Below are 57671 nucleotides of genomic sequence, written 5' to 3'. Positions count from 1 at the left end.
CCGTCACCCCCGGCGGCAAGCGCACCGCCATCGTGAACACCACCCACCTGGCCGTCGCCGGCTCCAGCCCCCGCCGCACCGCCGCCTGGAAGTTCGTCGAGTACGCGCTCACCCGGGCCGACTCGGTCAACGCCATGTTCAAGGCCGGCAGCGTCTTCCCGGCACTCACCGCCGCCTACCAGGACCCGATCTACAGCGAGCCGAGCGCCTACTACGGCGGCCAGCCGGTCCTGAAGACCTTCACCGACCTGCTCTCCGAGGGCGGCGACGCGACCAACTACTCCGGCGACTACGCCCGCGCGCTCAAGCTGGTCAGCGACGCCCAGACCAAGGTCCTGGTCAAGGGCGGCGACCCGGCCGAGGCGCTCCAGGAAGCGGCCAAGCAGCTGGCCCAGCAGACCGGGCGCAAGATCAAGTGACCGCCGCCGCCCCTCCGGCCACCCGGCCGGCCGTCCCGGCGGCGGCCCGCCCGGCCGCCGTCCGGCGCGCCAGGCTCCGCCGCCGGGCCGTGCCCTACCTGCTGCTCGCGCCCGCGCTGATCCTCTTCGGGGTCTTCAAGGCCTACCCGATCATCTCCTCGCTGCTGCTGTCGCTGACCGCCGGCTCCGGCAGCGTCACCCACAGCGCCGGCCTCTCCAACTACGAACGGCTGCTGCACGACCCGCAGTTCTGGACCGCGCTCGGCAACACCGCCCGGATCCTCGTCGTGCAGGTCCCGGTGATGCTCGCCCTCGCCCTCCTGCTGGCGGTCGGCCTCAACGCGGCGTTCGTCCGCTGGCGCACCGTCTGGCGGCTCGGCATCTTCATGCCCACCGTCACCGGACTGGTCGCCACCGGCATCCTGTTCTCCTTCCTCCTCAACACCAAGGACGGTGCGGTCAACAACCTGTTGGGCGCGATCGGCCTGCCCGCCATCGACTGGTTCGGTGACGGCTTCTGGGCCCGGATGGCCGTCGTCCTCGTGCTGACCTGGCACTACACCGGCTACAACGCCGTCATCTACCTGGCCGGCCTCCAGGGCATCCCCAAGGAGCTGTACGAGGCGGCCATGGTCGACGGCGCCGGACCGGTCCGCCGGTTCCGCTCCGTGACCCTGCCCGCGCTGCGGCCCGTCCTGCTGTTCACCGTGGTGCTCTCCACCATCGGCACCCTGCAACTCTTCGACGAGCCCTACGTCCTGACCCGCGGCGGCCCCGACAGCGCGACCCTCACGGTCTCGATGTACCTGTACGACAACGGCTTCCGCTACTTCGACTTCGGCTACGCCTCCGCCATCGCCTACGCGCTCACCCTGCTCGTCTCGGTGCTCGGCGCGGCCCAGATGCGCCTGATGGGAGAACGCGAATGACCTCTGCCGCCACCTCCGTCGAGCCCGTCGCACCGGGCCCGGCGGCCCCGCCCGCCGAACCGGCGCCGACCGGCCCGAGCCCCTGGCGCCGACTGCGCGGCTGGCCGATCACCCTGGTGCTCGCCGCCGTCACCGGACTGTCGATCGCCCCGTTCTACTGGCTGGTGATCTCCGCCACCCGCAGTGACGGCGAGATCTTCTCCTGGCCGCCGAAGCTGCTGCCCGGCTCCCACCTGGGCGACAACATCGGGCACCTCCAGGACCGGGTCGGCCTCGTCCGGGTCCTGCTCAACTCGCTGCTGGTGTCCGGCCTGCAGACCCTCGGCGGGCTCGTCGTGGCGCTGCTGGCCGGGTACGCCTTCGCCAAGTTCCGGTTCCGGGGCCGCACGGTGCTGTTCGCCGTACTGCTGTCGACCCTGGTCGTGCCGGACCAGGTGATGCTCGTCCCGATGTTCAAGATGATGATGTCCTTCGGGCTGCTCGACAGCTACCAGGCGCTGATCCTCCCCGGCCTGTGCGTGCCGTTCGCGATCTTCCTGATGCGGCAGTCCCTCAGCGCGATGCCGGACGAACTCCTCGACGCCGCCCGGGTCGACGGCGCCGGCGAACTGCGGGTGCTGTTCGGCATCGTGGTACCGGTCATGCGGCCGGTGCTCGCCGCACTGGGCATCTTCCTGTTCCTCGGCTCCTGGAACAGCTTCGTCTGGCCGCTGATCGCCCTGCGCAGCACCGACATGCACACCCTGCCGGTCGCCCTGGCCACCCTCCAGGGCATGAAGGCCAACACCGACTACGGCTCGATCCTGGCCGGAACCGCGATATCCACCCTGCCGATGATGGTCCTCTTCCTGGTCCTCCAGCGGCAGTTCATCTCCGGCCTGCTGGCCGGTGCCACGAAGGGCTGAACCGACCATGACGGACACCAGCGACGAGATCTGGGAACCCCACGCCCCCGCCACCACCGCCCGCCCCCGACCGGTGGAGGTGCCCGGCTCCGCCGCCGGCCGGCTGGAACTGCTGGTCGCCGGGACGGCGAGCGTGAACGTCCTCGCCGAGGGCGTCCTCGAGGTCACCGCCGAAGACCCTGACGGCGGCACCGGGGACGTCCGGATCGAGTGGCGCACCCCCTGCGTCGACGTCACCTCCTTCTGGACCCCCGACCCGCGCGGCACCGGCTGGCTGCCCGCCGCCTGGAGCGCCCCGCGCCGCACGAGCCTCTCCCGCGGCGCCCCCGTCGCCGCCCTCGTCGGCACCGGGGACACCACCGTCTGCGCCTTCGCCACCGACCGCGAGGAGGTACTCGCCAGCGCCGGCGTCGTCGAGGAGACCGGCGAGTTCCGGTTCTGGGTCCAGGCCGCCGGCCGCCTCACCGTCCGGATCGACACCTCCGGCCGCCACTTCGGCCGCAGCCTCGCCGAACTCGCCGACTGGTGGACCGGGGACCGCCCGGTCCACGTCCCCGACGCGGCCCGCCTCCCCGCCTACTCCACCTGGTACGCGCTGCACCAGAACATCACCCCCGAGACCGTCGAACGGCAGGCCGCCCTCGGCAAGGAGCTCGGCCTCGACACGATCATCGTCGACGACGGCTGGATGACCACCGACCGCACCCGCGGCTACGCCCACTGCGGCGACTGGGAACCCCACTCGCTGCCCGACACCGCCGCCCACGTCGCCCGCGTCCACGACCTCGGCGTCCAGTACATGCTCTGGTACGCGCTGCCGTTCGTCGGGAAGGACAGCGCCGCCTGGGCCGAACTGAGCCGGTTCGCCCTCGTCGACGCCCCCCACATGGGCGCCGTCGTCGTCGACCCCCGGTACCCCGCGGTCCGCGCCCACCTGGTCGACCGGCTCGCCCGGGCCGTCGAGGAATGGGGCATGGACGGGCTCAAGGTCGACTTCATCGACTGGTTCGGCGTCCAGGACCCGCCCGCCCCCGGACCCGAGGCCGACTGCGCCACCGTCGACCAGGGCCTGCACCTGCTGCTCGCCGAGATCCGCCGCCGCACCGCCGCCGCCGCGCCCGAGTCGATGATCGAGCACCGCCAGCCCTACGTCAGCCCCGGCCTGTGGCCCTACGCCACCATGGTCCGGGCCGTCGACTGCCCGCTCAGCCCGCAGGAGAACCGGCAGCGCGTCGTCGACACCCGGCTGATCGCCGGACCGCTCGCCGTCCACTCCGACATGCTGATGTGGCACCCCACCGAACCGGTCGAGCAGATCGCCTGCCACCTGATCAACGTCCTGTTCGGCGTGCCGCAGATCTCCGTCGACCTCGCCGTCCAGAGCGCCGCGCAGCGCGAGACGCTCGCCTTCTGGCTCGGCGTCTCCCGCGCCCACGTCGAGACCCTGCAACTCGGCGAGTTCCGGCCGGCCCGCCCCGACCTCGGCTACCCGATGATCGGCGCCGTCGGCGACGGCACCACCGTCGTCGCCCGGTACGCGGCACTGCCCGTCGCCACCGGCACGGAAGCCGCCGGCGAGTGGCGTACGCTGCTGGTCGCCAACGCCGACGCCGACCCCGGGGTCCGCCTCACCGGCGGCCGGGGCACCGCCGAGGCGACCGTCCAGGACGCCCGCGGCCGGACCGTCGGCACCTCGACCGTCCACCTGGACGGCGGCCTCGTCGACGTCCCGCGGGGCGGTCTGCTGACCCTCCGCCGGGTCTGACGGCCGGCACCGGGCGGGGCGCCCATGTGAAGGAGAACCGATGACCACCCCGGGAGCACACCCCGCGCGCCGCGTCACCACCATCGCGGACGTGGCCGAGGCGGCCGAGGTGTCCCGGCAGACCGTCTCCAACACGCTCAACGCCCCGCACCGGGTCCGCCCCGACACCCTCGCCCGGGTCAACGCGGCGATCGAGCGGCTCGGGTACCGGCCCGACCAGTCCGCCCGGTCGCTGCGCACCGGCGAGCGCCGCACCATCGGCTACCTCGCCCCGGTCGACGACCCCTTCGACCCCAACCCGCTGATGGCGGGCTTCCTCGAAGCCCTCGTCGACGCGGCCGGGGCGGTGGGCCACCACGTGCTGCTCCTCCGCGCGGCGGCGGGGGAGCAGGACGTCCGGGCGGTGATCGACGGCGTGGTGGCGGCCCGTCAGGTCGACGGCCTGGTCCTCGCCGACGTCCTCCCCGACGACCCCCGCGCCGCCCACGCGGCCCGGGTCGGCATCCCCTTCGCCGCCTTCGGCCGCACCGGGCCCGGACTCCCGCAGCACTGGGCCGACATCGACAACGCGGCCGCCACCGCCGAGGTCGCCCGCCACCTCGCCGCCCGCGGCCACCGCCGGGTGGCCTTCGTCGGCGCGGCCACCGCCCTGCCGTGGCTGGCCGCCCGCCGCGAGGGCTTCCACCGCGAGGCCGCCCGCCTCGGCCTGTCGCTCGCCCCGACGGCCCCCGCCGGGGGCCTGCGCGCCCTGCTGCGCGACCCGGACCGGCCGACCGCCCTCGCCGCCGACAACGACCTCGCCGCCCTCGACATCTACGAGGCCGCCCGCGCGGAGGGCCTCCAGGTCGGCCGCGACCTCGCCGTCACCGGCTTCCACGACACCCCCCTCGCCCGCCACCTCCACCCGCCGCTCACCTCGCTCCGCCTGCCCCTGCGGACCATCGCCACCACGGTCGTCGCCCGGCTGCTGGCCCAGCTGCGCCCCGACGGCCCGGCCGGGGCCGAGGGGGTCGAGCTGCCGGCCGAGCTGGTGGTGCGGGAGAGTTCGGCGGGGGCCGCGCCGGGGAGCCGGGGCTGACCACCGGACCCCGGGGTGCGGGCGCCGCCGCCGGGCCGGACGCTCCCGCCGTCGGGCCTGACTTCCCTGCCGGCGGGCCGGACTCTCCCGCCGCCGGGCCGGACGCTCGCGCCGTCGGGTTGGACGCTCCCGCCGTCGGGCCGCGTCACCGGACCGGAGTCCCCCGCCGTCAGGCCGCGTCGCCGGCCCGGAGCTCCCGGGCGATCTGGCGGCGGCCGGCGATCAGGGCCTCGGCGAGCACGCCCGCCGTGACCAGCGCGGTCAGCGCCAGCGCCGGCGGGAGCACGGCGCCGAGTCGGACCGGCAGGCCGGGCGGGACGTCGGTGCCGAGCAGGGCGGACAGGTCGAGCGCCGGGCCGAGCAGGACGACGGCGGCGAGCGAGGCGAGCAGGCCGCCGGCCGCCGCGAGCAGCGTCTGCGGCAGGGTCTCGACCAGGATCAGCGCCAGTCCCTGACGGGGGCGCAGCCCCATGGTGCGCAGCCGGGCCAGCGCGGCGGACCGCTCGGGAGCGGCGCGGACCAGCGTGAGCAGGGCGGCGAGCAGGGCGAACGCGCCCGCGCCGGCGGTTCCGACCCGGAACACCAGGACGGCGGCCTGCCGCAGCGGGTCCTCGGTGAGTTCGGCGGTGAGCGCGGCACTGGTCTTCACCAGGTAGCCGTCCGGGATGTCGGCGGGGCCCGGGCCGACCACCGGGACGCCGGTCCGCCGCGCGGTGTCCGCGACGATCGGGTGCACGGGCAGGTCGCGGGTGAGCGACCGGACGGCCGTCTCGTCGATGTCGCCGACGGCGAACCAGTGGCCGTGGTCCGCGAGTCCGGGCACCCGGGCGGTGGCGGGCCCGGCCGGGAGGACGATGAACGGGTGGGTGGAGTCGCGCAGCGCCGGGGTGGCGTCGATCGTGCCCGCGTACTGGGCGCGCAGTTCGCCGGTGCTGGTCAGGTAGATCCGCTCCGCCCCGGCCCGGCCGCCGAGTTGCTCGACCAGTCCGCGCGAGTACAGGGCGGGGACGGGGACTTCGCGCGCGTCCGGTCCGGTCGGACCGTCGGGGGCGGCCAGCAGCGCCGGGTCGAAGGCGCCGCGGCCGACGGACCGGGAGATCTCCGCGTAGGCGGTCGGGTCGACGACCACCAGGCTGATGGTGAGGTGGCGTTGGCCCGGGCGCAGCACGGCCGCGTCGGTGAGCAGGGTGACATCGGTGGCGGCCCGGACGCCGGGCAGCCGGTCGGCCTGCTCGCCGAAGGAGTCGGCCAGGCCGAAGCCCTTGGGGGCGCTCACCATGACGTCGCCGCCGGTGGCCAGGCGGGCCTCGCGGGTCCGCCCGGAGTCGACGGCCTCGATCACGTCGGCGCCGAACCCGGCCGTGGTGACGGCGAGCAGCAGCGCGAGCGTCGGCAGGACAGCCGGGCGCGGACGGCCGCCCGCGCCGCGCGCCGCACCGGCCAGTCCGAGGAAGCCGACGGCGCCGCGCCGCCGGCCGACCGCGCGGGCGAGGGCGCCGATCAGCGGCGGCTGGATCCGGGCCAGCAGCAGGCCGGTGCAGAGCGCGATCAGCAGCGGGGCGGCGACGAGCAGCGGGTCGATCCCGGCACCGGGCGGGGCGGCCCCGCGCCGGCGGACCTCGACCACCGCGGCGGCGGTCAGCAGGAGCAGGCAGAGTTCGCCGACGAGCCGGCGCGCGCCGCCGCGCCGGACCGCCCGGCGGGGGGTCAGCAGCACCAGGGCCCGCGCCGGGAAGGCCAGCAGCGCGCACAGGGTGGCCGCCACCGCCGCGGACAGCGCGGCGCCCCAGCGGGGGGCGGGCAGCAGCAGGAGGGCGAGCAGGGCCCCGAGGGCGGCGCCGGGCAGGACGACCGCGGCGCCCTCGCCGAGCAGCCGCCGCAGCACGTCCCGGCGGGAGCCGCCGCGGGCCTGGAGCAGCAGGAGTTCGGGGCCGCGCCGGTCGGCGGCCAGTGCGGCGGCCAGGCCCAGGACGACGGTGACGACGCCGACCAGCCCGGCCGGGCCGAGCGCGGCCAGCGGGGCGGCGGCGTCCCGGCGGGCGGTGGCCAGCGTGAAGAGGTCGGGCAGCGAGGAGAAGGTGCGCAGGTCGGTGCGGCCGGTGGCGGCGGCGAGGTCCGCGGCGGTGGGGCCGCTCAGGTAGCTCGCGAGTTCGTGGGCGGCGTCGGGCAGCCGGTCGGCGCGCAGCGAGTCCGGGTCGACGGGCAGCCGCCAGGAGAGCTCGCCGCCCTTGGCCCACTCCATCAGCCGGGGCAGCTCGTCGCCGCCGGTCAGGCCGACCGCACTCCAGTAGCGGCGCCACTCGATGGTCTCCGGGATGTCCAGGCAGGGCCGGCGCAGGCAGTAGAGGTCGGTCCAGTACGGGTCGCTGTCGTCGTTCACCCGGAAGGTGCCGACCACCTCGGTGTCCGGCGACGGCTTCATGCCGGGCTGGAGTTCCTCCGTCAGCACGTCGCCGACCCGGATGTTGAGCTTCTCGGCGGTCGGCTCCGCGACCACGATCGGCAGCGGCCGGCCGGGGGCGGCGGTCGGCCAGCGGCCCTCGGCCAGGGTGGCGTGCTCGGAGAGCCCGGCCAGGTGGCGCAGGCCCAGGACCGGGGACGGGCCGTCGGGCCGCGACAGCTGAGGATTGCCGAGGGGCTTCGGGCGGACGCCCCGCACGCCGTACACCGGCCCGCTCGCCGAGACGCGGAACTCCCCGCCGGTGCGGGCGGTCAGTTGGGCGGCGACCGAGGCCAGGGTGGCGGAGTCGTCGTCCGGGCGCAGGTCGGAGCGGCTGACCAGGCTGGTCGCGCCGATGCCGCGATCGCGCAGGAAGTCGTGCAGGGCGGCGTCCTCGCCGCGGTCGACGCCCCGGGGCAGTCCGGCGGAGAGCAGCACCACCACGAACACCAGCACGCCGTTGAGCAGTGCCGTCCAGGGCGCGGCCCGGAGCCGGGTGCGGACCCACCGGGCGGGCCGGTGCCCGGTGCGCACCGGGGGTGCGGTGGTTGCTGCCGCCGGGCCCTGCATCCGCGTTCTCCCGCCCGCGCCCGTCCCTGCGGGCGGGCGGTCGCCGATCCCGGCGCCTGGTGACCGGATAGCGGACGATGCTGTCAGAGCGGCGGACGCCGCGGAAGGTCCGTTCGGGCAGACCGCGGGGGCGTCCGGGCCGCCGGGGCCTTGTCGGTGCCGCGGGCTAGGTTCTGAGGTGTCGCCGGGCGCCGCGCCCGCAGCACCGACACACCCCCGTCACGCCCGTGCCCGGAAGGGGCCCACACCATGTCAGCCACTGCCACCGACTCGCAGTCGACCTACCTGGAGCTGTCCGAGGACAGCGGCAGCGCGCACAAGTTCTACGAAGTCCTGGTGGCCGGCGTGGACGTCACCGTCACCTACGGGCGGATCGGCGAGAGCGGCCAGACGAAGACCACCGCCTACCCCACGCCGGAGAAGGCCGCGTCGGCGGCCGCCAAGAAGATCGGCGAGAAGGTCCGCAAGGGCTACGCCCCGGCGGTGCGCGGGGTGCGCGAGCGGCGGTCGGTGACGCGGCGGGCGATCGTCAGCAGCCGTTCGACGGCCCGGCAGGCCCCGGTGCTGTGGCGGTTCCGCTCCGGCGCGGCGGCGTTCGGCATCTTCGTCGGCGAGGAGCACGCCTGGGTGGGCAACGAGCGCGGCGACGTCTACACGCTGACCCACGACGGCGCGGTGACCGGCCGCTTCGGGCTGCCGGACGGCGTCAAGTGCATCGTCGCGGACGACTGGTGGATCTACGCGGGCTGCGACAACGGCAAGGTGTACGACCTGGGCGGCAAGGTGCCGCGGGTGGCGTACGAGATAGCCGAGGACGTCGACATCTACTGGCTGGACATCCACGACGGCGTGCTCGGCGTGGCCGACGCGCGCGGCGGGATCACCACCGTCGACCACGAGGACGAGTTCCAGTGGCGGCGCTCGGCGGAGGGCACCGACGGCTGGATGGTGCGCTGCGACAACGACGGTGTGTACCACGGTCATTCGCGCGGCGTGAGCCGGTACGCGGCGCGCGGCGGCGCCCCGGTCTGGCACACCCGCACCGACGGGGCGGTGCTGTTCGGCTGGCAGGAGCGGGAGGAGGTGTTCGCCGGCACCTCGCGCGGCTGGGTGCACCGGCTGCGCAAGGCGGACGGTTCGGAGACGGCCCGCTACCGCTGCGACGCCGCGGTGTTCTCCTGCGCGGCCTCGCCCGACGGCCGGTACGTGTTCGCGGGCGACAACCACTCCTCGGTGTACTGCTTCGACGCCGACGGCACCCGGCTGTGGAAGCTCGGCACCGGCTGCGGCTCGGCGTACAGCATGCAGTACCGCGACGGCCGGCTGTACCTGGTGACCACGGACGGTTCGCTGGTCTGCCTGGACGCGAGCGAGACGGCGGTGCGCGCGGCCGAGGAGGGCCGGCTGCCGCGGGCCGCCGAGGTGGACGGCAGCGGCTGGACGGCGGCGGTGGCCGGCGCGGAGATCGAGTCGGTGGCGGTCGGTTCGGCGGGCGCCGCGGGCGGGATCGAGGTGGAGTGCGTGCGGGACGGCGCCCGGCTGCGGGTGCGGGTGGTCTCCCCGGGCTACGACCCGGCCCGCCGGGTGCAGTTCCCCAAGGACATCCGGGTGCCCGGCGCGCGGTACCTGGTGGCGGAGGTGCTGGAGTCCGGCAGCGGCTCGTTCTACCGGGCGCGGGGGGACATCAAGCGGCTGCTCTGAGTTCTCCTGACGGTCTCTCCGTTCCCGTCGGGAGACCGTTGACAGCCCGTCGCGGGCCTCGGTGTAATGCGGGTGCGATACGCACGCGCGGCATACCGACCGACCGTTTCGGGCTGTTCCCGGGGAAAGCAGGGCGTCATGAGCGTGGACACCGTGGCTGTCGAGAATTCGGCGGGATCGGCGGGATCGGCGGGATCGGCGGGATCGGCGGATTCGGCGGATTCGTCGGAGGCCGCGGCGTCCGTGGCTTCCGGCGGGCCGGCGGCGGGTGCGGTGCCCAACTCCCGGATGGCCGCGCTGTACCAGCGCGACCTGGCCTGCCAGGGCCTCGGGATCACGCTCGACGAGGTGTCCACCGGGCGGGCGTCGATGCGGATGACGGTGGCCCCGGCGATGGTGAACGGGCACGGCACCGCGCACGGCGGCTACCTGTTCCTGCTCGCCGACGCGGCGTTCTCCTACGCCTGCAACAGCTACGGCCCGGTGACGGTGGCGCAGGCCGCGCAGGTGAACTTCCTGGCGCCGGCCGCGGTCGGGGACGAACTGGTGGCGGAGGCGGTGGAACGCACGCGTTCCGGGCGCACCGGCATTTACGACGTGACGGTGCGGAATGCGGCGGAAAAGGTGATCGCGGAATTCCGGGGCCAGAGCGTGATGCTGGCCGGACAGCCGCACACAGCCTGAGGACGAGGACGAGGACGAGGACGAGGACGAGGGCGAGGACGGGCCGGGGGATCCGCTTCCCCCGGCCCGCCCGTCCGTTCGCGGGCCGCCGGATCAGGCCGGCGGGCGCTCGTCCACGACCTGCTGGAGCTTGCCGGTGCGCGGGTTGGTGACCAGCTCGGCGCGGGGCACCCACTCCACCCGGAGGTCGTGGATCACCCCGGCCGCCACGTCGTCCGGGTAGAGCGGCCGGGCCCGGTACACCGCCTCGACCAGCTGCTCGGCCAGACCGGCCGGGGGCTCCTCGGTGTAGCCGAGCCGCAGGACCAGCCCGTCCTTGCCGTCCCAGCGGCGCTGCACCATCTGCATCCCGGAGATCACCTGCTCCGGGTCGTGGGCGAGCAGGACGGTGCGGATCTCCTCGGTCGGCATCGCCACGGTGCCCACCCGGGCCCCCTCGACCGACCGCCCGACCAGCCGGAACCGGCCGCGCTCCAGGTCGACCCACTCGGCCCGGTCACCGGTCGGGTAGCGCAGGATCGGCATCAGGGTCCGGAACAGGTTGGTGACCACCACCCGGCCGGGGACGCCGAGTTCGGTGATCGGCGCGCCGGTCGTGTCGTCGACCAGCTCCACCACCGTCCGGTGCGGGAACGCCTCGTGCACCCGGACGTCGTCGCCGGGCACCGGCGCGCCGACCAGGCCGGCGTCCACCGAGGCGTAGCCGATCGAGGCGACGGCCGCGTTGGGGAACGCGCGGGACAGGATCGGCCGCAGGTCGGCGAAGAGCAGGTCCCCGCCGAACAGCAGGAGTTCGATCCGCTCGGCGACCTGCCCGTGCTTGACCAGGTGCTCGGCGACCGAGCTGAGCTTCATCGGCTCGCCGGCCAGCACGTCCACCCCGAAGTCGGTGATCAGCGCGGCGATGTACGCGTCCGGTGCGGCGCCGACCGGCAGCCGGACGTTGTCCACCGGGGCGTGGTGCAGGGCGTTCTCGATGTAGAGGAAGCCGCCGTACAGCTCGCCGGCCCAGAACAGGTTGGCGACCCGGTGCCCGGGCTTGAGGCCGGCCTGGACGAGGCCCGCGCCGAAGGCGGTGACCGAGTCGGCGTGCTCGGTGCGCGACCAGGGGGAGAACTTGGGGACGCCGGTGGTGCCGCCGGTCTTGTAGACGCCGCCGTCGAGCAGCGGTCCGGTCAGCAGGCGGTTGTCCGGCCAGGAGTTGGCGGCCCAGAACGCGGTCTGCTCGATCAGCGGGAGCTGCGAGAGGTGTTCGACGCGCTCCGGCAGGTCCCGGTAGAGGTCGGCGTAGAAGGGGGAGTTGCGGCGGGCGAAGTCGATCAGCTCGGGCAGGGGTTTGGCGGGCATGGCAGGGCTCCTGACGGTGACTCAGCTGGGGTCGGGACGGCCGATCCAGGTACGGGCGAGGGTCTGGACGGCCGAGCCGTCCGGGTCGGCGAGCTTCTGCGCCAGGTAGTCGGCGGCCCAGGCGTTGGTGGCGACCCGGAAGGCGGGCCGCTCGGCGCGCAGGGTGCGCACCACGACCTCGGCCACCTCCCTGGCCGGCTGTCCGGCGGCCTCCCAGCCCTGGCCGCCGACCCAGGCGAGGTAGTCCTCGAAGGTCGGGGCGTAGGGTCCGGAGGCCGCCCCGATGGTGCGGCGGTCGATGTCGGGGAAGATCCCGAACCGGGTGTCCGGTACGAAGCCGGGGACGACGACGGAGACCCGCACGCCGTGCGCGCCGGCCACCGGGGCGAGGCTCTCCATGAACCCCTCGACGGCGGCCTTGGCAGCGCAGTAGGCCTCGTTGAACGGCTGGCCGACCACGCCGTGCACGCTGCCGATGGTGACCAGCCGGCCGCCGGAGGCGCGCAGCAGCGGCAGGGCGGCGCGGCTGACGCCGATCACGCCGAAGAAGTTCACCTCCAGATTGGCCCGCAGCGCGGCGTCGGTGGACATCTCCAGGGTGGGGTCGAAGTTGGACACGCCGGCGTTGTTGACCACCGCGTCCAGCCGCCCGTGGGTCGCGGCCACGCCGTCGACGCAGGCGGCGACGGAGGCGGCGTCGGTGACGTCCAGCCGGCGGACGTCCAGCTCGACCCCGGCCTCCCCGGCGGCCTTCCGCAGGTCGTCGGCGCGGTCCGGGTCGCGCAGGGTGGCCACGGTGGTGAACCCGGCCCGGGCGGCGGCCACGGCGGTGGCCAGGCCGATGCCGGAGGAGCAGCCGGTGACGAGCAGGACCTCGCCCGCCGGTGCGGCGCTCACGGCGTGCTCTCCGTCAGCTCGGGCTCGGCGTCGGCCGGTCGCGGTTGCGCCTCGCGGGCGGCGGCGTCCAGCCGGGACTGGATGCCGAGGGCGGGCAGGAAGGAGCAGGCGGCCAGCAGGGTGCCGCCGGCCATCACCCAGCGGGCCGCGTCCAGGATCCCCAGCGGATCGGTGAGCGCGGACACGGCGAGGCCGCCGACCAGCGCGGCGAGCGGGATCACGCCCCAGGTGACGGTGCGGAACGCCGCGTGCATCACGCCCTGGTGCTCGGCCGGCATCCGGGACTGGCGGGTGGGCGCGCTGCACACGTTGATGCAGGACATGAAGAAGCCGTAGCAGCCCATGGTCACCGCGATCACGAGGACGGCGGGCAGCGTCGGCGCCGCCAGCACGCCGAGTCCGACCAGGCAGTGCAGCAGCAGCGACCAGGCCAGGGTGCGGCCGAGGCCCAGCCGTTGGCTGATCCGGGGGGCGACCACGGCGCCGGTGAGCGCGCCGACCGCGCCGACCGACATGGCGGCGCCGAACTGGCCGACCGAGACGTCCAGGCCCCGGTAGGCGAGCACGGGCAGCACCGTGACGAAGATCGGCCCGCCGGAGTTGAGGGTGACCGCGGCCAGCACCACCCGGCGCAGCACCGGGTCGGCCCAGTTCATCCGGAAGCCGGCCGTCAGCCGCTCCCAGACGGTGCCCTCGACGGCCGTGCGCTCGCCCCAGGGCGTCATCCAGCGGAAGCAGGTGGCGGAGATCAGGTAGCTGGCGGCGTCCACCACCAGCGCGCCCACCCCGAGCGCGCTGTAGAGGCCGGCCGCGATCGAGGGCCCGGCCACCTCGGCGACCGAGTTGCTGCCCTCGAGCCGGGAGTAGGCGCGCACCATCCGGTCCTCGGGGACCACCGCGGGGACGGCGATCAGGTACCCGACGTTGAAGAAGATGGTGGCGCCGCTGATCACGGCCACGCAGCCGAACAGCAGCGGGGTGGAGAGGAAGTCCAGCCAGTACGCGAGCGGGATCACCAGGACGGCGGCCAGCCGGAGCAGGTCGCAGACCAGCATCGTGCGGCGGTTGTCCCAGCGGTCCACCAGCACGCCGGCGACCGGGCCCAGCAGCGGGATGCCGAGGTACTGGGCCATCGCCACCACGCCGACCTGGAGGGCGGAGGCGTGCAGGACGAAGATCATCAGGGTGGGGACGACGAACACGGTGATCCGGTCGCCGACCACGCTGACGGTCTGGCCGGCCCAGAACAGGTTGAAGCCGCGCCCGAGGTCCTGCGGCTTGCGCGGCTTCACGAGGACTCCTCACGGACGACGAGGGAGGCCGTCTTGCCGGTGCGGTCGTTGCTGACCAGCGCGTCGACGACCCGGACCGTGACGTGCTCGGGGTCGTGCTGGAACGCGGTGCTGAGGGTGAACGTCCCGGCCAGCAGTTCGGCCCGAAGCGCCGCCGGGTCCACCCCGGCGGCCGGGTCGGCCAGCAGCAGCACCTCGACCCCGGTGGCCCGGCCGCCGTCCTCGGTGACCACCACCTGGGCCCGGGCGACCCCCGGTTCCCGCTCGGCCCGGGCGACCAGCTCGTCCACGTGCAGACCGAGGCCGCGCACCTGGACGACGTTGTCCCGCCGCCCGAGCACCCGCATCGCGGCGCCCGGCCGGCCGCACGGGCAGGTGGTCAACCCGCCCGCGTCCCCGGTGCGGTAGCGCAGCACCGGGTTGAGCATCTCGGGGTCGAGGGTGGTGAAGTCCAGCAGCCCGTCCGGACCGGCGTGCACCAGCTGGGTGGGCAGCGGGTGGAAGGTGTCGGCCGGGCAGTCGGGCGTGTTGGTGCCGACCACCCAGGTCTCGGTGGAGCCGAACATGCCCCAGCGGCGGGCCTGCGGCGCGACCACCGCGAGGTCCTCCTCCAGCTGCGGCTGCCAGGCCTCGCCCAGCCACAGCACCTTGCGCAGCGAGGGCAGCTTCAACCCGGCCGCGCGGGCGTGCGCGAACCAGAGCCGCAGCACGCTCGGGGTGCCGCCGATCGCCGTCACCTCGCGGTCGGCGAGGAAGGCCAGCCAGTCGGGGTACTCCTCGCGGGTGATCGAGCCGAGCGCGATCACCCGGCAGCCGGCCCGGTCGGCCAGCGCGGCGGCCAGGAAGTGCGCGCCCCACATCCGGCCGGCGCCCCAGGCGTTGGCGAACACGTCCTCGCGGTCGAGCACCGGCCAGTGGGCGTGCACCCCGGCCATGTAGAAGCCGGTCGGCGCGTAGCCGACCTTGGGCGCGCCGGTGGAGCCGCCGCTCTGGAACAGCCAGGTGGCGGCCGTGTCGGAGCGCGGCTCCAGGTGGGCGAGGGCGGTGTTGAGGTCGTCCTTGAGCAGCGGCGGCAGTGCGGCCAGCTCGTCCAGGGTGCGGACGGCCGCCGGGCGGTCGGCGTAGCGCGGGGCGAGTGCGGGTACCGTCCGCAGCCGCTCCAGGGTGGCGGCGGCGACGGTCAGTCGCGGTTCGGCCGCGTCCGGCGGCAGGGAGAACGCGTCGGTCATCGGGCTTCCGATCGGGGGGCGGAGATCGTCGGGGCGGAGATCGTCGGGGTGGAGCTCGGTGCGCGGTGCGCGGCGGGTGCGAAGAGGCCGGCGGGTGCGGACGGCGCGCCGTTGGCGAGCCACTTGGCGTGGGCGTCCCGGTAGGCGGTGAACCGGGCCCGGGTGATGTCCCGCTGGAGCACGCGGTCCGGGTCGGTGAAGTCCGGGGCGATCACGCCGTCCGGCTCCAGCTCCGAGAACCAGTACTTCTCGCCGTCGTACAGGAAGTCCACGCAGAAGAACGGGATCGCCAGCTTCTCGGCGAACCAGGCGGTGGCCTCGGCGAGTTCGGGCGGGATCGGCGGGAACTCCATCGTCCCGCCCCGGCTGGCGTTGGCCACCGGCGAGCCGGCCTCCGGCACCCGCCGCATCACCGCGTAGGGCTCGCCGTTCACCACGTACACCCGGTAGTCGACGGTGCCGTCGCCCAGGTACGGCTGGGCCACGAGCGTGGTGTCGCCGCCCTGGGCGAGGCTGGCCAGGCCGCGGATGTCCTCCGGGCCCCGGGCGAGGTTGATCCCGCCGCCGCCGCACCAGCCGGCGGGCTTGACGATCGCCGGGTAGGTCAGCCGGTCGAGCGCCGCCTCGTAGTGGTGCTTGGCGACGTCCCGGCCGGTGCCGATCCGGATCGACGGGATCGGCGGCACCGGCGAGCCGGCCAGGTGCAGCACGGTGGCCACCTTGTCGTTGCCGATCAGCGAGACGTACGGCGGGAACGGCAGGTAGAACCCGGCCTGCTCCAGCACCGCGTACAGCGAGTACTGGTTGAAGATGTCCATCGACTGGTACGGCAGCGAGTACAGCGCGGTGACGAACAGGGTGTCCTGCGGGGTCACCGGCTCCTCGTCCACGTACACCACCGGGTGGGCCGGGTCGGTGGCGTCCACGGTGACGGCGTCCGGAGAGTGCCGGCACCAGGTGAGTCCCAGTTCCTCGGCGATCTCGGAGTAGAGGTCCCAGAAGTAGTGCCGCCACATCGCGGTGGTCCGGGTCGACTCGCGGTCGGGGAAGATCCAGCACATCCGGCGCAGTGGGCCGAGGTCCTGGGGGTCGGTCTGCTGCGGGTCGGCGGGTGTCGTCACCGTGCTGCTCCTTCCTGCGGGGCCGGTGTGCCGGCGGCGGCGCGCGCGGCCCGCTCCGTCCACCAGCGGCGGCCTGACTCGGGGAGGGTGTCCACCGGGTCGTAGTAGGGGTGGCGGCGCTCGAGCGGGTCGTCGCCGGCCGGCGCGGCGCCGTCCGAGCGGGCCTCCAGCGCGGTGCGGTAGTTCTTGGTCCAGTACGAGATGCCGCGTTCACGGTCGTACGCCACGGCCTGGTGCACCCAGCGCTTGCCGAGGTGCGGCACGTCGCAGACCAGGCGCGGGGTGGCGTAGCCGGGCAGGTAGCCCATGATCGCCTCCTGGAGGTACTGGGCCCGGTGGACGCTGGTGCGCCAGTGCTCGGCGTTGGGGATCATGTCGCAGAGGTAGAAGTAGTAGGGGAGGATGTTCGCCTCGCCCTGGAGGGCGAAGCAGAGGTCCAGCAGGTCCTCCGGTGTGTCGTTGACGCCGCGCATCAGCACGCCCTGGTTGCGCACGTCGCGCACGCCCGCGTCGAGCAGTGCCCGGGCCGCCTCGGCGACCAGCGGGGTCACCGAGCGCACGTGGTTGGCGTGGGTGTGCACGGCCAGGTTGACGGCCCGGCCGGCGGCGACCGTCGCGACCCGGTGCACGCCCTCCAAGACCTGCGGCTGGAGCCAGTGCTGCGGCAGGCCGACCACCGCCTTGCTGGCGAGCCGGATGTCGCGGACCGACTCCAGCTCCAGTAGCCGCATCAGGAAGGACTCCAGCTGCGGCCACGGCACGTTGGCGAGGTCGCCGCCGGAGACCACCACGTCGCGCACGGACGGGGTGCGCTTGAGGTAGTCGAGCATCTGCTCCTGCCGGTCGGCCGGCCGCAGCACCAGCCGGGCCTTGGTGACCTGGGGGGTGGAGGTGCCGACGAGGTCCATCCTGGTGCAGTGCCCGCAATACTGCGGGCAGGTGGAGACCAGTTCGGCCAGCACCTTGGTGGGGTAGCGGTGGGTGAGGCCCTCGACCACCCACATCTCGGCCTCGTGCAGCGAGTCGCGCTCGGCGTTCGGGTGGCTGGGCCAGCGCGGGTGCCGGTCGGCGAGCACCGGCAGCATGTAGCGGCGCACCGGGTCGGCCAGGAACTCGGCGGTGAACGCCGCCGGGGTGGTGGGGGCGTGTGCGGCCATGGTGTTCAGCAGCTGCGGTGGCAGCAGGATCGGCATGGTCGCGAACTCCGCCTGGTCGGCGGCTAGTTGCTCGTAGAACTCGGGTGTGAGCAGATCGCCGACGACCGCCCGGAGCTGGCGGGCGTTCTTGACGCAGTGCGAGCGCTGCCACTGGGCGTCGCGCCACTGCGCCTCGGTGACGTCGCGCCAGCCGGGCAGCCGGCGCCAGTCCGGCTCGACCAGCCGAGTCCGGACGTACTGGTACGGCTGCGGGGGTGGGGGCGGGACGGGTGCGGCCGGTGCCAGTGCCACCGGTGGCGGTGCCGCCGTTGCTGTTGCTGCCGTTGCTGTTGGTCCCGGTGCGGGGGCGGTGCGCGCGGGGGACACGAGGTGATCGGTCATCCCGGTGCTACTGGCCGGTGAAGAGGGTCGCGAAGCGGGTGCGCAGTTCGCGCTTGAGCACCTTGCCGGTCGGTCCGAGCGGGAAGTCCGCCGCAGTACGGGCGATCCGGACGGCGGCCAGCGCGGCCAGCCCGGCCCCGGCCAGCGCCTTGTTGGCGGCCTCCAGGACCTCGTCGGCGGCCACGGACTCCGCGTCGTGCTGCAACTGGACGACCGCGATGGGGCGTTGCCCCTCCCCGGCGGCGCCGGGCACGCCGACCACCGAGCAGTCCCGGACCAGCTCGGCGCAGTCCGCCAGCAGCACCTCCTCGACCGGCAGGCTGTAGACCGGACCGGCCGAGGTGTCGATGACGTCCACGGTGCGGTCCAGGTGGTAGAACCGGCCCTCGGCGTCGCGCCGGGCGAGGTCCCCGGTCAGCCAGTAGCCGGCCAGCTCGAAGCTCTCGGTCAGCCGCGCGTTGTTCCAGTAGCCGGGGGTCCGCGAGGGCGAGTCGATCGCGAGCAACCCGACCGTGCCGTCCGGCAGTTCGTTGCCGTCCTGGTCCAGTACCGCCGCCCGGCGCACCACCTCGAGCGGTTTGCCGACGCAGCGGTCGTTGCGGACGCTCTCCGGCGTGGTGACCTGGCCGAACAGTGCCATGCCCATTTCGGAGGAGCCCAGGCCGTCGACGAACTGCGAACCGGGCAGAGCGGGTTGCTCGGCCTTCTCCTGCGGCAGCAGCCAGGGCCGGATCAGCCCGGCCGGGCGCTCGCCCAGCCGCACCAGCCGGCGGATGTGTCCGTAGTGCGCGCTGTCGCCGGTATTGAACCAGGAGTGCACCTTGGCCGCGCCCGCCACCGGCAGCTCACCGGTGGCGAGTTCGACAAAAGTGCGCGGGAAGGAGGCGACCATGGTGGGCCGGAAGGCTTCCATCACCGGCTCGACCACCGAGCGGCGCCAGTCCGCCATCACCACGGTCGGCAGGCCGAGCAGGGTCGCGGTGAGGAAGTAGCTGAGGCCGCCGGCGTGGGTGTGCGGCATCAGCGACATCAGCCGGTCCTCCGGTTCGGCCGGGAAGCGCACCATGCGCGGCTGCTTGCCGTCCCAGAACTGCCGGTGCGCCAGCATCGTCGACTTCGGCGTGCCGGTGGTGCCGGAGGAGTGGATCAGCGCGACCACGTCGTCCGCCGCGTGCCGGTACGGGTACTCGGCGGGCAGGCCGCCGGAGGCGTCCGCGTCGAAGGCCTGGACCTCGGCGGCGAGCGCGATGAACCTCGGGCGGCGCTGCGGGTCCTGGCGGTAGGCGGCGGCGAGGCGGGTGGTGTCGTCACCGACCACGCCGACCACGCCGACATGGTTGAGGTAGCGGACCATCACGTCGTGCCGCATGGCGTCGTTGACCAGGGTCGGGACGGCGCCCAGCGCGGTGAGCGCGAGGAAGTGCAGCAGCGGCTCCAGGCCCTCGGCGATCACCACCGCCACCGGCTCGCCCGGGCGCACGCCGTTCGCGTGGTACCAGGCGGCGTAGCGGTCGCGCAGGGCGGCGAGGTCCTGGAGGCTGTGGCCGCGCAGCACCACCGCGCCGCGGTGGTCGAGGTGGTGGCTGTAGGCGAACGGGACCGCGCGGTTGGGGTTCACCGCGAGGGCGTGGTCGAGGAAGTTGCCGGCCCCGAGGCCGGGCTCGGCCATCAGCCGCTCGCGCGCGGCGAGCGGCGCGACCGGGGAGGGAGCGGTGGGCGCGGCGGCGGACGGGCCGCTGTCCGGGTGGGAACTCTCGTCGCTCATGGCGGTCTCCTGAGGGGGGTGGCCCGCGGTTCTCGTGGAACGGCGCGCGGGCTGCGTGGTGAGGGAGAACAGGTGCGGGCGGGTGCCGGGGAGTACGGGCGGTGCTGGTGGTGCTGGTGGTGCTGGTGGCGCTGGTGGTTCGGCGGCGCTGGGCGGGGTCAGACCTCGGCGGTTCCGGCGGTCGCAGCGGTTCCGGCGGTCCCGGTGCTCTCGGCAGTCCCGGCGTCGAGGATCTCCGCGACGACCCGGTGGCCGGAGCGGATCGCGCCCTCCAGCAGGCCGAAGAACTCGGTACTGGTCTCGGTGCCGGCCCAGTGCACCCGGCCGTGCGGCGCGGTCAGCGCCGGGCCGAGCCGCGACCAGTCGCCGGGCCCGAACAGTGCCGCGTAACACCCCTTGCTGTAGAGCTCGTTCACCCAGTCGGTGCGATGGAAGCCGATCGGCTCGGGCAGCATCGGGAACAGCGAGGCGGCCTGCTCGACGGCCGCCGCGCGCTGCTCCTCCGGCCCCAGGGCCGCGTAGCGGTGCGCCTCCGCGCCGGTGACGAAGCCGGTGAGCACGCCGACCCGGGAGCCCTCCGGCGCGTCGGCCGGGGAGTCGTCCACGGTGGAGAGCAACGGGCCCCGGGCGTTGACCGACCAGCCGGAGAGCCCGTGCTCGCGCCAGACCGGCGACGGGTAGACCAGGTGGACCTTGACCGCGCAGCCGCGTCCGGTCCGCTCGCCCGCGCGCGGGGCCGGCCGCACGGGCCGCAGGTCGAGCGACTCGGCGAGCAGCGGCGGCAGCGCCACCACCGCGACCTCGGCCCGATACGCCGCGCCGGCCCCGGTGTGCACGGTGACACCCTCGCCGTCCTGGACGACGGACCGCACCGGTTCGCCGAGCCGCACCGAGCCGGGCCGCCGGTCCGTCAGCCGGGCGGCGAGCCGCTCGCACAGCAGGTGCGCGCCGCCGGCGACCCGGTCCTCCTGGGCGCCGCCCTCGAAGGCGTTCAGATAGCGCAGACCGCCGCCCGAGCGCAGGTAGAAGGCCATGTGCAGGACCGAGACGTCGGCCGGGTCGGCGGCCATCATCTCGCCCAGGAAGAGCGGGAAGAACAGCCGGGCGTCCGGGTGGTCCAGCTGCTGTTCGGCCCACTCGGCGGCGGTGAGTGCGTCCAGCCGTTCGGCGTCCGGGGTCAGCCAGGGCGCCTCGGGGTCGACCTGGGCGGTGAGTTCGGCGAGCCGGTCGAACAGCTCGCCGAGCGCGACCGCGTTGAGCGGCGGGAACCGGCCGTCCCGGGTGGCGAGTTCGCCGTCCGCGCCGGTGGCGGGACCGAGCGCGAACCGGCTCGCGCCGAGCATGGTGGTGGGCGTGGTGGCGAGGCCCAGGTCCTTGATCAGCGCCAGGAGTTCGGTGTGCTTGGCGCCGAGGTAGGCGGCGCCCGCGTCGATCCAGGCACCGGGCGCGACCTCGATCCCGTGCGTGCGCCCGCCGACCCGTGGGCGCGCCTCCAGCACGGTGACCTCCACCCCGCGCGCCGCCAGTCCCTCGGCGGCGGTCAGGCCGGCCAGTCCGGCGCCGATCACCACGGCGGAGGCCACCCGGGCGCGGCCGGTCGTCGTGGGGCCGGTCGTCGTGAGGCCGGTCGGTCCGGAGCCGGTCGTCGTGGGGCCGGTCGGTCCGGAGTCGGGCGTCGTGGGGCCGGTCATCCCGCGGCCGCGATCAGCTCGACCAGACCGGCCGGGGTCGGCGCGAGCACGAAGTCCTCGAAGGACAGCTCGACGCCGTACGTCCGGGCGACCGCGCTCAGGACGCGGGTGGCGATGAGCGAGTCACCGCCCAGGAGGAAGAAGTCCGAGTCCGCCGCGACGTCGTCCGTCTCCAGGACGCGGCGGAAGATCGCCACCAGGCCGTCCGTGTCGGCGGGGGTGGTGTCTACGCTGCTCAACGAGGGTCTCCTTTGAGAATCGGGGTGCGGTGCGCCGGTGGGGCACCTGGTGCGGGGGCGGCCGTACGGGTTGGCCCCGGTGGGTCCGGCGGGTGGTACGGCGGACTGCCGCGGCTCCGGCTCATGGGTGGGCCGGGCGGCGGACGGCGGTACTGGTTGCCGGGCCCGCTGGTACCGGGCTGCCGGTGCTGCTGCCGGTGCTAGTGGTGCGCGGGTTCGGGCAGTTGGGCGCCTTCGCCGGCGCGGCGCGCGGAGTGGCGGCGGTGCGAGCCGGCCCGGTCGACCTTGCCGCTCGCGGTGAGCACCAGCTCCGGTACGACGGTGATCCGGCTGGGCACCAGGTGACCGGGCACCCGGTCCCGCAGGTACATCCGGAGCTCGGCGCCCAGGGTCCCGGCCACCGCCGCGGCGCGCGGCACGACGTACGCGACCAGCGCGGACCGGCCGGCCAGGGTCGTCCCCGTGACCGCGACCGCGTGCACGCCCGGGTGTCCGGCGAGGTGCGCCTCGACCTCGGCCGGGTCGACCCGGATCCCGCGCACCTTGAACTCGCCGTCCAGCCGCCCCTGGTGGGTCAGCACGCCGTCCGGTGCCCGGCCCACCCGGTCGCCGGTGCGGTACCAGCGCACACCTTCGGCGTCCTCGGTGAAGCGGTCCGCGGTGGCCTCGGGCAGTCCGAGGTAGCCGAGCGCGACCGCGGGTCCGCCGATCAGCAACTCGCCCTGCTCGCTGATCCGTTCGTACACATGGGGCAGGGCATGCCCGATCGGCACCCGCTCGCCCGCCGCCCACGGCCGGTCCCGCGTGGCCGCCAGCGGCCCGTGCAGGTCGACGGCATGGGTGATCAGCGTGGTCTCGGTGGACCCGTAGGTGTTGAGCAGCCGGACCCGCCCGGTGTCCAGGGCGGCCCAGTCGGCGAGCCGGGCCGGGTTGGCGGCCTCCCCGCCGATCACCAGCAGCCGGACGCAGTCGGGCAGCGCGAGGCCGTCCTCGGCGAGGTGGAGGACGAGCTCGTGCCAGAACGCGGTGGGCAGGTCCAGCACGCTGACGCGCTCCCGCTCCACCAGCCGCAGGAAGCGCGGGAACGAGCCGGAGTGGGCGTCGCGGTCGAGGACGAGCGCGGCACCGCCGGTGAGGGTCGGAAGGATCTCCTCGAAGCAGGTGTCCCAGTTCAGCGAGGCGAACTGCAGCACCCGGTCCTCGGCGGTGAGGCCGAACAGGGTACGCAGCGAGTCGACCGTGGCGGAGATCGCCCGGCGCGGTGTGACCACGGGTTTCGGCTGCCCGGTCGAACCCGAGGTGAAGAGCAGGTACGCCGGCTGGTCCGGCTCGGTGCGGCCTGTAGCGGTCCGGTCCGGTCCGGCCCGCGTTTCGGTGGTCGTTCCCGGTAACTCGACGACGCGCAGACCGGGTTGCGCGATCCCCCCGCCGACCGCCGTCCGGCAGCCGACCGAGGCCAGCATGTCCTGCCGCCGCTGCGGCGGGAACGCCGGGTCGACCGGGCAGTACGCCCCACCGGCGGCGAGGATGCCGAGCAGGGCGACGACGGTGTCCGGCGTGTGGGTCGCCGGAACGGCCACCACGCCGGGTGCGGTACCGAGGCGGTGGGCCAAGGTATGTACCAACTCGTCGAGTTGGCGGTAAGTCAGCGCGTCCCCGTGGTGGACGATCGCCGGTCGTTCGGGATATCGGCGCACGGTTTCCGTGAACGCGTCAATCAGATCGGAACTGGCCCCGTGGATGTTGCGGTTATTTGTCATGCCCGCCCCAAAGAATGCCGTGCGAGCACTTGTTCGGTACTCGGCGGACCGGGACTCTACCGGCCGAGCCTGCGGAGCCACAATGGCTGTTGAGGATGTTGCTCCAAGGATGTGTGGTTGACGTGTGAACGGGGCGAGGTCTGTCTCGGCGGTCTCCTGGGGTTCAAGTGACCACGCAGAGTGTTGGCCTGGTCACTCGAGGCGCCGGTGTGGTGGTGCCATTCCACGAGGAGATCGCACACTGTCCACTTGGGCGTCCCTTTTCCGTGCCGCCGGAATCGCCGGCGGCGCGGAGATTTTCCCCGCCGGGCCCGAAGTGTTCGCTCCGGCCGTTCCCGCTGTTCGCAGCCGGTTGCCCCGGTGTGGCTGATTCCTTTACGAATTGACGGACAATCACCTGGGCCGAGTCGATCGGAAGCAGAAGGATCGTCCACCCGTCGACCGCGCACCGCACCCCGAAGCGCCCGGAACGGCGATCGGCCGCCCGGCGGTTCGACGAGGCGAATCGGTCGGAGCGGCTGTGCCGTGGCGCCGCTCGCTGCCATCATCGTTCCGACTCTCGAAGGGGGAACGATGAGTAACGATCCGTCACATCCGCCGGGCTCCGGCGAGCCGGTGGCTCCGCCCGTGCCTCCGCCCGTGCCTCCGCCCGTGCCTCCGCCCGTGCCTCCGCACCCGCCCCGCGTCGCCGCCGGCCGCTTCGGGCGCTGGTCCGATCTCGCGGCGATCGTGACGGCCCTCACCGGCGTGGGGGGCCTCGCGCTCGGCTTCCTGGGCCTGCCCGCGGTGATCAACTCGCCGACGGCGGCCCGTCCGGTGGTGACGACGACCGTCAGCGAGACCGTGACGGTGACCGCGACCGTCACCGCCACCGCCACGCCGAGGGCCACGTCGCCGGCCGTGCCTGACGCGCCGAGCGGGTCGGCGGCGGGCACGACCGGCACCCCGGCGGCATCGGAAGAGCCTGCTCCGGTCGACCCCGGCTGGCTGATCACCTACAACGGTCAGTACGTGGTGGACCGCGAGGTGGACCTGGACCCCAACAATCCGAGCAGCGGCTGGCCCCAGCGCACCGATCTGAGGATCACCGGGGTCGTCGGCGGCAGGGCCTACCTCACCCCGGACCACGATGCGGTGATGGCTCGGATCCCGGACGGGGAGCCGGTGCCGGGACCGAAGCGGTGTCAGGAGATCGCCACCACCCTCAGCGACGGCCGGCTGGCGATCCCCGGCCCAGGGGATCGATTCTGCCTCCGGACCGCCGGGGGATACCCGCGGTACTTCAAGGTCCTCTCCGTCGACAACGACGCCGAGAGGCCGAAGCTGCGGATCGACCTCCTGGGCTGGGCCGGGCAGTAGACCGTGGTCCTGGCGCGCCCGCGAAGCCGCCGCACCTCGCCGTCGCCGCACCTCGCCGTGGGGGGGGCCCCGGCCGGGGGGGCGCCCCCCCCGCCCCCCGGGCGGGGGCCGGGCCGGCGCGGCCCCCGGCCGCCCGGCCCCGCGGGCCGCCGGCCCGCCCGCGGGGCGGCCGGCCCCCCCCGCCCCCCGCGGGGGGGCCGGGGGCGCCCCGCGCGGGGCCCTCCACCATGTCCTGCCGCTACTACTGCGGGGCGTCCGGGGCCTGCGGCGCCTCCGCAGCGGGAGCGCCCGCACCCGGGACCTCCTCGGCCTTCTTCCGGTCCTGCGCGGCACCCTCCTCGATGACCGCCTCGGCCACCGCCGCCATCGTCATCCGGCGGTCCATCGACGTCTTCTGGATCCACCGGAACGCGGCCGGCTCGTTCAGCCCGAACTTGGTCTGGAGCACACTCTTCGCCCGGTCCACCAGCTTCCGGGTCTCCAGCCGCTGGGTGAGATCAGCGATCTCCTCCTCCAGCGTCCGCATCTCCGTGTACCGGGACACCGCCATCTCGATCGCCGGCACCAGGTCGCTCTTCGAGAACGGCTTGACGATGTACGCCATCGCCCCCGCGTCCCGCGCCCGGTCCACCAGCTCGCGCTGCGAGAACGCGGTCAGCATCAGCACCGGCGCCAGGTGCGCCGCGTGGATCTGCTCGGCGGCGGACAGCCCGTCCAGCACCGGCATCTTCACGTCCAGGATCGCCAGATCCGGCTTCAACTCCTGCACCAGCCGGACCGCCGTGGCCCCGTCCCCGGCCTCGCCGACGACGGTGTACCCCTCCTCCTCCAGCATCTCCTTCAGGTCGAGGCGGATCAGCGCCTCGTCCTCGGCGATCACAATCCTGGTGATCTGGGGCGAATCGGTCTCAAGCGGCGATGCCTGCTCGTCGGCGGTGCTCACGGGGCTCCTCGTTCCGGCGGGGTACTGCATGCACGAGGGTACCTAGCTGCGCCGGGCGGTGCGCGCAGGGTATCCTTCACGGGCGCGACTAGCCGGGTTGGTGGAAGGGCAGACACGATCGCCTCAAAAGCGATTGCCTGAAAGGGCGTGTGGGTTCGAATCCCACACTCGGCACTCGATTTTCCTCATATTCCCAGGCCATGGGAATTTCATCACATTGAGTGGCATTCGGCCGAACTCCGGTCGCGGCGCCCGCTGCCCCGGAGGCTGGCGCCATGACCACCAATTCTGTACGCGAACAGGCTGTCCACCTCCTTCGTGAGGGGATGGCCAACGCCGACGTCGCCCGCCGCTTCGGTGTTCCGCGCGGCACCGTTTCCTGGTGGAAGCACCAGGACCGGGTCAAGCGCGGCACTTGCCCCGGCCGGAAGCGGTCCACCTGCCTCCGCTGCCACGGAGACGCTCTGGACGGCCCTGCCTATTCCTACCTGCTCGGCCTCTATCTGGGGGACGGCCACATCCTGCTGCCGAACGAGTACCGCAGAACATCGAGCCTTCAGATCACCTGCGACGAGAAGTGGCCCGGGATCATGGACTCCGTCGAACGCGCCATGCGGGAAGTGCTTCCCAGGAACTCGCCCTGCCGAGTCCGGCGGACCGGATGCCGGGACGTCAAGGTCTACTCGAATCATCTGCCCTGCTACTTCCCCCAGCACGGCCCCGGAAAGAAGCACGAGCGCACCATAGCCCTGCAGCCATGGCAGCAGGAGATCGTCGATGCCCACCCGTGGGAGTTCCTGCGCGGGCTGATCCACTCCGACGGCTGCCGGATCACGAACTGGGCCACCCGCACCGTGAAGGGGACCGTCCGGCGCCACGAGTACCCGCGCTACTTCTTCACCAACACCTCGACCGACATCATCCGCCTCTTCACCGACACCCTCGACGCCGTCGGCGTGCAGTGGAAGGCCTCGATCCCCCGCCCGACCGGCCAGGTCAACGTCTCCGTCGCCCGCAAGGACTCCGTAGCCCTCATGGACGCCCACATCGGCCCCAAGCACTGACGCCGGTGCGGCCCCGTCGGCAGGGGGTCGCGCCGGTTCTCAAAGGGTGGACAGGTCGGTCGAGCGGTCAGCTCGCCCGGTCCAAAGGCTCCAGTTCCACAGTGAGGCGCATACCGAGGGCCGAGGCGAGCCGCTCGAGAACAACGATGGTGGGCATCGTGCCACCGGTCTCGAAGCGGGCGATGGCGGGCTGCTGCATGCCGCACACCGCCGCGAGCTGGGCCTGGGTCATTCCGAGCGCCTCCCGGCGGAGCCGCACGGTCTCGCCGAGCTCGAACCGGATGCGAGCCGCCTCGTAGGCCGCCCCCGCCCCCGGCCGGTTCAGGATCTCCTCACGCATGGCACGCCAGGACGTCCGCTCACTCATTCCGCTCACTCCTCCTCGTCGACGGAGTGCTGCTCCGCCACGCAGCGCGCCAGTGCTCGCCGGGCCCGGTCGACCTCGGCGGTCTCCCGCATCCGGGTCTTGCGGAACACCGTGAGCAGGATGATCCTCCTGCCCGGTGCGATCCAGTAGGTGACCCGCATGTCGAGCTCGACCAGGTGGAAGCGGAGTTCGCGGAGCTTGCCGTCCAGCTGTCTGCTGTAGGGCTCGCCGAGCAACGGTCCGCGGTCCGCGAGCAGGTCCACATAGAAGGCCACGGTTTCCTGCGCGCCCTGGCCGAGCCCGAGGATCCAGTCCCGCACCTCCGGCTCGAGTTCCACTTCTCCCCATGTCATAACACGGATGGTATGAAGGCGCCAGCGGTCAGTCCCGCCGTCCGGGGCACGAGGAGGGCGGCATTCCCCGATACGGGGGATGCCGCCCTCGCACGAACGCTCCCGGTTCGCTCAGTTGTCCAGGGCGCCCACGTGGTGGACGCGGACGAGGTTGGTGGAGCCGGCGAGGCCGGGTGGGGAGCCGGCGGTGATGACGACGATGTCGCCCTTCTCGCAGCGGCCCAGGGAGAGCAGGGCGGCGTCGACCTGTTCGACCATCTCGTCGGTGGTGGGCACGAACGGGCCGAGGAAGGTCTCCACGCCCCAGGTGAGTGCCAACTGGCTGCGCACGGCGGGCTCGTAGGTGAAGGCCAGCACCGGGATCGGCGAGCGGTAGCGGGTCAGCCGGCGGGCGGTGTCGCCGGACTGGGTGAAGGCGATCAGGTACTTGGCGTGGAGGAAGTCGCCGATCTCCGCGGCTGCCCGGGCGACCGCGCCGCCCTGGGTGCGGGGCTTGTTGCTCGGGGTGAGGACGGGCAGGCCGTCGGCGAGGGCGTCCTGTTCGGCGGCCTCGATGATCCGGCCCATGGTGCGGACCGTCTCGGACGGGTACTTGCCGACCGAGGTCTCGCCGGAGAGCATCACCGCGTCCGTGCCGTCGAGGACGGCGTTGGCGACGTCGGAGGCCTCGGCGCGGGTCGGCCGCGAGGAGTTGATCATCGAATCGAGCATCTGGGTCGCGACGATGACCGGCTTGGCGTTCCGCCGGGCGAGCTTGACCGCCCGCTTCTGCACCATCGGCACCTGCTCGAGCGGCATCTCCACGCCCAGGTCGCCGCGGGCGACCATGATGCCGTCGAAGCGGTCGACGATGGAGTCGAGGTTCTGCACCGCCTGCGGCTTCTCGATCTTGGCGATGACCGGGACCCGGCGGCCCTCCTCGTCCATCACCCGGTGGACGTCGTCGACGTCGCGGCCGGTGCGGACGAAGGAGAGCGCGATCAGGTCGGCCCCGGTCCGCAGGGCCCAGCGCAGGTCGGCGACGTCCTTGTCGCTGAGCGCGGGCACCGAGACGGCGATCCCGGGGAGGTTGAGGCCCTTGTGGTCGGAGACGAGGCCGCCCTCGACGACGAGGCAGCGGACCCGGGGTCCGGTGACCTCGACGACCTCGAGGGTGACCCGGCCGTCGTCGACGAGGATCCGCTCGCCGGCGGTGACGTCCCCCGCGAGGCCGGGGTAGGTGGTGCCGCAGCCGTTCTGGTCTCCTTCGACGCCCTTGTCGGTGGAGATGGTGAACTCGTCGCCGCGTTCGAGAAGTACCGGGCCCTCGGCGAAGGTTCCGAGGCGGATCTTCGGGCCTTGAAGGTCGGCGAGCACGCCGATGCTGCGGCCGCTCTCGTCGGCGGCCTTGCGGACCCGGCGGTACCGCTCCTCGTGCTCGATGTGGGAGCCGTGGCTCAGGTTGAATCGGGCGATGTCCATCCCGGCGTCGACCAGGGACTTGATCTGGTCGTAGCTGTCGGTGGCGGGCCCGAGGGTACAGACGATTTTTGCTCGGCGCATAGTGCTGAGAGTAGGCATTACCGGCGCGTAACGTCGATGCCGGTCCGGACAACGGGATGGCCGTTGCCGTAAGGAGAGTTGAACAATCTGACACGACGTCGGACCGGCGTGCGAGAGATCCCCGGCAGTCCGTCCGTACTCGATCCCCGATGCGATTCCGTGAAGGGCTGTTCACCTCCGGTTCACCAGGACTTACGACCCTGCTCCCGTCCTGGCGGGACGCTCGTCACCCGGGTGGGGAGAGCACGTTCTGACGAGGGGGGAAGCTTCCGGCATGAAGCGCGTGATCGGAGTACTGACGGTACTTCTGGTGCTCGGGGGTCTGGCGTTCGCGGTCGTGAACAGAACGAAGGATCCCAAGGACGGCCCCAAGGACGGTACGGGCAAGCCCATCACCCTCACCGGCATGGTCGGCTCGGAGAAGGGCGCGTTCTTCGACGACCAGCGGGTCAAGGACGCCTTGAAGGCCCGGGGGCTGGTGGTGAACACCCAGAGCGCCGGCTCCTGGCAGATGGGCGAACTCAAGAACGACAACCTGGACTTCGTCTTCCCGGCGAGCCAGCAGCCCGCCGAGGCGATCAAGGCGGACCACAAACTGAAGAGCACCCCGACCCGGCCGTTCTACTCGCCGCTGGTGATCGTGACGCACAAGTCGACCGCCGACGTGCTGGCGCTGAACAAGCTGGCGTCCTGGGACGAGGAGAGCAACGTCTGGAAGTTCTCGATGAAGGACTTCCTCGCCGGCATCGACGCCAAGCAGACCTGGCAGTCGCTTCCGAGGCCGCCCGAGAAGCCGGGCGACCTCGTCGGGTCGATCTTCCTGACCACCACCAACCCGGAGACGTCCTCCTCGGGTGCCCTGTACCTCGCCATGGTGTCCTACCTGCTGAACGCCAACCAGGTGGTCCCGGCGCCCGGAGGGGTGACGCCGCAGATCAGCGACGAGTTGCGCGCGGTCATCTCCCCGCAGGGGGTCATGAAGAACTCCACCGAGGAACCGTTCATGGACTTCGTGTCCGGGAACGGCCGCCCGCTGGTGCTGGCGTACGAGTCCCAGGCGCTCGAACTGGTCCTGAAGGGGAAGGCCCCGTCGGACATGGTGATGCTCTACCCGGACACCACCGTGGTGTCCGACCACACGATCGTCGCCTTCAACGACGACGGCCAGCGGCTCGCCGACGCGCTGGCCGACGACCCGGCGCTGCGCGAACTGGAGATCCAGTACGGCTTCCGGCCGTCGGGCGCGGCGGGGGCGACGGCGTTCGCCGCCAAGGTCCGGGATACGCAGAAGGGCGACCCGAAGCCGCCGTTCGCGTTCGCGCCCGACCTGGGGGTCGCGAAGGTCTCACAGGCCACGGTGCCGACGCCGGAGGTCATGAAGCGCCTGGTCGAAGCGGCGAAGACTAAGTGACGGGGGACATGAGGACAGGGGCGGGCACGATGCGCAGGAATGGTGTGCGGGGTCTGATGGCCGGTCTGGCGCTGCTGGTGGCGACCTCGGTGGCGGCGTGCACGTCGTCGCCGGCGCCGCCGCCGAAGCCCGGGCCGAGCGAGCCGCCGGCGGTCAGCGCGCAGCCGGGGGTGCTGCGGGTGCTGGCCGGCAGTGAGCTCCAGGACATGGCGCCGGTGCTGGAGGAGGCGCAGAAGGCGACCGGGGTGACGGTGCAGTTCGCCTGGACGGGTTCGCTGGACGGCGCGGACGCGGTGTCCTCGGGTCGGACGGAGGGCAAGTACGACGCGATCTGGTTCCCGTCGAACCAGTATCTGCACCTGGACGAGGGGAGCAAGTCGAAGTTGCTCTCGGAGACGCCGATCATGACGTCGCCGGTCGCGTTCGGTATCCGTTCGGCGGTGCTGGGCGATTTGGGCTGGGGTGACGGTTCGAAGGTGACCTGGGGCAATCTGGCGGAGGCCGCGGCCGGGGGCAAGTTGTCCTACGGTATGGCGGACCCGTCGCGGTCGAATTCGGGTTTCTCGGCGTTGGTGTCGGTGGCTTCGGCCTTCTCGGGTGCGAGTTCGGCGTTGAGCGAGGCGGATGTGCAGAAGGCGACGCCGCAGTTGAAGCAGTTCTTCACCGGTCAGAGGCTGACCTCGGGCTCCTCGGGTTGGCTGGTGCAGGCGTACGGCCGGGCGGAGAAGGGTTCGATCGGCGCGCTGGTGAACTACGAGTCGGTGCTGCTGTCGATGAACAAGACGCTGGCCGCCGACCAGCAGCTCACCGTGGTCCGTCCGACCGACGGCGTCATCTCGGCGAACTATCCGCTGACGCTGCTGGGTTCTTCGGCGCAGCGGGAGCGGGAGTCGTTCCAGCGGCTCACCTCGTACCTGTTGAAGGAGGATGTGCAGAAGCGGATTTCGGAGCTGACGCTGCGTCGTCCGGTGACGGCGGGGGTGGCGCCGGCGGCGGGGTTGCCGACGGAGCGGAGGCATGAGCTGCCGTTCCCCGGTACCCGGGTGGTGGCGGACGGGTTGCTGTCCTCGTACCAGAACGAGCTGCGTCGGCCTTCGCGCACGGTGTACGTGTTGGACACTTCGGGTTCGATGGCGGGGCAGCGGTTGGCTTCGTTGAAGTCGGCGATGGGGCGGTTGACGGGTGCGGACGACACTCGGGGGGTGCGGCGGTTCCGGGACCGTGAGGAGGTGTCGTTGATCTCCTTCGCGTCGAAGGTGAAGTCGACGAAGACCCATTCGGTGCCGACGGGGGCGGGGGCGCAGCAGGAGTTGGCGTCGATCAACGGGGATGTGCAGGCGTTGTCGGCGGATGGTGGGACGGCGGTGTACTCCTCGTTGCAGGAGGCGTATCGGGTGATTCAGCGGCAGCAGTCGGCGGCTGGGGACGACCGGTTCACGTCGATCGTGTTGATGACGGACGGGGAGAGTAACGAGGGGGCGTCGGACAAGGATTTCCGGGCGTTCTACGGGGGGTTGTCGTCGGCGCAGCGGGCGACGCCGGTGTTCCCGATCCTGTTCGGTGATGCGGCGAAGGAGCAGTTGCAGGGGATCGCGGATCTGACGGGTGGCAAGTTGTTCGACGGGACGGGTTCGTTGGACGGGGCGTTCGAGGAGATCCGTGGCTACCAATAACGGTGGCGGGAGTGGCGGCGGTGGGTTCGGGGGCCAGGTCTGGGCGTATCTGACTTCCGCCCGGCATTACGTGGCGGGTGGGGCGGCCGTGGCGGGGGCGGGGGCGGCGGTCGGGTTGCAGAGCCCGGTGGCGCTCTCGGCGTTGTTGGTGGCCGGGCCGTATGTGGCGACGGTGGCTCTGTGGCCGCGCAAGGAGTCGGAGGGGTCGGACGACCCGCCGGGCGGGGAGGATCCGCCCGGGGGGCCGGGGCCCGGGGAGCCGGGGTCGGAGTCGGGCTCGGGGTCGGGGCCTGGGCCGAAGCCGGCCGGGCGGAAGTCGCCACTGGGCGTCTCGCTGAGCGTCCAGCGGCCGACGCCCCGCGCCGCGCCCCTGGTGCCGGAAGCGGCCCCGGTGTCCTCGGCCCCGGTGTCCCCGGCCGCGTCGACGCTCTGGCCCCGGCTGGAGGAGTTGGCGGTGTTCGTCGGCTCGGCGCCGCTGCCGGCGTCGGCGAACGTGCCGGGGTTGTTGGAGCGGCTGCGTACGGCCGGGCCGGGGCCGACCACCGAGCCGATCGTCCGGCGGCGGCTGCCGCTGGCGGTGGACGGCTATCTGCGGGCGCTGACCTGGCAGCCGTGGGCGGTGGACGGGGCCGATCCGGCGGCCGAGCTGGCGCGGGCGGTGGACGAGATGGCGGCCCTGGTGCCGGCGTCCTGACACTGTCGAGGTGGGAGCTGTACGGCCCCGGTCCGCTGCGGACCGGGGCTGTTCGCGTGCCTGGCCCGCCCTGCCGCCTGTTCGGTCAGGGCTCCAGTGCGCCGGGTAGTTCGAGGCGGCGGCGGACCCCTAGTTTGCGGAAGCTGTTGGTGAGGTGGGTCTCCACGGTTCGCACGGCGAGGTGCAGCATGGCGGCGATTTCGGCGTTGGAGTGTCCGGCGGCGGCGAGTCGGCAGATTCGCAGTTCGCTGTCGGTGAGTGCCTCCGCCCCGGCGTGGTCGCCGCGGCCGATGCGGGCGCCGGAGACTCGCAGTGCCTCGAGTGCGGCGGCTCGCTGCCGGACGGCGCCGAGGCGTTCGGCGCGTCCGGCGGCTTCGCGCAGGGCGCGCCGGGCGGCGCCGCGTCGGCCGCCGTCGCCGAGCAGGCGGCCGTAGGTGATGAGGGCGGGGACGAGTTCGGTGTCGATCTCGGCGGTGCGCAGCAGTAGGACGGCTTCGGCGGCGAGGTCGAGGCCGTGCCGGCCGCCGGTGGCGGCGGCGAGGGTGCGCAGGGCGCGGCCGACGGTGCGGGGGGTGCCCCAGATCCGGGCGAGGCGGAGTTCTTCTTCGGCGAGGGCGACGGCGGGGCCGGGTTCGCCGAGTTGGAGGTGGCATTCGGCGGCGGCGGAGCGCCAGGGGGTGACGATGGGGCTGCGGACCTGGCGTTCGCCTTGGCGGCGGCCGCATTCCAGGAGGTCGGCGAGGGCTTCGGCGGGTTCGCCGGAGGCGAGTCGGAGCAGGCCGCGGGAGTAGAGGTATTCGTTCCATTCCCAGGAGTCGCGGGCGCGGTCGGCGGCGACGGCGCGGGCGAGGCCGTGGGCCTGCCAGAGCCGGCCGGTCTCGACGAGGGCGATGACGGCTTGGGCGACGAGGTGGGCGTTCTGCTGGCCGAGGAGTTCGGCGTAGCGGCCGGGGCCGGTGTCGTCGGTGGTGGGGCGGGGTTCCTGGGCGGCCTCGGCGGTGGTGGGGGTGGTCCAGTTGGGCAGTCGGGGCAGTCCTGGCGGGCCCCAGGGGGTGGGTGGGTGGGGTGGGCGGGAGGCGGCCTGGCTGTTCGGTGGGGTGCTGGTGGAGGAGCCGGGGGCGGTGAGGGCGTAGTCCTCGAGCAGGGCCTGGTACTCGCCGCGCATGATCCTGGTCTCGGCGCGGACGCTGAGCAGGCATTGGTAGCCGGGGTCGAGGGGGCCGCCGCGGAAGCAGGTGAGGCCGCGGACGACGAGTTCGTCGGCCTCGTCGAGGAGGTCGGCCCATTGGGAGAGGGTGGCCAGTGAGACCAGCAGGTAGGAGCGGCAGAGGGGGTCGACGGGGGAGGCTTCGAGTTCGCGGACGCGTTCGCGGACCTCGGTGGCGGCGAGGAGGCCGCTGGTGGCGTCGAATTCGGTGAGCAGTGCGTAGGCGGGGGGTGCGAGGCGGTGCGGGGTGCGGGCGGCGAGGCGTTGGACGCCTTCGACGACCTGGAGCCAGCTGCGGCCGTCGTGGGCGGCGATCTGGGCGGTGGCGGCCTGGACGGCGTGGAGGACGTCTTCCTGGTCGGCGAACCGGTGCGCCAGCTCGTCCATGAGTTCGATGGCGGCGGCGGTGTCGCCGCGGGTGGCGAGTACGGCGCCGAGGGTGCCGGCGGCGCGGAAGACGCCTTCGTCGGTCTGCTGGAGGTGGACGGCCTCGGCGAGGTGGCGCAGGCCGATGGTGCGTTCGGCGGGGCCGAGGGTGACTTCGAGGCTGCCGAGTTCGGAGAGCAGCAGTCCGCGTCGGCGGTCGCTGAGGGGTTCGGCGAGGACGCGGCGCAGCAGGGCGACGGCGTCGGCGGGGCGGTCGGTGTCGGCGGCCCCGCGGGCGGCGCGGCGCAGGGTGTCGGCGGCCCAGTGGGGGGCGGGGGCGGGGGTGAGGAGGAGGTGGCCGGCGACGAGTTCGTCGGGGGCGCCGGCGTGGTGGAGGTGTTCGGCGGCGGCGAGGTGGATGTCGGCGCGGTGGCCGGGGGCGTGGCCGGTGAGGACGGCGTCGGCGAGCAGGGGGTGGGCGAAGCGGGGCCAGTGGCCGGCGTCGGGGGTGTCGAGGTGGTGGTGGGCGGTGAGGTCGGCGAGCCAGCCGGTGAGGCGGCCGGGGTCGGCGGCGGCGAGGTGGGCGAGGAGGGGGACGGGGTCGAGGGGCGGGGTGCCGGGGGTGGGGGTGGCGTCGGCGGCGGGGTGTTCGCGCATGCGGGCGAGGACGCGGGCGGCGGTGACGGCTCGTTCGCCGGCGCCGTGCAGCCAGGTCTCGACGGCTTCGGCGAAGGCGCCGCCGGGGAGGGCGCCGCACTGGTCGGGGAGGGTCGGCGGCAGCGTCCCGGCGGGTGTCGTGGGGGGCGCGGCGGTCTCGGCCTGGCTACCGGCCGCGCGGTCCGCGCCGTCCGCGCCGTCCCCGCCGTCCCCGCCGTCGGCCGCCGCGAGGTCGGCGAGCAGCGCGGTGAGCAGCAGCGGGTTGCCCCCGGTGGCGCGGGCGCAGTCGGCGGCCAGGCGGGGCGGCGTGCCGGGTCCGAGCCGCTGTCCGGCGAGCAGGACGGCTGCGGGGGTGCCGAGCGGGGTGAGCCGCAGGGTGGTGGCGAGTTCGGGCGGCAGGTCGCGGGCGAAGCGGTCGGTCCGGCCGGTGAGGGTGGCCTGTCGGCGTTCGGTGGCTATCAGCAGGGCGGGCAGGCGGTCGATGCGGCGGGCGACCTGGCGCAGCCAGCGGCGGGAGGGCTCGTCGGCGAGGTGGATGTCGTCGATGGCGAGCAGCAGCGGGTGGTGGGTGCCGTGCAGCCGGAGCAGGGACCAGAGGGTGGACTCGGCGGTGTCGGGCTCGATGCCGGCGGCGGCGGCCTCGGTGGGGCCGGCGGCCGCTGTCCGGGGGGCCCAGGCGGTGTGGACGTAGGGGCCGGCGGGGGTGGGGCCGGTGTCGAAGAGCTGGCGGGCGGCCGCGTAGGGGGTGGTGGCCTCCTCGGTGGAGCAGCGGGCGCGCAGCACGGTGGTGCCGTCGGCGGCGGCCCGGCGGGCGGCCTCGGCGAGGAGTGCGGTGCGGCCGGTGCCGACGGCGCCGGTGAGCAGCAGGACGTGGCCGGTGCCGCGGCGGGCGTCGGCGGCCCGGTCGGCGATCAGCCGCAGCTGCGGTTCGCGGTCCACGAGGCGGGTGGACGTGGCGGTGCTCATTCAGGTGCTCCTCTTTGCCCTTCCCGGGTCTTCGTCGGTGTCCGAACGGGCACTGCCTGTCGTTCTACCGGGAAAACGGCTTGACGTCCTAACCACGCGTTACCGGCGGGTCAGGTTTCCGTGCCGCGGACGGAGTTTCCCGTCCGTCGGGCTCGGGGCGCCCGAATGGGCGGTTTCGCGGTGTTCCGGTGGTTCCTCGGCCTGGCTCTCCCGTGTTCCTGACCACCTGGGGGGTCGAAAACGTTGCCTCCGCCGATCGGCGGGGACCGCTCGGCGGGCCTGATCTCGTGGTGGACCACGATGGCCGGGAGCGTGCCCGGGCGGGAAGCATGGTGGTTGATTCCGGGGCACGGGCAGCGCTCCCGGATCGCCGTCGAAACGGTCGGCCCGCCCGGGTGGGGCGCCACGCCCTGACGTTCGGGGTCCGCCGGGTGGCCGGGCCGGCTTCTCCAGGAGGGGGCCAGATTTGACTGTTCTGCACACCGAGTACGACCGCCGGGGTACGGCGATGGGGTCGTCCGGGTCGGCGTCCGCCACCCGTACGGTCCCGCCGCAGCGCCCGACGGCGTCCCGCTCGGTCTCCACGAACACCCATGCTGTCGGTAGCGCCGCGGCATCCGTCCATCCCCAGGCCGCCGTCGCCGTCCGCGGTGCGGTCGGGGCCGGGCGGGCGGTCGCCGCGGCGACGGCCCGCAGCTCGACGGTGCCGGTCGCCGTCCAGGCCGCCGATCCGCTCTCCCGGGCCGGGGCGGAGGCGCAGTTGCGCCGCTTCCCCGGGGTGGCGGTGGTCGACCCGAGCGGTTCGGCCGGTCCGGGCACGGTGACCGTGCTGGTCGCCGAGTCCGCCGACGCGGCCGCGACGGCGGCTCTGCGCCGGCTGGTCCGCGGGGCCGGGCAGCGGGTGGTGCTGGTGGTCGAGCGGCTGCGCGAGACCGAGCTGATGGAGGCCGTCGAGTGCGGCGTGGCGGCGATCCTGTGGCGGCGGGAGGCGACGCCGGAGCGGCTCGGCCGGGCGGTGCTGGCCGCGGCCCGGGGCGACGGCGATCTGCCGGCGGATCTCCAGGGGCGGCTGATCGCCCAGGTGGGACGGCTGCAGCGGTCCGTCCAGGGCATGCCGGGCCAGGCGCCGACGGGTCTGTCGGAGCGTGAGTCGGACGTGTTGCGGCTGGTCGCCGAGGGCTGGGACACCGGGGAGATCGCGGCCCGGCTGTCGTACTCCGAGCGCACGGTGAAGAACGTGCTGCACGGCCTGACGACCCGGTTGCAGTTGCGCAACCGGGCGCACGCGGTGGCCCACGCGGTGCGTGAGGGCTACATCTAGGGCCTGTCGGTTCCAGTGGTGCTCCGCCGTGGTCCGGGCGGGCGGGTGCGGTACCCGCCCGCCCGGGTCACGAACGAGTCGCCAAGATCTCACCTGTTGGAAAGGTCCGGGGGCTATCCGCCGGAGGGGAGCGCACGGCAGACTTCTACGCGCGTACTTCTACGCGCGTCAACGCGCCTGCCCGCCGTCACCGGCGGCGATCCCGGCCATCGTTGACGGTCCGTACCGCCGTCCCCACCGGGAGAGTCGTCCATGCCCCTGAACCGCCGTGACTTCGTCACCCGGTCCGCCGCCACCGCCGCCGGAGCCGCCCTCGCGAGCGGCGGCGCCCTCGCCGCCGCCACTCCCGCGGCGGCGGCCGGACCGGACGAGGCCCGCGCCAAGGGCCGGACCAAGCGCCAGGCCTTCACCGTCATGGGCACCACCGACCTCCACGGCCGGGTGCTCAACTGGGACTACTTCACCGACGCCGTCTACGCCGACAAGGCGCACAACGAGGTCGGCCTCGCCAAGATCTCCACGCTGGCCAAGCAGGTCCGTGAGGAGAAGGGCTGGGACCGCTGCCTGCTCATCGACGCCGGTGACACCATCCAGGGCACCCAGCTGACGTACTACTACGCCCGGGTCGAGCCGATCGCCACCGAGGCCGACACCGCGCCCGAGCACCCGATGGCGCTCGCCATGAACACCATGGAGTACACCGCCGCGGCGCTCGGCAACCACGAGTTCAACTACGGCATCGACACCCTGCGCGCCTACGAGGAGCAGCTGGACTTCCCGCTGCTCGGCGCCAACGCGCTGAACGCCCGCAACGACAAGCCGGCCTTCCCGCCCTACGTGATCCGCAAGGTGAAGCTGGGCGGCGGCCCGGCCCTCAAGGTCGGCATCGTCGGCCTGACCAACCCGGGCATCGCGATCTGGGACAAGGCGAACGTCGCCGGCAAGATGACCTTCCCGGGCATCGTCGAGACGGCGAGGATCTGGGTGCCGAAGGTCAAGGCCGCCGGCGCGGACGTCATCGTGGTCGCCTGCCACTCCGGCATGGACGAGGCCACCTCCTACGGCGACCAGCTGCCCTGGGGGGAGAACGTCTCGGTCGCGCTGGCCGAGCAGGTTCCCGGCATCGACGCCGTCCTGGTGGGCCACGCCCACAAGGAGATCCCGCAGCGCCTGGTCGTCAACAAGGAGACCGGGAAGACCGTCGTGCTGTCCGAGCCGCTGTGCTGGGGCCAGCGGCTGACCTGCTTCGACTTCGAGGCCGAGTTCGACGGCGGCGCGTGGAAGGTCGTCTCGCTCTCCTCCCGGGTGCTGAACTCCAACACCGTCCCGGAGGACCCGGAGATCGTCGGTCTGATGACCGAGCAGCACAAGAAGGTCGTCGAGTACGTCAACCAGGTCATCGGCACCGCCAGGACCGCGCTGTCCATCGCCGACGCGCCGTTCAAGGACACCCCGATCATCGACCTCATCGGCCGGGTCCAGGCCGACGTGGTGCGTGCCGCGCTGGCCGGCGGCCAGTACGCCAAGCTGCCGGTGCTCGCCCAGGCCGCGCCGTTCAACCGCAGCGCCGTCATCCCGGCCGGCCAGGTCAAGCTGCGGGACGCGGCCGGCCTGTACATCTACGAGAACACCCTGGAGGCCCGCATCCTGACGGGCGCCCAGATCAAGGACTACCTGGAGTTCTCGGCCAAGTACTACAACCAGCTCGCCCCGGGCGCGCCGGTCGACCGGGCCACCCTGACCAACGCCCAGAACACGCCGGACTACAACTACGACTCGGTGTACGGCGTTTCGTACGACATCGACATCGCGCAGCCGGTCGGCTCGCGGATCGTCAACCTCAGCTTCGAGGGCCGTCCGATCGACCCCACCGCCCAGTTCGTCCTCGCCGTGAACAACTACCGCGCCAACGGCGGCGGCAACTTCCCGCACGTCGCGGCCGCCCAGAAGGTGTGGGCCAACTCGGACGAGATCCGCAACGCGATGATCGCCTGGGTGAAGGAGAAGGGCGTCATCGACCCGGTCGACTTCGCCGCCGAGTCCTGGCGCCTGGTCCGGGCGGGCCAGCCGGTCTTCTGACCGGGCCGGTCCCACGGTTCCACGGTTCCACGGTTCCACGACCGGAACACCCGGTCCCACGGCCGGATTTCCCCACCGGCCCGCACGGCCGGAACAGCCCCCGGGGCCCGCACCCCGGGGGCTGTTCCCCCTCTCCCGGCCCCCGGCCCCCGTCCCCCGGCCGCCTTCCGCCGGTAGCCTTGCCCGTATGCGGACGATCGCCACCTGGCCCCTGGACGCCCCGCCCCCGGCCGACGTGCCGGCCGAGTTCCACACCCCCTGCACCCGCGTCGGACGGGACCTGCGGCACCTGCCCGCCGGCACCCGACTGCCGGACGGCACCCGCTGGGAGCTCTCCGAGGAGCCCTTCTCCGGCTTCCTGCTCGGCCTCGGCAGCGCCCGGGGGCTGCGGTACACCCTCGAAACGGACCCCTACCTGCCGCCCGGGCCGCTCACCGCGCTCATCGCCGAGCAGGCACAGGACCACCTCACCGGCTACGAGTTCCTCCAGTGGCCGACCTGCCCCGGCCACGTCCACCTGCTGGTCCCGGCCGCGGACCCGGACGACGAGGCGCGGGCCTGGTGGCACTGCCGGCGGTCCCGCCGCCCCCTCGTCCGCATCGGCGACCTGAGCGCCGGCACCTGAGCCGACACGGCCCGCGAACTGTCGCGGCCCGAGCGCCGGCACCCGGGCTAGGGCTCGTCTTCAAACCCCCGCCGTCCGCCCGTAGGGCGGGCGGTGCGGTGTTGGGGTGCGTGCATCGGCGGTGCCGAGGAGGGAGTCCATGCGGAGCATCGGCGACCGACGAGAAGCCGGCGAGGTGCGTGCCCCGGCGCCGCACCGCAGGCGCGGGTTTGAAGACGAGCCCTAGCGCGACCTGACCAGCTCCGTCATCGCCTGCCGCTCGATCCGGGCCAGCTCCGCCAGCAGCGCGCCGGCCCGCGCCAGGTGCGCCGCGTCCCCGCTCTCCCCCGCCGCGGCGACCAGCGCGGCCACCTCGGTCCATCCGGCCGCCGCCTCGGCGTAGCGGTCGCGGGCGGCCCGCACCCGGGCGTCGTCGAGCAGGTCGGCGCACTCGCCGAGGAAGTCCCGGTACAGGTTGCGGAACAGCGCGCCGCCGGTGCCCGCCAGTTCCATCATCCTTGCGGCCTGCGGCAGTTGGCGGCCCGGGTCGGTGGCGCGGGTCAGCCAGCCCGGCACCAGGGCGGCGGCCTTGGCGATCCCGCGGTGGCCGAGGTTGGCGATCGGCGGGTGCAGGAACGCCTCCGCGCAGTCGGCCATGGCCGGCGCCAACAGCTCCCGCAATTCCGGGAGTTCCCCGCGCCGGGCGAGGGTGAAGGAGCGGTGGCGGGCGGTCATCGGGCCGCGTTCGGCGCGTGCCGCCGCGAGCGAGGCCAGGCTGGTGCGGACGGCGCCGCCCTGCTGCGCGGTGTCCACCAGGTGGGCGTCGTGCCCGTCGTGGCCGAGCATCGCGACCATGTGCCCGCCGAAGTGCGTCTTCGAGGTGAAGTACTCCAGGTGGTAGCTGTCGAGTTGGAGCCCGACCGGGCGGCCGGCGGCGAGCCCGTCGGCCACGTTCTGCCAGGCCCGGCGGGCCGAGCCGGTCTCCCGGACGTCCAGCTCCAGCCCGAGCCGGGCGGCCAGGGCCCGGGTCGGCTCGAACGGCTTGGCCCGGCCGCCGAGGAAGGGGAAGTCCAACCCCTTGCCGTCCCAGTAGACGAACGACAGCCCGGCGCCGAGCCCGAACAGCATCGGCTCCGACAGTTCGATGCCCTCGTGCCGCAGCAGCACGCCCAGCGCCGTCGTCTCGCAGTGCACGCCCCCGCGCGGTTCCGTCACGATCCACCCTCCACTCGGCCCTCGACCCGGACGACCAGCCTGGTCGTCCACTCCTCCGCCGGAGCCTCGCCCGGCCCGACCAGGTACGCCTCGCGGACCGGCGGCACCGGCCGCAGTCCGCGCTCGTGCACCGCTGCCAGCAACGCGTGGTAGGCCAAGGGCAGTTGGGCGTACGAACCGTGGTGCAGCACCGCCAGGACCGGCCCGCCCGGCAGGACCAGCCGCTCCGGCGCCTCCGGGCCGGCCGGGAGCACCGGTGCCTCCGCCCCCACCGCGATCCGCATCCCCTCTCCGAGGTCCAGCGGGAACAGCCCCCACAACGGCGGCCGCCACGGCACCCCGTCCAGGCGCGCCAGCAGCCGGCCGACGCACTCGCCGACCCGCTCGCCCAGCTCGGCCGGCCCGGTCACGGCCCGGACGACGGCCAGCCGCCGTTCCGGCTCCCGGCCGTCGGCGACCTCGTAGGCGGGCGGTCCGCCGCCGTCCGCGAGCCGTTCCAGCAGCAACAGCCGGGCCCGGTCGCGGGTGATCCGTTCGGCGACCCGGTCGCGTTCGGCGCGCAGCAGCCGCGCCCGGTCCGGTCCGTCCCCGGCCAGGGTCGCGGCGATCACCGCGAGCGGCACGTCGAGTTCGCGCAGCAGGGCGACGGTCAGGGCGTCGCGGGCCCGGTCGGCGGCGTAGTAGCGGTAGCCGGTGGCGGGGTCGACCCGGGTCGGCGGCAGCAGCCCGGTGTCGTCGTAGTGGCGGAGCTGTTTGACGCTCAGCCGGCAGAGCCGGGCGAAGCGCCCGATGGTGAGGAGTTCGTCCTGTTCGCGCACGCCGCCATGGTGGACCCTCCCGCCGGGGGAGGGTCCACCGCGGGTGGGTGCCCAGGGCGCCGTCCGGCCGGGCTCCCACCGGGACCACCGTCCGGCGAGACGCTGGGACATCTTCTCGAGACCGCAGGATATTCAGCCGCGCGCCCGGCCTGCCTACCGTTGACCACGTCACCGAGAGCAGCACCGTCCCGACAAGGAGCAGTCCCATGCGCGCAGTTGTCCAGAAGTCCGTCGGCGGCCCCGAGGTCCTGGAGGTCGTCGAGACCGACCGGCCCGCCCCGCGCGGCGGCGAGGTGCTGGTGCGCGTCCACGCCAGCGGCGTCAACCCGGTGGACGTGGCGGTCCGTTCGGGCGCCTACCCGCTGCTCGGCGAGCCGCCCTTCGGTGTCGGCTGGGACATCTCGGGTGTCGTCGAGGTGGCCGGGCCGGGTGCCCGGTTCAAGGCCGGCGACGAGGTGTTCGGCCTGCCGTTCTTCCCCCGGGCCGCCACCGGATACGCCGAGTACGTCGCGGTGCCGTCCCGCCAGGTGGCCCGCAAGCCCGCCGCGCTGAACCACGTCGAGGCCGCCGCGTTGCCGCTGGCCGCGCTCACCGCCTGGCAGGGCCTGGTGGACGCGGCGGGCCTGTCCGAGGGGCAGCGGGTGCTGATCCACCGCGCGGCCGGGGGCGTCGGCCACCTCGCCGTCCAGATCGCCAAGGCCCGCGGCGCGCACGTGATCGCCCTGGCGAGCGAGCCGAAGCACGAGTTCGTGCGCGGCCTGGGCGCGGACGAGGTGATCGACTACCGCACCGAGGGCTTCCTGGCGGCGGTCGGCCCGGTGGACGTGGTGCTCGACTCCTCCTCGCAGGGCACCGCCTCGCTGGAGGTGCTGCGCGAGGGCGGCGTACTGGTCTCGATCATGGAGCACTGGAACACCGCGCTGGCCGCCGAGGTCGAGGCCGCCGGGCGGCGGTTCGCCGGTATCTCGGTGGAGCCGGACTACGCCTCGCTGGAGGCGATCGCCCGGCTGGTCGAGGAGGGCCGGATCCGGCCGCACATCGCCGAGACCTTCCCGCTGGAGGAGGCCGGCAAGGCGCACGAGCTGATCGCCACCGGCCGTACCCAGGGCAAGATCGTCCTCACGGTCGCCTGAGCCGTAGGGTTCCGCTGGAGCACGTACCGACCGGGGAGGCGGCATGGACATCCTGACCGAGGCGCTGGGTTCGATGCGGACGGGGCAGCCCGCCTCCGTCCGCACCGAGGGCCGGGCCCCGTGGGGACTGCGGCTGCCCCCGGTCGCCGGCTCCGGGTTCCATGTCGTCCTCTACGGGACCTGCTGGCTGGTGCCGCTGGAGGACGACACGGCCGAGCCGATCGCGCTCAGCCCGGGGGACGTGGTCTTCCTGCGGGACGGCCGGGGCCACGTCCTCGCCGACCGGCCGGACACCCCGACCGTCCCCGAGCAGCCCTCGCAGTTCCGGCCGAGCCTGCCGATCGGCACCGTCACCGTCGGCGGGGACGGGCCGCGCACCAGCCTGCTGTGCGGCAACTACCACCTCGACCAGGCGCGCCCGCACCCGCTGGTGCGGCAACTGCCGGAGATCGTCCACCTGCAGACCCGGCACGGCCGCCACCCCGAGCTGAGCGCGGCCGTCCAACTCCTCGGCGCCGAACTGGAGAACCCGCGGATCGGCTCGTCCGGCATCGTCCCGGCGCTGATCGACTCGCTGCTGCTGTACATCCTGCGGGCCTGGTTCGAGGAGCAGCCGCCCGCCACCGCGGCCGGCTGGGCGGCGGCGCTCGGCGACGCGGCGGTGGCGCCGGCGCTCACCGCGATCCACGAGGCGCCGTCCACGCCGTGGACGGTGGAGTCGCTGGCCACCAGGGCCGGTCTCTCCCGGGCAGCGTTCGCCCGCCGGTTCACCGCCCTGGTCGGCGAGCCGCCGATGGCGTACCTGACCCGCTGGCGGATGACCACGGCGGCCCGCCTGCTGCGCGAGTCCGAGGCCCCGCTCACCGCCGTCGCCGCGAAGACCGGCTACGGCTCGGAGTACGCCTTCGCCAAGGCCTTCAAACGCGAATTCGGCCTGGCCCCGGGCGGCTACCGGCGCGAGGCCCGCACGGCCTGAGGCCGGGCCCAGCCCTGCCCGGCCTCTCCTATGCCTCTTCCCCGACCGCGCCGCCGACCGCGCCCCCAGTCGCGCCGCCGACCGCCTCCCGCACCGCCGGGGCGACCTCCCGCGCCCACCGGCCGAGGGTGACCGGGTCCGGCGAGCCGTGGTCGGTGGCGAAGAGGGTGAAGCCGGAAGCGCCGTGCTCCAGCACCGCGCCGGTCAGCTCCTCCACCCACTGGCCCACCGAGCCGCCGAGCCACCTGCCCTCGGCGTCGCGGGTCGCGGCGAGCGGCCGGTCGGTGATCCGGCCGGGCAGGTTGTAGACGGTGCGGACCTCGCGCGGGTCGCGTCCGACGGCGGCGGCCGCCTCGTCGACGACCGGCCGCGAGGTGCGGTAGCGCTCGCTGAGCCAGTCCGCCGCGTGGGCGGGGATCCAGCCGTCGGCGACCCGGCCGGTGGCGGCCAGCGACTTGCGGCCGTTGGAGCCCGTCCACACCGGCGGCGCGGCGACGGGCGCCGGCTCGATCTCCCGGACGCGGTAGTGCCGCCCCTCGTGGGTGACCGGCGGGCCGCCGCCCGACAGTCGCTTGATCAGCACGATCGCCTCCTCGAAGGCTTCCACCGCCGCGCCGGGGGTGAGCCGCTCGACGCCCAGGTCGGTGATCCGGTCCCAGACCCCGCCGGCGCCGATCCCCAGCACCACGCGCCCGCCGGACAGCGCGGACAGCGAGGTGACGGTCCGCGCCAGCATCGGTGCGGGCCGGGTCGGCAGGTTGGTGACGTTGGAGAAGCCGCTGATCCGCCCGGTCCGCCCGAGCAGGAAGCCGAGCGCGGCGTACGCGTCCACTCGCCCGCCGACGTACGGATGGTCGGACAGCGAGAAGTGGTCCAGCCCGTCCCGGTCGGCCTGCTGGACGACGTCCAGCAGGCTCGCCGCGTCGGCGAGGTCCCCCGGTGCGCCGAATCCGAAGACGACGCCCGCGTTCCCGATGCTCATCGTTCCCCCATATGCAAAAAGGAGTTGAAGTTCGCATCACGAACATATTAGTTCGTTCCGCGAACTTCAACCCCTTCCAGCCCCCGGACGCCCCTTACTCCCCGAACACCGGAGGCACCTTGTTGTCCAGCACCACCCGGCCGAGCAACCCGCCCAGCAACTCCCGCTCCGCACCGGAGAGCCCGGCCGGCAGCTCGTCGATCCGGCGACAGGTCTCCGCGTAGAAGCGCTCCGCCAGCACCGCCCCCTCCGCCGTCAGCAGCACCCACACGGCCCGCGCGTCACCTTTGCAACTCTCCCGCCGCACCAGCCCGTTGCGCTCACTCCGGTCGACCAGACCGGTCAGGCTCGACTTGGCCAGCCGCAGCACGCCGCCCAACTCCCCCATCAGGTAAGACCGCCCCAGCAGCACACAGAGCAACTGCCCCTGCTGCGGCGTCAACCCGAACTCCCGTGCCGAATCGGCATACACCGCATCCACCAGGAACGCCGCCCGCACCAACGCCCCCACGACCCCGATACCGCCACCCTCGCTCTTCGCCATCCGGCCAGCCTAACAGTCGTAATTCGCACCACGAACTACCATCTGGGGCAGAACCACGGGATGAGAGGATGGCCCCATGAGCGAGTTCCGGATCCCCGAGCGGCATGCCCAGTTGCTTGCCTACGCCCAGAGCCTGACCCCACCGTCGGGCTGGAAGATCGAAGTGTCGGGCGACGAGATCATCATGATGGCCGGGCCGTCGGTGATCCACCAGCGCAACCTGCTGCTCGTCCGCGAGCAGTTCGATGCCCATCGCCCGAGGGATCTGATGCCCAGCGAGAACACCGACCTCGCCTCCCCGCACACGGGCAAGCTCCGCAATCCCGACCTGACCTACATCCCCCTCGCCGCCGTCGAGCTCGGCGGCAACCAGGTCCCCGCCGAGCTGGCCGTGATCGCCGTCGAGATCGTCGCCCCTTCCAACCCGGAGAACGATCTGGTCGGCAAGGTCCGCGACTACCCGCAGATGGGGATCCCGCTCTACCTGGTGATCGACCCGCGCGAGGGCACCCTCACCCTGCACTCCGAGCCCGGCGGCGGCACCTACCACCGCCGGTGGAGCGGGAAGTTCGGCGACGCCGTGCCCGTCCCGGCGCCGTTCGGCTTCGAGCTCGCGACCGCCGAACTGCTCCGGTACCCCGCCGGCTAGCGCTTCTCCGCCACGCCCGCCCAGATGCCGACCTGGGAGTCGGTGGGCTGTACGGGGGTGTCGGGGCGCCAGAGCGGGGCGGTGACCAGGCCCGGGTCGGTGAGGGTCAGGCCGTCGAAGAAGCGCAGCACCTGGGCCCGGTCGCGCATGGTGAGCTGGGCGGAGGCGTTGCGGTAGACGGCCGGGCCCCGGCCGGCGTCGGCGCTGGGGGTGAAGTCCAGCGTGCCGTGGGAGAGGACGAGCCGGCTGCCGGGCGGCAGGGCGTCCACCAGGGTGCGCACGATGCCGTAGGGGTCGTCCTGCTCGTCGACGAAGTGCAGCACCGCGAGCAGCAGCAACCCGACCGGTTCGCCCGAGTCCAGGGCCCGGCGGACCTCCGGGGCGGCCAGGATCCCCGCCGGGTCGCGCAGATCGGCCTGGACCACCGCGGTGCTCTCCGGGGTGGTGCCGCTCAGCAGCGCGCGGCCGTGCACCAGCACGATCGGGTCGTTGTCGAGGTACACCACCCGGGCGTCGGGCCGCACCCGCTGGGCGATCTCGTGGGTGTTCCCCGCGCTCGGGATGCCGGTGCCGATGTCGACGAACCGGCGGATGCCCTGCTCGGCGAGGTGCCGCACCGCGCGGCCGAGGAAGGCCCGGTTGGCGAGGGCGCTGATCCGCACCATCGGGCTGATCGCGAGCACCCGCTCGGCGGCCTCGCGGTCGGCCGGGAAGTTGTCCTTTCCGCCTATGTAGTAGTCGTACATCCGGGCCGGGTGCGGGACTTCGGGGCGCAGATCGGCGGGCGGCCGCGCACCGCCCGCTCCGTCGCCGGCGAGCCACTCGCGGCCGATCTCCTGGAACCCGGTCACCCGGTCACCCCTTCGCTCCGTTCCGGTCGGACGCCGGACGTCCGTCGTCGAACGTCCGACGTCCGGCCTCGTACGTCGAACACGGTCGGCCGAGGACCGGGCCGCCACTCCCTCCACGGGGGCCGGCCCGGTCCTCGGGCCCGCTCAGAACGGGAAGCGGCTGCGCCCGTGCTGGATCGAGATCCACTTCACCGTGGTGAACGCGTCCACCGTGGACTCGCCGTTCAGCCGGCCGACGCCCGAGCTCTTCTCGCCGCCGAACGGCACCACGGGCTCGTCCGCGATGGTCCCGTCGTTGACGTGGATCATGCCGGTCTCGATCCGCTGCGCGACCCGCACCCCGCGCTCGACGTCGGCCGTGTGCACCGCGCCGCTGAGCCCGAACGGCGTGTCGTTGGCGATCCGCACCGCCTCGTCCTCGCCGTCGAACTCCACCAGCAGCACCACCGGCCCGAACAGCTCGCGCTGCAGGATCGGCGCACCGGCCGGCAGGCCGCCGAGCACGACCGGGTCCATCAGACTGCCGACGGTGGTGCCGCGCAGCAGCGCGGTGGCGCCGCCGGCGATGGCCTGGTCCACCTGCGCGGAGATGGCGTCGGCCTGGACCGGGTTGATCAGCGGGCCGATGTGGGTGGCCGGGTCCCTCGGGTCGCCGACCTTGAGGCCGGCGACCTTGGCGACAAACTTCCGGGTGAACTCCTCGGCGACGCGGCGGTCGACGAGCACCCGGTTGGCGGCCATGCAGACCTGGCCCTGGTGCGCGAAGCGGCTGAACACCGCCGCGTCCACGGCGTAGTCCAGGTCGGCGTCCTCCAGCACGATCAGCGCGCTGTTGCCGCCGAGTTCCAGCACGGTCCGCTTGAAGTGGGAGGCGGCGACGGTGGCGACGTGCCGGCCGACCTTGTCGGAGCCGGTGAAGGAGATCACCTTGGCGAGCGGGTGCTCGATGAACGCGTCACCGATCTCGGCGATGTCGGTGATCACGACGTTCAGCAGGCCGGCCGGCAGGCCCGCCTCCTCGAAGATCTTGGCGATCAGGGTGCCGCCGACCACCGGGGTCTCCTGGTGCGGCTTGAGCACCACGCCGTTGCCGAGCGCCAGCGCCGGGGCGACGGCCTTCATCGACAGGAACAGCGGGAAGTTGAACGGGCTGATCACCCCGACGACGCCGACCGGCAGCCGGTAGAGCCGGTTCTCCTTGCCGTCCACCGGCGAGGGCAGCAGCCGACCCTCGGCCCGCAGGGACAGCTGCATCGCCTCGCGCAGCATGTCCTTGGTGAGCGAGAGCTCGAACCAGGCCTTGACGGCGGTGCCGCCGAGTTCGGCCATGATGTCGCGGGTGATCTCCTGCTCACGGTCCTCCAGGATCCGCAGCGCGCGCTCGAAGACCAGCCGGCGGGTGTAGGGGTTGGTGGCCGCCCATTCCTTCTGGGCCTTCGCCGCGGCCCGGTAGGCCTGGTCGACCTCGTCGACGGTGGCCACGGTGATGCTCGCGAGCTTGTCCCCGGTGAAGGGGTCGACGTCGACGATGTCCCAGGAGCCGCTGCCCTCGCGCCACTCGCCGTCGATGAACTGCAGCGCCAACTCGGAAAGGTACGACATCCGATCCCTCTCATACCGTTCGGGAACGCCCGCGATTTTCCGGCGGTCGTTCGCGATCAGAACTGATCGGGGCTCATCGTACTTATCTGCTACAGCTCTTGGCGTACGGAGCGGAGAACTTCTCGTGTCCGCTCGGGGGAAAGGCTGTCCGCCACCAGACCGTCCATCGCACCCGCGTACTCCGCGACCTCGGCCGGCTTGTCGAGGTAGAGGGCGGTGGTGAACTGCTCCAGGTAGACGATGTCCGGCAGCTCCTGCTCGTCGAAGGCCAGCACCGAGAACGCCCCGCCCTCCGCGCGCAGCCCGCCGAAGCCCAGCGGCATCACCTGGAGCAGCACGTTCGGGAGTTCGGTCAGCTCCAGCAGGCGGTCGATCTGCGCCCGCATCAGCTCCGGGCCGCCCCAGGGACGGCGCAGCGCGGCCTCGTCCAGCACCGCGACCAGCCGCGGCGCCCGCTCGGCGCCCAGCACCTGCTGCCGTTTGAGCCGCACCTCCACCCGTCGCTCGATCTCGGCCGGTTCGGTCACACGGCCGCCGTGGGTGATCACCGCCCGCGCGTAGTCGGCGGTCTGCAGCAGCCCGTGGACGAACTGGACCTCGTAGCTGCGGATCTCGGTGGCGGCCTCCTCCAGGCCCAGGTAGTTCTGGAACCAGCCCGGCAGGACGTCCCCGTACCCGTGCCACCAGGAGGTCGCGTTGGCCGCCCGGACCAGTCCGAGCACCGAGGCCCGCTCCGGCTCCGCGTCCACCCCGTACAGGGTCAGCAGGTCGGCGACGTCGCGCTCCTTGAAGCCGACCCGGCCGAGTTCCATCCGGCTGATCTTCGACTCGGAGGCCCGGATCGAGTACCCGGCCTCCTCCCGGCTGACTCCGCGGGCCTCCCGGAGCCGTCGCAGTTGCGACCCCAGCAGCAGACGCCGCACCGTGGCACCGCCACCCGCTTGAGTCGCACTCATCGCCTCAACCTCCGCACGTCAGCAGCCCCCCGGCCGTGGCCGCAGTCTTCCACCAGGGACCGACGAACAACAGTCCTCGGAACGCCTCATCGGGATCTTCCGCCCTCGCCGGGGCCGCCCGGACGAGCGGCGTCCGGATACGCGCGGTAGCCGAGCCGTAGCTCCCCGGAACGCACTCTAGTCCCCCGCCGCCGCCGTGCACATCCCCGGCCCCCGGCCACCACCCGCGGGGCGACCCGCAACTCGGCCGGAACCGACAGCGGTCGACGGAACCCGCCCGCGCGGCCGAACGTTCCCCGCCGGACGCCGCGTCCCGAACCCCCGAACCCCCGAACCCTCGAACCCCCGGACCCCCCGGACCCCCCGGACCGCGCCCGGGCATGCGAACGGCGCCTGCCCCCAAACTGGTCGGGGATGTGGGCAGGCGCCAGGGACCGCGGTGGCCCGGCGACGCTGACGGGGTGCGGCTCGGTAGGGCCCGGCGAATGCGGCGCCGGGCTACCTGGACCGGATCAGACCACCAGAGGGCGGTCCGTCGGCCGGATCGGTGCGGGCAGCGGGGACTTGCCGCCCAAGTAGGTGTCGACCGCCGCGGCTGCCGAGCGGCCCTCCGCGATGGCCCAGACGATCAGCGACTGGCCACGGCCGGCGTCGCCGCAGACGTAGACGCCATCGACATTGGTGGCGAACTTCGCGTCCCGGGACACATTACCGCGTGCGTCGAGGTCCACGCCCAGCTGCTCGACCAGGCCGTTCGCGACGTCCGTCCCGGTGAAGCCCATCGCCAGGGTGACCAGCTGCGCCGGGATCGCCCGCTCGCTGCCCGGCACCTGCTCGAACTTCCCGTCCTTGAACTCCACCTCGACGAGGTGCAGCTCCTGGACGTTGCCCTCCTCGTCGCCGCTGAAGTGCGTGGTGGAGACGGAGTAGATCCGCTCGCCGCCCTCCTCGTGCGCGGAGGTGACCTTGTAGGTCATCGGCATCGTCGGCCACGGCTGGCCGGCCGGTCGCTCCTCGCCCGGCCGCGGCATGATCTCCAGCTGGGTGACCGAGGCCGCCCCCTGCCGGTGGGCGGTGCCGACGCAGTCCGCGCCGGTGTCGCCGCCGCCGATGACCACGACGTGCTTGCCCTTGGCGCTGATCGGCGACTCGACGAAGTCGCCCTCCTGCACCTTGTTGGCCAGCGGCAGGTACTCCATCGCCTGGTGGACGCCCTTGAGCTCGCGCCCGGGCACCGGCAGGTCGCGGGCGGTGGTGGCGCCGGCCGCGACGACGACCGCGTCGAAGCGCTCGCGCAGTTGCTGCCCGGTGATGTCCTCGCCCACGTGCACGCCGGTACGGAACCGGGTGCCCTCCGCGCGCATCTGCTCGACGCGGCGGTTGATGTGGCGCTTCTCCATCTTGAACTCGGGGATGCCGTACCGCAGCAGGCCGCCGATCCGGTCGGCCCGCTCGTACACCACGACGGTGTGCCCGGCCCGGGTGAGCTGCTGGGCGACGGCCAGGCCGGCCGGCCCGGAGCCGACCACGGCGACCGTCTTGCCGGACAGCCGCTCCGGCACCTGTGCGGTGACCCCGCCGCGGTCCCAGGCCTTGTCGATGATGGTGACCTCGACGTTCTTGATGGTCACCGCGTCCTGGTTGATGCCGAGCACGCAGGCCGACTCGCAGGGCGCCGGGCAGAGCCGCCCGGTGAACTCCGGGAAGTTGTTGGTCGCGTGCAGCCGCTCGATCGCGCCCGACCAGTCGTCCCGGTAGGCGAGGTCGTTCCACTCGGGGATGAGGTTCCCGAGCGGGCAGCCGTTGTGGCAGAACGGGATGCCGCAGTCCATGCAGCGGCCGGCCTGCTCGGTGATGATCGGCAGCAGGCTGCGCTCGACGTAGACCTCGTTCCAGTCCCGGATGCGCACGTCCACCGGACGCCGCTCGGCGAGCTGCTTGGGCGTGGTCAGGAAGCCCTTGGGGTCAGCCACGTGCCGCCTCCATCATCTTGCGAGTGGTCTCGGCCTCGGAGAGGCCATCGCGCTCAGCGGCGTCCTTGGCGGCGAGCACTGCCTTGTAGTCGGTCGGCATGATCGTGGAGAAGCGGGAGACCCCGCTGCCCCAGTCCGCCAGGAGTTCGGCCGCGACGGTGGAGCCGGTCTCCTCGTAGTGCTGCTGCACGGTCTCGCGCAGCCATTCGCGGTCGGCGGCGCCGGGGGCCTCGATGCCCACCATGCCGCTGTTGACGTTCGCCGGGCGCAGGTCCAGCACGTAGGCGACGCCGCCGGACATGCCGGCCGCCAGGTTGCGTCCGGTCTCGCCGAGGATCACGACCCGGCCGCCGGTCATGTACTCCAGGGCGTGGTCGCCCACGCCCTCGACGACCAGGGTGGCACCCGAGTTGCGGACGGCGAACCGCTCGCCGGCCTTGCCGCGCAGGTGGATCCGGCCGCTGGTGGCGCCGTAGCCGATGGTGTTGCCGGCGATGACGTGGTTCTGCGCGTCGTTGCCGATCGCCGCCGCGTCGCGGGCCGGGCGGACCACGAGCACGCCGCCGGACAGGCCCTTGCCGACGTAGTCGTTGGCGTCGCCCTCCAGCCGCAGCGTCACGCCGCGCGGCACGAAGGCGCCGAAGGACTGGCCGGCCGAGCCGGTGAAGGTGACGTCGATGGTGCCCTCGGGCAGGCCCTCGCCGCGGTACCGCTTGGTCACGTGGTGGCCGAGCATGGTGCCGACGGTCCGGTTGACGTTGCGGATCGGCAGCTGGATGCGGACGGCGTCGCCGTTCTCCAGGGCGTCCTGGGCCAGGTCGATCAGCTGGTTGTCCAGAGCCTTGTCCAGCGCGTGGTCCTGCGTGGTGGTGCAGTGCAGGGCGGCACCCTCTGGCAGCTCGGGCACGTGGAACAGCGGGGCCAGGTCGAGCCCGGCGGCCTTCCAGTGGTCGACCGCGGCCTCGGCGTCGATGTGCTCGGCGTGGCCGACGGCCTCCTCGATCGAGCGGAAGCCCAGCGAGGCCAGGATCTCCCGGACCTCCTCGGCGATGAACTCGAAGAAGTTGACCACGAACTCCGGCTTGCCGGAGAAGCGCTCGCGCAGCACCGGGTTCTGGGTGGCGACGCCGACCGGGCAGGTGTCCAGGTGGCAGACGCGCATCATGATGCAGCCGGAGACCACCAGCGGGGCGGTCGCGAAGCCGAACTCCTCGGCGCCCAGCAGCGCGGCGATCACCACGTCGCGGCCGGTCTTCAGCTGGCCGTCGGTCTGCACCACGATCCGGTCGCGCAGGCCGTTCAGCAGCAGGGTCTGCTGGGTCTCGGCGAGGCCGAGCTCCCAGGGGCCGCCCGCGTGCTTGAGCGAGGTGAGCGGCGAGGCGCCGGTGCCGCCGTCGTGGCCGGAGACCAGCACGACGTCCGCGTGCGCCTTGGAGACGCCGGCCGCGACCGTGCCCACGCCGACCTCGGAGACCAGCTTCACATGGATGCGGGCCCCGGGGTTGGCGTTCTTGAGGTCGTGGATCAGCTGCGCCAGGTCCTCGATCGAGTAGATGTCGTGGTGCGGCGGCGGCGAGATCAGACCGACACCCGGGGTGGAGTGCCGGGTCTTGGCGACCCACGGGTAGACCTTGTGGCCGGGCAGCTGGCCGCCCTCGCCGGGCTTGGCGCCCTGGGCCATCTTGATCTGGATGTCGTCGGCGTTGACCAGGTACTCGGAGGTGACGCCGAAGCGGCCCGAGGCGACCTGCTTGATCGCCGATCGGCGCTCCGGGTCGTACAGGCGGTCCGCGTCCTCGCCGCCCTCACCGGTGTTGGACTTGGCTCCCAGCCGGTTCATCGCGATCGCCAGCGTCTCGTGCGCCTCGAGCGAGATCGAGCCGTACGACATGGCGCCGGTGGAGAACCGCTTGACGATCTCGGAGACCGGCTCGACCTCCTCGACCGGCACCGGGGTGCGGTCGAGCCCGTCCAGCCTGAACAGGCCGCGCAGCGTCATCAGCCGCTCGGACTGCTCGTTCACCCGGTCCGTGTACTGCTTGAAGATGTCGTACCGGCGGTTGCGGGTGGAGTGCTGCAGCCGGAAGACGGTGTCCGGGTCGAACAGGTGCGGCTCGCCCTCGCGGCGCCACTGGTACTCGCCGCCGATGTCCAGGGCGCGGTGCGCGGCCGCGATGCCGGAGGCCGGGTACGCCTTGGCGTGCCGGGCGGCGGTCTCCTTGGCGACCTCGTCCAGGCCGATGCCGCCGAGCTTGCTGGTGGTGCCGGCGAAGTAGGCGTCGACCAGCTCCTGGGCGAGGCCGATGGCCTCGAAGACCTGCGCGCCGCGGTAGGAGGCGACGGTGGAGATGCCCATCTTGGACATCACCTTGAGCACGCCCTTGCCGAGCGCCTTGATCAGGTTCTTGATCGCCTTCTCGGCCTCGATGCCGGTCAGGAAGGTGCCCTGGGCGACGAGGTCCTCGACCGACTCCATGGCCAGGTACGGGTTGACCGCGCCGGCGCCGTAGCCGATCAGCAGCGCGACGTGGTGCACCTCGCGCACGTCGCCGGCCTCGACCAGCAGCGACACCCGGGTGCGCTGCTTGGTGCGGATCAGGTGGTGGTGGATCGCCGAGGTGAGCAGCAGCGAGGGGATCGGGGCGTGCTCGGCGTCGGAGTGCCGGTCGGAGAGCACGATGATCCGGGCGCCGTCGGCGATCGCCGCGTCCGCCTCGGCGGCGATCTCGGCCAGCCGCGCGGCCAGGCCCTCGCCGCCGGTGGCGACCCGGTACAGGCCGGACAGGGTGACGGCCTTGAGGCCGGGCTGGTCCCCGTCGTGGTTGATGTGGACGAGCTTGGCCAGCTCGTCGTTGTCGATCACCGGGAAGGTGATGCCGACCGAGCGGCAGGACGCGGCCTCGGCGGCCAGCAGGTTGCCCTCGGGGCCGAGGTTGGACAGCAGCGAGGTGACGAGCTCCTCGCGGATGGCGTCCAGCGGCGGGTTGGTGACCTGCGCGAAGAGCTGCACGAAGTAGTCGAACAGCAGTCGCGGCTTCTCGCTCAGCGCGGCGATCGGCGAGTCGGTGCCCATCGAGCCGAGCGCCTCGCCACCGGTCTTCGCCATCGGCGCCAGGACGACGCGCAGCTCCTCCTCGGTGTAGCCGAAGGTCTGCTGGCGGCGGGTGACGGAGGCGTGGGTGTGCGCGATGTGCTCGCGCTCGGGGAGCCTGGCGAGCTGGATCTGCCCGCCCTCGACCCACTCCGCGTAGGGGTGCTCGGCGGCCAGCGCCGACTTGATCTCCTCGTCCTCGACGATCCGGTGCTCGGCGGTGTCGATGAGGAACATCCGGCCGGGCTGCAGCCGGCCCTTCCTGACCACCCGGGTCTGCTCGATGTCGAGCACGCCGACCTCGGAGGAGAGGACGACCAGGCCGTCCTCGGTGATCCAGTAGCGGGCGGGGCGCAGGCCGTTGCGGTCGAGCACCGCGCCGATCTGCGTGCCGTCGGTGAAGGTGACGCAGGCCGGGCCGTCCCAGGGCTCCATCAGGTTGGAGTGGTACTGGTAGAACGCGCGGCGGGCCGGGTCCATCGTGACGTGGTTCTCCCACGCCTCGGGGATCATCATCAGCACCGCGTGCGGCAGCGAACGGCCGCCGAGGTGGAGCAGCTCCAGGACCTCGTCGAAGGAGGCCGAGTCGGAGTGGTCCGGGGTGCAGACCGGGAAGATCCGCTCCAGTCCCTGGCCGTTCCGGTTGGCGGGGATCAGGTCGGTGGCGAGCTGGGACTCCCGGGCGGTCATCCAGTTCCGGTTGCCCTTGACCGTGTTGATCTCGCCGTTGTGCGCGACGAAGCGGTACGGGTGGGCGAGCGGCCAGCTCGGGAAGGTGTTGGTGGAGAACCGCGAGTGCACCAGGCCGAGCGCGGAGGCGTAGAGCCGGTCCGACAGGTCGGGGAAGAACGGCTCCAGCTGGCCGGTGGTCAGCATGCCCTTGTAGACGACGGTGCGCGCGGACAGCGACGGGAAGTAGACCCCGGCCTCGCGCTCGGAGCGCTTGCGGACCACGAAGGCGACCCGGTCGAGCTCGATGCCGCTCTTCTCCGCGCCGGCGAGGAACAGCTGGCGGAAGCGGGGCATGACGCTGCGGGCGGTGGCGCCCAGCAGGTCCGGGGTGACCGGGACGTCGCGCCAGCCGAGGACGGTCAGGTCCTCCTCGGCCGCGATGGCCTCGATCCGCGCGACGGCGGCGGCGTCCTGGTCGTCGGCGTCGGGCAGGAAGGCGATGCCGACCGCGTAGGAGCCGGCGGCCGGGAGTTCGAAGTCGACCTTGGCGCGCAGGAAGGCGTCCGGGACCTGGGTGAGGATACCCGCGCCGTCACCGGAGTCCGGCTCGGCGCCGGTGGCGCCGCGGTGCTCCAGGTTGCGCAGGACGGTCAGCGCCTGCTCGACGACGGTGTGGTCGGCGATGCCGGTCAGCGTGGCGACGAATCCGACGCCACAGGCGTCGTGCTCGTTTCGCGGGTCGTACAGGCCCTGAGCAGCAGGTCGCGCATCCGGAACGAGCGCGTACGGCGGGCGGGCGGCGCCGGCCTGGGGCTCGTTGGCGGAGTGCATGGATGCAGACAGCATCGGCTCTCCCGTCGTCGTCTTTGGAGGCTGGTGCAGTAGGGACGACGTTGGCCCTGATGCGATTTCGTGCAAGTTACATGATGCCGAACATCCCGGGAAGCGGGAGTTCTCGTCCACATCGCGGGACGGATCCGCAGGTCACGGCTGCTGCGGGAGGGCGTGCCGCGCCGCACGCCCTGACGATTGTGCCCGGCTGTCGACCGCCTGAAACAGGGGCGACATCCGCCCGCCACGGCAGCCGGTCAGGAGCGCCTGCGAATCCATTCCCACACTTGATCGGCAGATGCGATTCCCTGGCCCGATCGGCTCGAATGCTGAGACAAGCCAGGCGAGGCCGGAGCGCCCTGTGCGCAATATCACTCATGGGAACGCATAACCATGCAACAGCACATCGTGCCATCGTCGACGCCCCGCTCACCAACCGCCAGCCCCGATGCACTCCCCCGAGGGCCCGGACGTGACTTTGCAAAGTCTCGGCAGACTTTGCAAAGTGCTCCCCCTAGCCGATCTGCCCGCCGATCAGCCACCCCAGCAGATAGGTCACCCCGGCCGCCGCCCCGCCCAGCACCAGCTGCCGCAGCCCGCTGAACCACCAGCTGCGCGCCGTCACCCGCGCCACCACCGCACCGCAGGCGAACAGCCCGGCCATGGAGAGCAGCAGCGCCGGCACCAGCGAGGTCGCGCCCAGCAGGTACGGCAGCAGCGGGAGCAGCGCGCCCACCGCGAAGCAGACGAAGGAGGACCCGGCCGCCACCCACGGCGAGGGCAGGTCGTTGGGGTCGATGCCCAGCTCCTCCCGGGCGTGCACCTCCAGCGTCCGCTCCGGGTCGGCGGACAGCTGCCTGGCCACCTCGTGGGCGAGCTCCGGGTCCACCCCGCGGTCCACGTACACCTGGGCCAGCTCGGCCAGCTCGCCGTGCGGGTTGCGGCTCAGCTCCAGCCGCTCGGCCTCGATCTCGGCCTGTACCAGTTCCCGCTGGGAGGCCACCGAGGTGTACTCCCCCGCCGCCATCGAGCAGGCACCGGCGGCGAGCCCGGCCAGGCCGGTGAGCACCACCGTGCCGCTGGGGACGGCGCCGCCGACGACGCCGGTCATCAGCGCGAAGTTGGAGACCAGTCCGTCCATCGCGCCGAACACCGCCGGCCGCAGCCAGCCGCCGTTGACGTCCCGGTGGTGCCCCGCGGCGGGTATCCGCGGGTGCTGCCCGGCCTCGTGCTCCAGGATGGTCGCGGTCACGACTCTTCCCCCTCCGTCCATTGGTCCGATCGGCCTACTTGCTGACCGTAGCCCCCTTGACCTGGGCATTTCCAGCAAAGTAAGGCTGTCCGAACATGACGGCGGCCCCCCCCCCCCCCCGGGGGGGGGGGGGGCCGGGGCCCGGTTAGG

45 protein-coding genes and 1 tRNA gene (1 of these 46 running past the window's edge) are annotated in these 57671 nt (G+C 73.1%); 19 read left to right on the top strand and 27 right to left on the bottom strand.

The features are described 5' to 3' along the window. The 5 genes in view from SM793_RS07115 to SM793_RS07095 are tightly spaced (at most 40 nt apart) and all read left to right on the top strand, a layout consistent with a single transcriptional unit that may run on beyond the window. Positions 1 to 419, top strand: partial view of an ABC transporter substrate-binding protein gene (locus SM793_RS07115; RefSeq protein ID WP_320437176.1) — the final stretch only. Its footprint begins 922 nt before the window's first position; 419 of the gene's 1341 nt are visible here — the last part of the coding sequence; its start codon lies off the left edge, out of view; it ends in the stop codon at positions 417 to 419. After that, a complete protein-coding gene (locus tag SM793_RS07110) occupies positions 416 to 1348 on the top strand; it encodes a sugar ABC transporter permease (RefSeq protein WP_320437175.1) in 933 nt (310 codons plus the stop codon). The genes SM793_RS07115 and SM793_RS07110 overlap by 4 nt, the downstream gene beginning before the upstream one ends. Then, complete coding sequence (locus tag SM793_RS07105) at positions 1345 to 2253, top strand: carbohydrate ABC transporter permease (protein WP_320437174.1); 909 nt, start codon at positions 1345 to 1347, stop codon at positions 2251 to 2253. Before SM793_RS07110 ends, SM793_RS07105 begins: the two co-directional genes overlap by 4 nt. 7 nt (positions 2254 to 2260) lie before the next feature. Beyond that, the gene (locus tag SM793_RS07100; protein ID WP_320437173.1) at positions 2261 to 4018 is read left to right on the top strand and encodes a glycoside hydrolase family 36 protein; all 1758 of its coding nucleotides are present in this window, start codon (positions 2261 to 2263) and stop codon (positions 4016 to 4018) included. Between the two features lie 40 nt (positions 4019 to 4058). Beyond that, a complete protein-coding gene (locus SM793_RS07095; RefSeq protein ID WP_320437172.1) occupies positions 4059 to 5096 on the top strand; it encodes a LacI family DNA-binding transcriptional regulator in 1038 nt (345 codons plus the stop codon). A gap of 169 nt (positions 5097 to 5265) precedes the next feature. On the opposite strand, the gene SM793_RS07090 is transcribed toward SM793_RS07095, so the two are convergent. Next, the gene (locus SM793_RS07090; protein ID WP_320437171.1) at positions 5266 to 8106 is read right to left on the bottom strand and encodes a hypothetical protein; all 2841 of its coding nucleotides are present in this window, start codon (positions 8104 to 8106) and stop codon (positions 5266 to 5268) included. Between the two features lie 249 nt (positions 8107 to 8355). On the opposite strand from SM793_RS07090, the gene SM793_RS07085 reads away from it, so the two are divergent. Both SM793_RS07085 and paaI read left to right on the top strand, forming a co-directional pair. Then, positions 8356 to 9807 (top strand): WGR domain-containing protein, encoded by a 1452-nt coding sequence (locus tag SM793_RS07085; RefSeq protein ID WP_320437170.1) that lies wholly within the window; start codon positions 8356 to 8358, stop codon positions 9805 to 9807. A 288-nt stretch (positions 9808 to 10095) separates the two neighbouring features. Then, complete coding sequence (gene paaI, locus SM793_RS07080; RefSeq protein WP_320437169.1) at positions 10096 to 10491, top strand: hydroxyphenylacetyl-CoA thioesterase PaaI; 396 nt, start codon at positions 10096 to 10098, stop codon at positions 10489 to 10491. 93 nt (positions 10492 to 10584) lie between these two features. On the opposite strand, the gene SM793_RS07075 is transcribed toward paaI, so the two are convergent. The 10 genes from SM793_RS07075 to SM793_RS07030 all read right to left on the bottom strand — a co-directional run bounded on the left by SM793_RS07075 (position 10585) and on the right by SM793_RS07030 (position 23307). Then, positions 10585 to 11838, bottom strand: a complete 1254-nt coding sequence (locus SM793_RS07075) for a phenylacetate--CoA ligase family protein (RefSeq protein ID WP_320437168.1) — start codon at positions 11836 to 11838, stop codon at positions 10585 to 10587. A gap of 21 nt (positions 11839 to 11859) precedes the next feature. Further along, a complete protein-coding gene (locus SM793_RS07070; RefSeq protein ID WP_320437167.1) occupies positions 11860 to 12735 on the bottom strand; it encodes an SDR family NAD(P)-dependent oxidoreductase in 876 nt (291 codons plus the stop codon). Beyond that, the gene (locus tag SM793_RS07065; protein ID WP_320437166.1) at positions 12732 to 14027 is read right to left on the bottom strand and encodes an MFS transporter; all 1296 of its coding nucleotides are present in this window, start codon (positions 14025 to 14027) and stop codon (positions 12732 to 12734) included. Before SM793_RS07065 ends, SM793_RS07070 begins: the two co-directional genes overlap by 4 nt. Continuing rightward, the gene (locus tag SM793_RS07060; protein WP_320437165.1) at positions 14024 to 15256 is read right to left on the bottom strand and encodes a phenylacetate--CoA ligase family protein; all 1233 of its coding nucleotides are present in this window, start codon (positions 15254 to 15256) and stop codon (positions 14024 to 14026) included. Before SM793_RS07060 ends, SM793_RS07065 begins: the two co-directional genes overlap by 4 nt. Further along, positions 15253 to 16377 carry a hypothetical protein gene (locus SM793_RS07055; protein WP_320437164.1) on the bottom strand — a complete coding sequence of 375 codons (1125 nt, stop codon included), beginning with the start codon at positions 16375 to 16377 and terminating at the stop codon, positions 15253 to 15255. The genes SM793_RS07060 and SM793_RS07055 overlap by 4 nt, the downstream gene beginning before the upstream one ends. After that, positions 16374 to 17825: a lysine 2,3-aminomutase gene (locus tag SM793_RS07050; RefSeq protein ID WP_320437163.1), complete on the bottom strand. Its 1452-nt coding sequence runs from the start codon at positions 17823 to 17825 to the stop codon at positions 16374 to 16376. The genes SM793_RS07055 and SM793_RS07050 overlap by 4 nt, the downstream gene beginning before the upstream one ends. 97 nt (positions 17826 to 17922) lie before the next feature. Beyond that, a complete protein-coding gene (locus SM793_RS07045; protein WP_320437162.1) occupies positions 17923 to 19680 on the bottom strand; it encodes a class I adenylate-forming enzyme family protein in 1758 nt (585 codons plus the stop codon). Positions 19681 to 19838: 158 nt separating this feature from the next. Further along, positions 19839 to 21371, bottom strand: coding sequence for a flavin monoamine oxidase family protein (locus SM793_RS07040; protein WP_320437161.1), 1533 nt, complete (start codon positions 21369 to 21371; stop codon positions 19839 to 19841). Further along, entirely contained in the window at positions 21368 to 21610 is a 243-nt protein-coding gene (locus SM793_RS07035) for a phosphopantetheine-binding protein (protein ID WP_320437160.1), read from the bottom strand. The genes SM793_RS07040 and SM793_RS07035 overlap by 4 nt, the downstream gene beginning before the upstream one ends. A gap of 200 nt (positions 21611 to 21810) precedes the next feature. Next, positions 21811 to 23307, bottom strand: coding sequence for an amino acid adenylation domain-containing protein (locus tag SM793_RS07030; RefSeq protein ID WP_320437159.1), 1497 nt, complete (start codon positions 23305 to 23307; stop codon positions 21811 to 21813). A 726-nt stretch (positions 23308 to 24033) separates the two neighbouring features. Between SM793_RS07030 and SM793_RS07025 the strand changes: the two genes are divergently transcribed. After that, a complete protein-coding gene (locus tag SM793_RS07025) occupies positions 24034 to 24729 on the top strand; it encodes a hypothetical protein (protein WP_320437158.1) in 696 nt (231 codons plus the stop codon). 241 nt (positions 24730 to 24970) lie between these two features. Here SM793_RS07025 and SM793_RS07020 read toward each other — a convergent pair whose 3' ends face one another. Continuing rightward, complete coding sequence (locus tag SM793_RS07020; protein ID WP_320437157.1) at positions 24971 to 25672, bottom strand: ANTAR domain-containing response regulator; 702 nt, start codon at positions 25670 to 25672, stop codon at positions 24971 to 24973. 91 nt (positions 25673 to 25763) lie between these two features. On the opposite strand from SM793_RS07020, the gene SM793_RS07015 reads away from it, so the two are divergent. Together SM793_RS07015 and SM793_RS07010 are read left to right on the top strand one after the other, a co-directional pair. Beyond that, positions 25764 to 25846: transfer RNA gene (locus SM793_RS07015), tRNA-Leu, on the top strand. A 101-nt stretch (positions 25847 to 25947) separates the two neighbouring features. After that, positions 25948 to 26736, top strand: a complete 789-nt coding sequence (locus tag SM793_RS07010) for a helix-turn-helix domain-containing protein (RefSeq protein WP_320437156.1) — start codon at positions 25948 to 25950, stop codon at positions 26734 to 26736. 67 nt (positions 26737 to 26803) lie between these two features. Here SM793_RS07010 and SM793_RS07005 read toward each other — a convergent pair whose 3' ends face one another. The 3 genes from SM793_RS07005 to pyk all read right to left on the bottom strand — a co-directional run bounded on the left by SM793_RS07005 (position 26804) and on the right by pyk (position 28998). Continuing rightward, positions 26804 to 27103, bottom strand: a complete 300-nt coding sequence (locus SM793_RS07005; protein ID WP_320437155.1) for a helix-turn-helix transcriptional regulator — start codon at positions 27101 to 27103, stop codon at positions 26804 to 26806. A gap of 5 nt (positions 27104 to 27108) precedes the next feature. After that, entirely contained in the window at positions 27109 to 27456 is a 348-nt protein-coding gene (locus SM793_RS07000) for a type II toxin-antitoxin system RelE/ParE family toxin (protein ID WP_320437154.1), read from the bottom strand. 111 nt (positions 27457 to 27567) lie between these two features. After that, positions 27568 to 28998 (bottom strand): pyruvate kinase, encoded by a 1431-nt coding sequence (gene pyk, locus SM793_RS06995; RefSeq protein ID WP_320437153.1) that lies wholly within the window; start codon positions 28996 to 28998, stop codon positions 27568 to 27570. A gap of 274 nt (positions 28999 to 29272) precedes the next feature. Between pyk and SM793_RS06990 the strand changes: the two genes are divergently transcribed. Together SM793_RS06990 and SM793_RS06985 are read left to right on the top strand one after the other, a co-directional pair. After that, complete coding sequence (locus SM793_RS06990; protein ID WP_320437152.1) at positions 29273 to 30409, top strand: substrate-binding domain-containing protein; 1137 nt, start codon at positions 29273 to 29275, stop codon at positions 30407 to 30409. 56 nt (positions 30410 to 30465) lie between these two features. Continuing rightward, positions 30466 to 32082: a VWA domain-containing protein gene (locus SM793_RS06985; protein ID WP_320437151.1), complete on the top strand. Its 1617-nt coding sequence runs from the start codon at positions 30466 to 30468 to the stop codon at positions 32080 to 32082. Between the two features lie 66 nt (positions 32083 to 32148). Here SM793_RS06985 and SM793_RS06980 read toward each other — a convergent pair whose 3' ends face one another. Next, complete coding sequence (locus tag SM793_RS06980; protein WP_320437150.1) at positions 32149 to 32274, bottom strand: hypothetical protein; 126 nt, start codon at positions 32272 to 32274, stop codon at positions 32149 to 32151. A gap of 199 nt (positions 32275 to 32473) precedes the next feature. Between SM793_RS06980 and SM793_RS06975 the strand changes: the two genes are divergently transcribed. Continuing rightward, entirely contained in the window at positions 32474 to 32776 is a 303-nt protein-coding gene (locus SM793_RS06975; RefSeq protein WP_320437149.1) for a hypothetical protein, read from the top strand. Between the two features lie 85 nt (positions 32777 to 32861). On the opposite strand, the gene SM793_RS06970 is transcribed toward SM793_RS06975, so the two are convergent. After that, positions 32862 to 35972, bottom strand: a complete 3111-nt coding sequence (locus SM793_RS06970) for a helix-turn-helix transcriptional regulator (protein ID WP_320437148.1) — start codon at positions 35970 to 35972, stop codon at positions 32862 to 32864. Positions 35973 to 36675: 703 nt separating this feature from the next. Between SM793_RS06970 and SM793_RS06965 the strand changes: the two genes are divergently transcribed. The 3 genes from SM793_RS06965 (at position 36676) to SM793_RS06955 (ending at position 39997) form a co-directional block, all read left to right on the top strand. Continuing rightward, a complete protein-coding gene (locus tag SM793_RS06965) occupies positions 36676 to 37293 on the top strand; it encodes a response regulator transcription factor (RefSeq protein ID WP_320437224.1) in 618 nt (205 codons plus the stop codon). Between the two features lie 252 nt (positions 37294 to 37545). After that, the gene (locus tag SM793_RS06960; RefSeq protein WP_320437147.1) at positions 37546 to 39372 is read left to right on the top strand and encodes a bifunctional metallophosphatase/5'-nucleotidase; all 1827 of its coding nucleotides are present in this window, start codon (positions 37546 to 37548) and stop codon (positions 39370 to 39372) included. Between the two features lie 187 nt (positions 39373 to 39559). Then, positions 39560 to 39997 carry a hypothetical protein gene (locus SM793_RS06955; protein WP_320437146.1) on the top strand — a complete coding sequence of 146 codons (438 nt, stop codon included), beginning with the start codon at positions 39560 to 39562 and terminating at the stop codon, positions 39995 to 39997. Between the two features lie 222 nt (positions 39998 to 40219). On the opposite strand, the gene SM793_RS06950 is transcribed toward SM793_RS06955, so the two are convergent. Further along, positions 40220 to 41191 (bottom strand): BtrH N-terminal domain-containing protein, encoded by a 972-nt coding sequence (locus tag SM793_RS06950; RefSeq protein WP_320437145.1) that lies wholly within the window; start codon positions 41189 to 41191, stop codon positions 40220 to 40222. Then, positions 41188 to 42009: a MerR family transcriptional regulator gene (locus SM793_RS06945; RefSeq protein WP_320437144.1), complete on the bottom strand. Its 822-nt coding sequence runs from the start codon at positions 42007 to 42009 to the stop codon at positions 41188 to 41190. Before SM793_RS06945 ends, SM793_RS06950 begins: the two co-directional genes overlap by 4 nt. Positions 42010 to 42215: 206 nt before the next feature. On the opposite strand from SM793_RS06945, the gene SM793_RS06940 reads away from it, so the two are divergent. Then, positions 42216 to 43142, top strand: coding sequence for an NADP-dependent oxidoreductase (locus tag SM793_RS06940; RefSeq protein ID WP_320437143.1), 927 nt, complete (start codon positions 42216 to 42218; stop codon positions 43140 to 43142). Positions 43143 to 43185: 43 nt separating this feature from the next. Then, the gene (locus tag SM793_RS06935) at positions 43186 to 44118 is read left to right on the top strand and encodes an AraC family transcriptional regulator (protein ID WP_320437142.1); all 933 of its coding nucleotides are present in this window, start codon (positions 43186 to 43188) and stop codon (positions 44116 to 44118) included. Positions 44119 to 44146: 28 nt separating this feature from the next. Here SM793_RS06935 and SM793_RS06930 read toward each other — a convergent pair whose 3' ends face one another. Both SM793_RS06930 and SM793_RS06925 read right to left on the bottom strand, forming a co-directional pair. Then, positions 44147 to 45100 (bottom strand): LLM class flavin-dependent oxidoreductase, encoded by a 954-nt coding sequence (locus tag SM793_RS06930; RefSeq protein ID WP_320437141.1) that lies wholly within the window; start codon positions 45098 to 45100, stop codon positions 44147 to 44149. 94 nt (positions 45101 to 45194) lie between these two features. Next, the gene (locus SM793_RS06925) at positions 45195 to 45644 is read right to left on the bottom strand and encodes a MarR family winged helix-turn-helix transcriptional regulator (RefSeq protein WP_320437140.1); all 450 of its coding nucleotides are present in this window, start codon (positions 45642 to 45644) and stop codon (positions 45195 to 45197) included. Positions 45645 to 45720: 76 nt separating this feature from the next. Here SM793_RS06925 and SM793_RS06920 point away from each other — a divergent pair, with 76 nt between their 5' ends. Beyond that, positions 45721 to 46293: a Uma2 family endonuclease gene (locus SM793_RS06920; protein WP_320437139.1), complete on the top strand. Its 573-nt coding sequence runs from the start codon at positions 45721 to 45723 to the stop codon at positions 46291 to 46293. Here the strand turns inward: SM793_RS06920 and SM793_RS06915 are convergent. From SM793_RS06915 to SM793_RS06890, 6 genes are all read right to left on the bottom strand, one after another. Next, a complete protein-coding gene (locus SM793_RS06915) occupies positions 46290 to 47144 on the bottom strand; it encodes an SAM-dependent methyltransferase (RefSeq protein ID WP_320437138.1) in 855 nt (284 codons plus the stop codon). The two genes, SM793_RS06920 and SM793_RS06915, sit on opposite strands and share 4 nt — an antisense overlap. Positions 47145 to 47288: 144 nt before the next feature. Further along, on the bottom strand, positions 47289 to 48746 hold the full coding sequence (locus tag SM793_RS06910; protein ID WP_320437137.1) for an aldehyde dehydrogenase family protein: 1458 nt from the start codon (positions 48744 to 48746) through the stop codon (positions 47289 to 47291). Positions 48747 to 48835: 89 nt separating this feature from the next. After that, complete coding sequence (locus SM793_RS06905) at positions 48836 to 49702, bottom strand: helix-turn-helix transcriptional regulator (RefSeq protein WP_320437136.1); 867 nt, start codon at positions 49700 to 49702, stop codon at positions 48836 to 48838. Positions 49703 to 50214: 512 nt separating this feature from the next. After that, a complete protein-coding gene (locus tag SM793_RS06900; protein WP_320437135.1) occupies positions 50215 to 51675 on the bottom strand; it encodes a glutamate synthase subunit beta in 1461 nt (486 codons plus the stop codon). Further along, positions 51668 to 56269, bottom strand: a complete 4602-nt coding sequence (gene gltB / locus SM793_RS06895) for a glutamate synthase large subunit (protein ID WP_320437223.1) — start codon at positions 56267 to 56269, stop codon at positions 51668 to 51670. The genes SM793_RS06900 and gltB overlap by 8 nt, the downstream gene beginning before the upstream one ends. 514 nt (positions 56270 to 56783) lie before the next feature. Beyond that, positions 56784 to 57542 (bottom strand): VIT1/CCC1 transporter family protein, encoded by a 759-nt coding sequence (locus tag SM793_RS06890; protein WP_413815891.1) that lies wholly within the window; start codon positions 57540 to 57542, stop codon positions 56784 to 56786. Between the last annotated feature and the right edge of the window lie 129 nt (positions 57543 to 57671).

The sequence above is a fragment of the Kitasatospora purpeofusca genome, assembly GCF_034043715.1.
Classification (GTDB): domain Bacteria; phylum Actinomycetota; class Actinomycetes; order Streptomycetales; family Streptomycetaceae; genus Kitasatospora; species Kitasatospora purpeofusca_A.
The sequence above is the reverse complement of the archived record's forward strand: the minus strand, read 5'-3'. Positions and strand labels throughout refer to the sequence as shown.

Excerpts from the sequence above, each read along its gene's own strand:
- SM793_RS07105 (WP_320437174.1), top strand. The coding sequence starts at position 1,345 with ATGACCTCTGCCGCCACCTCCGTCGAGCCCGTCGCACCGGGCCCGGCG.
- SM793_RS07100 (WP_320437173.1), top strand. The coding sequence starts at position 2,261 with ATGACGGACACCAGCGACGAGATCTGGGAACCCCACGCCCCCGCCACC.
- SM793_RS07095 (WP_320437172.1), top strand. The coding sequence starts at position 4,059 with ATGACCACCCCGGGAGCACACCCCGCGCGCCGCGTCACCACCATCGCG.
- SM793_RS07090 (WP_320437171.1), bottom strand. The coding sequence starts at position 8,106 with ATGCAGGGCCCGGCGGCAGCAACCACCGCACCCCCGGTGCGCACCGGG.
- SM793_RS07085 (WP_320437170.1), top strand. The coding sequence starts at position 8,356 with ATGTCAGCCACTGCCACCGACTCGCAGTCGACCTACCTGGAGCTGTCC.
- paaI (WP_320437169.1), top strand. The coding sequence starts at position 10,096 with ATGGCCGCGCTGTACCAGCGCGACCTGGCCTGCCAGGGCCTCGGGATC.
- SM793_RS07075 (WP_320437168.1), bottom strand. The coding sequence starts at position 11,838 with ATGCCCGCCAAACCCCTGCCCGAGCTGATCGACTTCGCCCGCCGCAAC.
- SM793_RS07060 (WP_320437165.1), bottom strand. The coding sequence starts at position 15,256 with ATGACCGACGCGTTCTCCCTGCCGCCGGACGCGGCCGAACCGCGACTG.
- SM793_RS07045 (WP_320437162.1), bottom strand. The coding sequence starts at position 19,680 with ATGAGCGACGAGAGTTCCCACCCGGACAGCGGCCCGTCCGCCGCCGCG.
- SM793_RS07040 (WP_320437161.1), bottom strand. The coding sequence starts at position 21,371 with ATGACCGGCCCCACGACGCCCGACTCCGGACCGACCGGCCCCACGACG.
- SM793_RS07010 (WP_320437156.1), top strand. The coding sequence starts at position 25,948 with ATGACCACCAATTCTGTACGCGAACAGGCTGTCCACCTCCTTCGTGAG.
- SM793_RS07005 (WP_320437155.1), bottom strand. The coding sequence starts at position 27,103 with ATGAGTGAGCGGACGTCCTGGCGTGCCATGCGTGAGGAGATCCTGAAC.
- SM793_RS07000 (WP_320437154.1), bottom strand. The coding sequence starts at position 27,456 with ATGACATGGGGAGAAGTGGAACTCGAGCCGGAGGTGCGGGACTGGATC.
- pyk (WP_320437153.1), bottom strand. The coding sequence starts at position 28,998 with ATGCGCCGAGCAAAAATCGTCTGTACCCTCGGGCCCGCCACCGACAGC.
- SM793_RS06990 (WP_320437152.1), top strand. The coding sequence starts at position 29,273 with ATGAAGCGCGTGATCGGAGTACTGACGGTACTTCTGGTGCTCGGGGGT.
- SM793_RS06985 (WP_320437151.1), top strand. The coding sequence starts at position 30,466 with ATGGCCGGTCTGGCGCTGCTGGTGGCGACCTCGGTGGCGGCGTGCACG.
- SM793_RS06970 (WP_320437148.1), bottom strand. The coding sequence starts at position 35,972 with ATGAGCACCGCCACGTCCACCCGCCTCGTGGACCGCGAACCGCAGCTG.
- SM793_RS06960 (WP_320437147.1), top strand. The coding sequence starts at position 37,546 with ATGCCCCTGAACCGCCGTGACTTCGTCACCCGGTCCGCCGCCACCGCC.
- SM793_RS06955 (WP_320437146.1), top strand. The coding sequence starts at position 39,560 with ATGCGGACGATCGCCACCTGGCCCCTGGACGCCCCGCCCCCGGCCGAC.
- SM793_RS06940 (WP_320437143.1), top strand. The coding sequence starts at position 42,216 with ATGCGCGCAGTTGTCCAGAAGTCCGTCGGCGGCCCCGAGGTCCTGGAG.
- SM793_RS06935 (WP_320437142.1), top strand. The coding sequence starts at position 43,186 with ATGGACATCCTGACCGAGGCGCTGGGTTCGATGCGGACGGGGCAGCCC.
- SM793_RS06930 (WP_320437141.1), bottom strand. The coding sequence starts at position 45,100 with ATGAGCATCGGGAACGCGGGCGTCGTCTTCGGATTCGGCGCACCGGGG.
- SM793_RS06925 (WP_320437140.1), bottom strand. The coding sequence starts at position 45,644 with ATGGCGAAGAGCGAGGGTGGCGGTATCGGGGTCGTGGGGGCGTTGGTG.
- SM793_RS06920 (WP_320437139.1), top strand. The coding sequence starts at position 45,721 with ATGAGCGAGTTCCGGATCCCCGAGCGGCATGCCCAGTTGCTTGCCTAC.
- SM793_RS06910 (WP_320437137.1), bottom strand. The coding sequence starts at position 48,746 with ATGTCGTACCTTTCCGAGTTGGCGCTGCAGTTCATCGACGGCGAGTGG.
- SM793_RS06905 (WP_320437136.1), bottom strand. The coding sequence starts at position 49,702 with ATGAGTGCGACTCAAGCGGGTGGCGGTGCCACGGTGCGGCGTCTGCTG.
- gltB (WP_320437223.1), bottom strand. The coding sequence starts at position 56,269 with ATGCACTCCGCCAACGAGCCCCAGGCCGGCGCCGCCCGCCCGCCGTAC.
- SM793_RS06890 (WP_413815891.1), bottom strand. The coding sequence starts at position 57,542 with ATGGACGGAGGGGGAAGAGTCGTGACCGCGACCATCCTGGAGCACGAG.